Source organism: Pseudomonas fluorescens (genome assembly GCF_002022275.1).
Classification (GTDB): Bacteria; Pseudomonadota; Gammaproteobacteria; order Pseudomonadales; family Pseudomonadaceae; genus Aquipseudomonas; species Aquipseudomonas fluorescens_AJ.
The window spans coordinates 1-57,671 of record NZ_MSDF01000003.1 but is presented as its reverse complement, the minus strand read 5'-3'; the positions used below and the strand labels follow the sequence as shown (position 1 = coordinate 57,671).

Genomic DNA, 57,671 nt, shown 5'->3' with positions numbered 1-57,671 from the left:
GTCGGATTACGGGCACACCGAGCGTGAGCGAGGTGCCGAGTGTTGGGGCAAGAGCCTTTTGGTTACTTTTGGGCTCTTTTCAAAAGTGACCCGCCGTAAGGGCGGAACCAATCTCAGCCATCACCCAAATAATGGATATACACCCCCCCACCCCCACAAACCACCACAAGTCTGTCAGCAAAATTACCAGCCCCCGTAGGCCCCGCCTGTTTTAACCGCAAGCCATTGCCCAGTCCCACCCAAGCGAGCATGTTCAAGGTCCTGCCACTCCCAAAGGACAACCGCCATGCTGGTCTTAAGCCGCGCCGTAGGCGAAATCATCTCCATCGGCGATGACATCGCCTTGCACATCCTCGAACTGAACGGTACTCAAGTGAAATTCGGCATCCAGGCCCCGTTAGGCATCAACGTCCACCGCGCCGAGGTGTATCAGAAGATCCGTGAACGTCAGGCGACAGAACCGCAAACCAATCCGTAAATCGCCTCAGTCAAACAGATGCTTGGGCACGTCATGCTTGAGCATCAACTGACATTGCTCGCTTTCAGGGTCGAACACGATCAGCGCCTGGCCTTTGGTCAAAGCCTGGCGCACGCGCAATACGCGGGTCTCCAGCGGCGTTTCATCGCCATTGTCGGTGCCGTCACGGGTGACGAAGTCTTCGATAAGCCGGGTCAGGGTGTCGACTTCAAGTGCGTCGTAAGGAATCAGCATACAAGCCTCAAGGGTTGGGTCCCGGCGATGCTACTGCGCCGGGCCCCTTGTTACCAGCAGTTGCCAATATCAGGACTTCTGACCGACCAGGCTGTCCACCGACGGCACGCGGGTGTCGCTCTCCATCTGCGTTTCGTGCTCGATCTGATGGCTGAACCGGTCCAGTGAACCCTGGGCCGGTTGCGCATCGCTGGCGAACACCGGCGGGCTGAGGATGTACGCGCCGAGCAGGCGGCTCAGCGCCGCGAGGCTGTCGATGTGGGTACGTTCGTAGCCGTGGGTCGCATCGCAGCCGAACGCCAGCAAGGCGGTGCGGATATCGTGGCCGGCGGTCACCGCAGAATGGGCATCGCTGAAGTAATAACGGAACAGGTCACGACGCACCGGCAGCTCGTTTTCAGAGGCCAGGCGCAGCAGGTGGCGGGACAGATGATAATCATACGGCCCGCCGGAATCCTGCATCGCCACGCTCACTGCGTGCTCGCTGGAGTGCTGGCCGGGGGCGACCGGGGCGATGTCGATACCCACGAATTCGCTGACGTCCCAAGGCAAGGCGGCTGCCGCGCCACTGCCGGTCTCTTCGGTGATGGTAAACAGCGGGTGGCAGTCGATCAGCAACGGCTCGCCGCTGTCGATGATGGCCTTGAGTGCGGCGAGCAGGGCGGCAACGCCGGCTTTGTCGTCCAGGTGACGGGCGCTGATGTGCCCGCTTTCGGTGAATTCGGGCAGGGGGTCGAAGGCCACGTAGTCACCGATGCTGATGCCCAGCGAATCACAATCGGAGCGAGTGGCGCAGTAGGCGTCGAGGCGCAGTTCCACGTGGTCCCAGCTCACCGGCATTTCATCCACAGCGGTGTTGAACGCGTGCCCGGAGGCCATCAATGGCAAAACGCTGCCGCGGATCACGCCATTGTCAGTAAACAGGCTGACGCGACTGCCTTCGGCAAATCGGCTGGACCAGCAGCCCACCGGTGCCAGGCTCAGGCGGCCGTTGTCCTTGATAGCGCGCACGGCGGCGCCGATGGTGTCCAGGTGCGCAGACACCGCGCGGTCGGGGCTGTTTTTCTGGCCCTTGAGGGTGGCGCGAATGGTCCCGCGCCGCGTCATTTCGAAGGGGATACCGAGTTCTTCGAGGCGCTCGGCGACGTAACGCACGATGGTGTCGGTGAACCCGGTGGGGCTGGGAATGGCGAGCATTTCCAGCAGGACTTTTTGCAGGTAGTTCAGATCCGGTTCGGGGATGGTTCGGCTCATAAAGACTCCTGGAGGTCGGATCAAAGGCAGACGCGGAGCGTCCAGTGAGGCATTCCCACGCAGAGCGTGGGAACGATCGTGGTGTCAGGTGTTTGGCTGACTGTGGGGAAACAACAAATCCACAAATTTCTCCGCAGTGGGCTGCGGTTCATGATTGGCCAGGCCCGCCCGCTCATTGGCTTCAATAAACACGTATTCGGGCTGGTCAGCGGCGGGCACCATCAGGTCCAGGCCGACCATGGGAATGTCCAGTGCTCGCGCGGCGCGTACGGCGGCGTCCACCAGCGTGGGGTGCAGGATCGCGGTGACGTCCTCCAGGCAACCCCCCGTGTGCAGGTTGGCGGTACGGCGCACGGCCAGGGTTTGGCCGCGCGGCAGGATGCTGCTGTAGTCAAGACCGGCGGCGTGCAGCGTGCGTTGGGTTTCGGCGTCCAGCGGGATTTTGCTTTCGCCATCGGTCGCGGCCTGACGGCGACGGCTTTGGGCTTCGATCAACGCGCCGATGGAGTGCTGACCGTCGCCGGTCACTTCGGCAGGGCGACGAATTGCAGCGGCGACCACTTCAAAACCGATCACCAGAATGCGCAGGTCCAGGCCTTCGTGGAAGCTTTCCAGCAGCACGCGACTGTCGAATTGGCGCGCTGCTTCAATGGCGTGTTGCACCTCCTCAATGGTCTGTAAATCCACCGCCACGCCCTGGCCTTGCTCGCCGTCCAGCGGCTTGACCACGATGCGTTGGTGCGCGTCGAGAAACTCCAGGTTGTCATCAGCGCTGCCCGCCAGTTGTTGCTGCGGTAGCTGCAAACCAGCGGCTTTGAGCACTTTGTGGGTCAGGCTTTTATCCTGGCACAGGGTCATGCTGATGGCGCTGGTCAGGTCGCTCAGGGATTCACGGCAGCGCACGCGGCGCCCCCCGTGGCTGAGGGTGAACAGGCCTGCGTCAGCGTCGTCGACCTGCACATCAATGCCGCGTCGATGCGCCTCTTCGACAATGATGCGCGCATAGGGGTTAAACCCCGCCTGCGGACCCGGGCCGAGAAACAGCGGTTGGTTGATGCCGTTTTTGCGTTTGATCGCAAAAGTGGTCAGCGCACGAAAACCGAGCTTGGCGTAAAGATTCTTGGCCTGACGGTTATCGTGCAGCACCGACAGGTCCAGGTAGCTCAAACCCCGGCTCATGAAGTGCTCCACCAAGTGGCGCACCAGCACTTCGCCGACGCCTGGGCGGGTGCATTGCGGGTCGACCGCCAGGCACCACAGGCTGCAACCGTTTTCCGGGTCGTGAAAGGCTTTCTGGTGATTGAGGCCCATCACGCTGCCGATCACTGCGCCGCTGTCTTCGTCTTCCGCCAGCCAATACACCGGGCCACCTTGATGGCGCGGAGTCAGGCGTTCGGCGTCGACCGGCAACATGCCGCGGCCCTGATACAGATGGTTGACTGCCTGCCAATCGGCCTCGGTCTGCACGCGGCGGATACGAAAGCCACGAAACACTCGGGTGGCTGGGCGATAGTCGCTGAACCACAGGCGCAAGGTGTCGGACGGGTCAAGGAATAACTGTTGCGGGTCGATCCCCAAAATCTGCTGGGGCGCGGCCACATACAGCGCGATGTCACGCTCGCCAGCCTTTTCGTTGAGCAGTTCCTGGGCCAGGCTCGCCGGGTCCGGAAACGTGTGGCCGATCAGCAACCGGCCCCAACCGCAATGCACGGCAATCGGCTCGGCAGCCAGCGGGCTGCCGTCTTCAGCCAGGCGGGCTTGCAGGCGCTCGTAGGTCGGCGCCTGGCCCTTCAACAGGCGTTGGCTGTAAGCCGCAGCAAGAGGTTTCATGGATCAGATTCCTTGTTCGCTGAGCCACAGGTTCAGCGCAGCCAGTTGCCACAGCTTGGAGCCGCGCAGTGGCGTCAGTTGGCCTTGCGGGTCGGTGAGCAGGCGGTCGAGCATGGCGGGGTTGAACAGGCCGCGATCCTGGCTTGGATCAAGCAGCAGTTCGCGCACCCAGTTCAGCGTGTCGCCCTGCAAGTGCTTAAGGCCCGGCACCGGGAAGTAGCCTTTTTTGCGGTCGATGACTTCGCTTGGAATCACCCGGCGCGCGGCTTCTTTCAAGACTTGTTTGCCGCCATCGGGGAGCTTGAACTTGCCCGGCACACGGGCCGAGAGTTCCACCAGGCGATAGTCGAGAAATGGCGTACGTGCTTCCAGGCCCCAGGCCATGGTCATGTTATCGACGCGCTTGACCGGGTCGTCCACCAGCATCACCGTGCTGTCCAGGCGCAGGGCCTTGTCAACGGCGGCGTCAGCGCCCGGCATCGCAAAGTGCTCACGCACAAAGTCACCGGCGGCGTCATTGGCCGTCAGCCATTTCGGCGCGACGGTGGCGGCGTAATCGTCGTAGCTGCGGTCGAAAAACGCATCGCGGTACGCTGCGTAAGGGTCGCTCGCGCCGTCCACCTGCGGGTACCAGTGGTAACCGGCGAACAGTTCATCCGCGCCCTGGCCGCTCTGCACCACTTTGCAATGCTTGGCCACTTCCCGCGACAGCAGGTAGAAGGCGATGCAGTCATGGCTGACCATCGGCTCGCTCATGGCGCGGAACGCTGCGGGCAGTTGTTCGATGATCTCGCTTTCGGCGATGCGCAACTGGTGGTGACGCGTGCCGTAGTGCTTGGCGATCAGGTCCGAGTACTGGAACTCGTTGCCGGCCTCGCCACCCGCATCTTCAAAGCCGATGGAGAAAGTCGACAAGTCCTGTACGCCGACTTCGCGCAGCAAGCCGACGAGCATGCTCGAATCGACGCCGCCGGAGAGCAACACGCCCACATCCACGGCGGCGCGTTGGCGGATGGCCACGGCTTCGCGGGTACTGTCGAGCACGCGGTCGGTCCAGTCTTCCAGGCTCAGGTTTTTCTCATCGTCCCGTGGGCCGTAGGGCAGGGTCCACCAGACTTTCTGTTCGGTCTTGCCGCTGGCATCGATGCGCATCCAGCTCGCCGGTGGCAGTTTTTCGATGCCCGCCAGCAAGGTGCGCGGTGCAGGCACCACGGCATGAAAGTTCAGGTAATGGTTAAGCGCGACCGGGTCGAGGATCGGGTTGATATCGCCGCCCTTGAGCAGCGCCGGCAACGCTGAGGCAAAGCGCAAACGCTGGCCGGTGCGCGACAGGTACAGCGGCTTCACACCGAGGCGGTCGCGGGCGATAAACAGGCGCTGGGCGTCGCGTTCCCAAATCGCAAACGCGAACATGCCGTTGAGCTTGGGCAGCAAGGCTTCGCCCCAGGCGTGATAGCCCTTGAGCAACACCTCGGTGTCGCCGCCGGAATAGAAGGCGTAGCCCAAGGCTTCCAGTTCTACTCGCAGTTCCGGGAAGTTATAGATCGCACCGTTGAACGCCAGGCTCAGGCCCAGCTGCGAATCGACCATCGGTTGGGCTGAGCCGTCCGACAGGTCCATGATTTTCAGGCGCCGATGGCCCAGGGCAATCGGCCCTTGGGCATGGAAACCCCAGGCGTCGGGGCCACGAGGGGCCAGGTGATGGGTGATGCGCTCAATGGCTGCCAGGTCGGCAGGTTGGGCATCGAAACGTAACTCGCCAGCTAATCCGCACATAAATTCCTTACCGGTTTTTCCGTTGGGGAGGGGTCAATACTCAATACGCCCTGAGGGCGCGTACCCAGAAACTGACCCAGTGCTATGCGTGGAGTTTTAGACCGATAAGTTATAAGGCACATTGCCGCAAACCCATCCGCGCCGCCATCGACGCGGTGCAGGCTGCATGCACGTGGCGGTATTTCTGCCTTGAATCAATGCAAAATTCGCACGCTATGAGGCGTTGATCACCCTGCATTTTGAATCTGATTTTACGCCGGGCAGGCTTAGGGTATCGGGTCATCATTGAATGCATTAGGGATGGCTGCGATGACCGAAACATCAAACTTGTATCAACTCACCGCGCCGGTAACGGACGATGAACTGGACGGCGCTTTGCTGGACATGACTGGCGATCTGGACAAAGCGCGGGTGTTGCACCAGACGCTGCCGCACTGGATGGTAAACGCGCCCGCGCATTGCCTTGCGGCGCTGGAACAGGCCCATGGCGACAGTGAAAACCCGCGCCACAGACTCAAGCAACGCTTGAGACAATTGCAACCCCTGGACCGGTTTTGCACCGGTAAATTGCGCGAATACCTTGCGCGTAAAGGGCATCCCGAGCTGGATGTACGCCGTGACTTTCTGGAGCGGCCGCGGCGTGACCCCGTCAGTGTTGCACCCTACGTCACGGATATTCTGATCGAGACGGCTGCCCTGGAAAAGCACAGCCTGGTGCACGCCGCCATGCAGGGCTTTTCTGCGGCCGAGGCGCAACCGGGTGGTCTACCGGAAAAGAGCGTCATTCGTCATGGGGAGCATGAGCGGGTCGCGCCTGATATCACGGCACAACAATTTGTCGGCTACTGCCGTGAATTGGATTTGGGCAGCGCTTACCAGGCCCATGTGCGGGACGTGTTCAGTTTGCCGGCGCCGGGTGAGACCCCGATGGGCCTGAGTTATAACCAGGCGGCGCTCGACATTGGTCTTGGCAAAAAGGCTGACATGCTGATTGACCTGCACATCGCCCTGGCCAAAAAACATATCAGCCAGGCGACGCATGCCCGGCTGCTCAAATTGATCCATGCCAACCTGCCGGCGAACCGTATTGTCGAATCGGCGCCGCAGGAGAAATCGCTGATCTGGCAGGGTTTGAATATTGATGAAGCATGCCTGTGGAGCGTATTGGTGTTTTCGCGGGACACGCCGGGCGAGCTGGAGGCCGAGAACCTTGTGGTCTACATGCCCAATGAGCCCAAGCGGCCCTGGTTCGAATACCCGAATCTGGAAGGGTTCAAGCAGTACCTCACGTTGAAGTTGCAAGTCGCGACCTATCGCGAGTTTTTCAAGGGCTATCTGGACGAATCCGAGCGTCTCGATTTTTTCAAACACTTTGATGAGCATCACGCGCTCGGGCCGTTGGTGGCGGTGCCGGTACCCAGCAATTTCAGTGATTTTTTCTTCCGTGCCTGCGTCGGCAAAGTCCAGCTTGATGCACAAGTCCTGGCGGTGCCGAAGGCTCAGATGGATGAAGACGCGCGCCAACAGCGCTGGCTGGATTACCTCAATGACGGCCTGGATATCTTGAATGTTGCGGGGTTTATCGTGCCGGGGCTGGGCCAGTTGATGATGGGCGTTGCCATCGGCCAACTGCTTGGGGAGGTGTTTGACGGCGTGGAAGACTGGAGCCATGGCGACAACGCTGAAGCGCTCAAGCATTTGGTCGCGGTAGCGGAAAACGTGGCCGGGATGGTGCTGTTTGCAGCCGGAGGGCGCGTGGTCGGCTCACTCAAGCGCAGCCTTACTTCGCCCGCTGCATTTTTTGACAAGGTCGAAGCGGTCAGCCTGCGAGACCATCGACCCAGATTATGGCGACCGCGCCTGGGGTCTTATCGGCAGGCGGCTGAGCTGGACGAACCCTGGGTTTACAACGCCCGTGGAATACATCAATCGAACGGGATGTCGCATATCCAGATCGACCGTAATCTCTATTCGATAGGCTATGACCCGGGAATCGGCCAATGGCGCCTCAACCACCCCGAACGCCACGAGGCGTATCGCCCGCCACTGCAGCATAACTTTCAAGGCGGGTGGCAGCATATTTTCGAACGTCCGCAGGAGTGGAACGATCCGCTCTATAACCTGCGCCGGGTTGATCCGGCCTTGGCCGACGTGCCCTCTGACGCCTTGCAGAGTCTGGCGGCGCTCAACCACACCGACCTGGCTGAGCTGCAACGTATGGCATCGGAGAGTGAACCGTTGTCGGAGCGCTTCCAGGATGCGCTGGCGCGATTCAGGCAACACCGGAAAATACTCGATCTGGCTGATGGGCTGGGGCAGGGCGCGGCGCTGCAACCGCAGACTGCGCGCACCCAGATGCTCGCATTGCCGTTGATGCCCGGTTGGCCCGAGGGCCGGTTCTTCGAGGTGCTCGACAGGGAGGGCAACCTGCTGGAAAGCCATCCGGACCTGACCCCTTTTGACTATGAAGACCAGAGCATTCATATCACTGAGCAGCAGCTTCGGGACGGTGAGGTGATGGAGACGTTGCTGGCGGCGTTAACGGACGAAGAACGCGGCCCCCTGCTCGGTGAAATCGCCGCGCCCGACAATGCCCAGGCGGTGCTCAAACGTCGGCTGCTGGCGACGGTCAACGATCAGCACCGTGCGCTTTATCGCAGGTTATACGAGGACTACAACGGTGCCGCTCGTGGCGAGTTGGTGCTATTGTGCACGCGCTTTCCAACGTTGCCCCGCCGGGTTGCCTGGGAGCTGCTCTCCAGCGCCAGTAGCCTGGACCGCCGCTATCTGCGCAGGACCGGCCGCGTGCCGCTGGCCCTGGCACAGCGTAGCCGCGAGATGCTCGACGCCATGGCAGAAGATCAGGCGCTGATGGGGCTGTACTGGCCCCCGCTGGCCGGAGCCGCGACGCGTCGAGTCACCGTCGGCCTGCTCGGCCACTTGTCCAATTGGCCGCAGGATTTTTTGCTGCAAGTACGCGAGAACAGTGTAACCGGCACGCTGCTGGAGCAAGTCGGCCCACCCACCGCGTCCACGCGCCGTACGATCGTGCGTAGCGCTCAGGGTTTCCAGGCATTCAATGCGCAGGGCGCCGACCTGAACACTCGGGTCAGCGGGCCGGACGCGTTGCTGCAATCGGTGGTGGATTGCCTGTCGCCGGCGCAGCAACGCGCGATGAACCTGACGGGTGAAAAACCGGTGGACCGTTTGCGCAGCCAGTTGCGCTTCAAATCTCAGGATGAGCGTGACCGCGTTGCGCGTTACCTGTGGCCGGAGCGCAAGGTTGCACTGGACGAGCCTTCAAGCTGCCTGCGAGCGCAGGTGGTCGCCCTGGCGAAGCCCACTGAATTCCCTCCGGCTCTCGTACGAAAAGTCGAAAAACTCTATCCCTCGTTGACCAAAACTCAAGTGTCGAGCCTGTTGCAGGATGCCGGTGTGGATCACCTGAGCCGGGCCAAGGCGGTCGAGGCCTTGAAGCAGCAGTTCAAGTCGCTGCAACAGGCCCTGAAGCGCTGGAGCAGCGATCGCAAGGCACACCCGGCCGGTGCGTCCCCACTGTGGGATTGGCGCTTGAGCCGCACCCAGGCCAGGCAGGCCATTGAGCGTTGCTGGCGTGGGCTGTTCACTTTGCACAATGATGAGCATGTGGAGGTGCCCGGCCTGCAGCTCGATGGCATGGTTTTGGGTGGCCTGCCGGTATTGCCCCAGCAGGTGAGGTTTGATCACGTGCAACAGCTGTCATTGCGCAACATGCAACTGAGCGAAGACGTGAGCACTTTCCTTGAGCACTTCAAAGGCGTGCGCTGCATTGAGCTTGCCGATAACCACCTGTCGAGCCTGCCCGAAGCGCTGTCCCAGATGCCAGCGCTGGAGCAACTGAACCTGGCCAGGAATCGCTTGCAACTGACCGAGGTTGCGCGCAAGCAACTCGCGGGGTTGCGCACTTTGAAAAGCCTTAACTTGGCGGGCAATCCACTACTCGACCCACCTGATGTCACTCAGCAGCTGGCGCTGCGTGAGTTGATCCTGCGCGATTGTCGCTTGAGCGATTTCCCCGACGGCGTGCAACGCCTGCCGCATCTGGAATACCTTGATTTGCGGAGCAACGAAATCAGGGAATTACCCGACTGGGTGCTGATGCTGCCTCGACGCGCTGCGCAGGCGCTTAACCTGCGCAACAACCCTTTATCGGCGTCCAGCCAGATAGATTTGCGGGTGTATCGGCGGCGTTCAGGTGTGGGGATGGGGTTTCTGGAAAACGACGTCTCCCGACTGTCGGAGCAAAAAGCGCGTGAAATCTGGCTGACCGATGAGGGCGTAGCGGGGTACGCCGAAAAAGACTTGGCTTGGCGGGGGCTGAAAAACGAGCCTGGCAGTGATGGGTTGTTCAATCTCTTGGCCGAACTTGAGAGTACTTCCGATGCCTCGATTGTTCGCGAGGACCTGCACCGGCGCGTCTGGCGCGTGCTGAATGCCGCGGCGTCCGATGCCAAGCTGCGTGAGCGGGTTTTTCAGTGGTCGGCCACACCGATCAATTGCGACGATGCGGCTGCGGTCAACTTCAGCAACCTTGAAGTACTGGTCGAAATCAACGAGGCCACGCGCGGTGTCAAAGAGCGCCGCCTGACCGCCAAACCGTTGCTCAGACTCGCCAAGCGCCTGTTTCGCCTTGATCAGGTCGAGGCGTTTGCCCGGCGTCACAGCGCGGAGCATCCAGAGGCGGACCCTTTGCAAGTGAGTCTGGCTTTTCGCACACGCCTGGCGCAAAGCCTGGATCTGCCCGGACAACCCAAACACTTGAAGCTGGAAGCGTTAGCCGAAGTGACGACGGGGGATCTGACCCGCGCCGAAAAAGCAGTAAAGACCGCCGAGCTCTCGCCCGAGTTGTTGAAGTACATCGGCAAGCTGCGTTTCTGGATTGAGTATTTGAAACGCAACCACGCCAGTGAGTTTGAGGCACTCAATGCGCCGTTTTATCGTCGTTTGGAGGCGCTTTGCGAGCTGGACCCACCGCTCCTTGAAGGCGATTTTATCAAGCAGAGCAATGCCATCAGGGACGAGCAGGCGTTGGCCCAAACCCCTGAAATTGATCGGCTGACCGAGGCGCAGATACGCCTGGACGAACTGCCGATGTGTTGAGTTCCACGGGCACGATCAGCGCGCCAGCGCCTTGGTACGGATCAGCGCACGCAGGGCAAACCGGTTCGGGTGGCAGGCGTGCGCCACACTGAGCGGTACCGGCAACGGTTCATCACTCAGCCAGGCCGCAAGCAATTCGCCGCACAGTGGCGCGGTGATCAGCCCGCGTGAGCCGTGGCCGCTGTTGATGTACACGCCCGGCAGCCACGGGCAGGGCGTGTCCGGTACTTGACGGGCATCTTTGGACAGCACGGCGTAGGCGTCCTGGAACGCCTCGTGCTCGGCCAGCGGCCCGACGATCGGCAGGTAATCCGGGCTGGTGCAACGAAACGCCGCGCGGCCCTCCAGCATTTCGGGCGCAAGTAAGGCAGCACCGAGTCGCTGCAGCAAGTCTTCGGAGATTTCGCGCAGCATCTCCAGATTACCGGCATGTTCGGCGAGCGTGGGCGTGAGGTCTTCGTTGGTGAAATCAAAACTCGCGCCCAAGGTGTGTTCGCCCAGACGAGCTGGCGCCACATAGCCTTCGGCACAGACCACGGTGGCCAGGGCCTCACTCGCGTTTGTCTGTTCCAGGCAGGTGATTTGCCCGCGAATGCGCTTGAGCGGCAAGTCGGCGCTGAACGGGAACCGCTTGATCTCGGCGGCACCGGCAAGCACCACCACGCTGGCGCTTGCCAATACGCGGTTGCCATCGCGCGCCTGCCACTGCTCATCGACCCGGTGCAGTTCCAGCGCTTCATGATGGGTCAAGACTTCAATCAACGGATGCGCCGCTTGCCATTGGCACAGCGCAGGCGGATGCACCCAACCGCCGTCGGGGAAAAACAGGCCGCCCTGTTCCAGGTTCACGCCTGCGCGGTGCTGGGCCTGATCGCGGTCCAGCAGGTGCAACAGATCTGGCGCAAAGGCCTCGGCGAGCTGGGCCTGACGCTGCGCTTCCTTGGCATCGAACGCCAGTTGCAGCACACCGCAGCCGTCCCAATCGACGCCGCGGTGCAAATGCTCAAGCAGGCGACGGGTGTGGCCAAAGCCGCTGAGAATCAGCTGCGACAATGCCGTGCCATGGGCCGAGAGTTTGAGATACAGCACGCCCTGTGGGTTGCCTGAAGCCTCTTGAGCCAGCGCGGCGTGGCGCTCCAGCAGGCTGACGCGCCAGCCACGGGCAGCCAAGCTAGCGGCAGTGGCGCAGCCAGCCAGGCCGCCGCCGATGACCATGGCGTGGCGCTCGCCGGTCATTGCGGGCGGCCGTGCGAACCATGGCTTTGCAGCCGGTGGCGCGGGAGTTTCCTCGGGCCAGCCGAGGAACTCACCGCGAAGGATCTCCCACTTGTGGCCGATACCCGGCGTGCGCTTCATCTTGAAGCCCGCTGCGTTGATCAACCGGCGCACCCAGCCGGTGCTGGTGAAGGTGCTGATGGTCGAGCCGGGAGCCGCCAGGCGAGCCAGTTCGGCAAACAGCTCGGCGGTCCACATGTCGGGGTTTTTCGCCGGGGCGAAACCGTCGAGAAACCACGCGTCAATCTGTGCATCCAGTTGCGGCAATTGCTCCAGAGCATCGCCGATCAACAGAGTCAGGGTCACGCGGCCGTTATCCAGCACCAGGCGCTGAAAACCCTGGTGAATAGCGAGGTACTGCGCCAGCAACTGCTCGGCGAAGGGCGCAAGCTCAGGCCAGAGGGCGAGGGCGCGTTGCAGGTCGGCGTGGCTCAGCGGGTATTTTTCCACGCTGACAAAATGCAGGCGCGCACCGGCCACGGCATGTTGCTCAAACAGTTGCCAGGCACACAAAAAGTTCAGGCCCGTGCCGAACCCGGTCTCGCCAATCACCAGCTGCCCGCCCGCCGGCAAGGCCGCAAAACGCGCCTGCAAACGGTTCTGTTCGAGGAACACATAGCGGGTTTCTTCAAGGCCCGACTGGTCGGAAAAGTACACGTCGTCGAACACCCGCGAGTGCGGGCGGCCTTGTTCGTCCCAGTCGAGCTGGGCGTGGGTGATGGGGTTCATGGGCGGCTCGGTAAACACAAGGCGGCCATTCTAGCCGATCAATGGGCAATGAATTGACCCATGGCAAGCGCGAGTGGAATTTCCTCCCGCGTGTTGTTGCCCAATCCGCTAGTCTTGATCCATCTTGAAACGGAGCTGCCCATGTTCGAATCCGCCGAAATCGGTCACGCCATCGACAAAGACACGTACGAAGCCGAAGTGCCAGCCCTGCGTGAGGCCCTGCTGGAAGTGCAGTACGAGCTGCAACAGCAGAAGCGCTTCCCGGTGATCATCCTGATTAACGGCATCGAAGGCGCGGGCAAGGGCGAGACCGTCAAGCTGCTCAATGAATGGATGGACCCGCGCCTGATCGAAGTGCGCACGTTCGACCAGCAGAGCGACGAAGAACTGGCGCGCCCACCGGCGTGGCGCTACTGGCGCCAATTGCCCGCCAAGGGCCGCATGGGTATCTTTTTCGGCAACTGGTACAGCCAGATGCTGCAAAGCCGGGTGCACGGGCAGATCAAGGACGCACGCCTGGACCAGGCCATCGCCGGCGCCGAGCGCCTGGAAAAGATGCTCTGCGATGAAGGCGCATTGATCTTCAAGTTCTGGTTCCACCTGTCCAAGAAACAGATGAAAGCGCGGCTCAAGGCCCTGGCCGATGACCCGCTGCACAGCTGGCGCATCAGCCCGCTGGACTGGCAGCAGTCCGAGACCTACGACAAGTTCGTGCACTTCGGTGAGCGCATCCTGCGTCGCACCAGCCGCGACTACGCGCCGTGGCATGTGATCGAAGGCGTCGATGCGCACTACCGCAGCCTGACCGTGGGCAAAATCCTCCTCGAAAGCCTGCAAAATGCCTTGAAAGTGCCCAAGGGCAAGGCCAGCGGCATGAACCCGGCGCCGTTGATTGCGTCGGTGGACAAGAAAAGCCTGCTCGACAGCCTCGACCTGACCCAGCGCCTGGACAAGGACGATTACGAAGAACAACTGATTACCGAACAGGCGCGTTTCTCCGGTTTGATGCGCGACAAGCGCATGCGCAAACACGCGTTGATCACCGTGTTTGAAGGCAATGACGCGGCGGGCAAGGGCGGCGCGATCCGCCGTGTGGCCGCCGCACTGGACCCGCGTCAATACCACATCGTGCCGATTGCCGCGCCGAGTGAAGACGAGCGTGCCCAGCCGTATCTGTGGCGGTTCTGGCAGAAAATCCCCGCGCGCGGCATGTTCACCGTGTTCGACCGCTCTTGGTACGGCCGCGTGCTGGTGGAGCGCGTGGAAGGCTTTTGCACCCCGGCGGACTGGATGCGTGCCTACGGCGAGATCAACGATTTTGAAGAGCAGTTGCGCGACGCCGGTGTGATCGTGGTCAAGTTCTGGTTGGCCATCGACAAGCAAACCCAGTTGGAGCGCTTCCAGGCCCGCGAAAACATCCCGTTCAAGCGTTTCAAGATTACCGAGGATGACTGGCGTAACCGCGACAAGTGGGACGACTACCGCGCCGCCGTGGGCGATATGGTCGACCGCACCAGCACCGAAATCGCGCCCTGGACCCTGGTGGAAGCCAATGACAAGCGCTGGGCGCGGGTCAAGGTGCTGCGCACGATCAATCGGGCGCTGGAAGAGGCGTTCGACAAGACCGACAAGCACGACAAGAAGAAAAAGAAATAGCTCACTTGTGGCGAGCGGGCTTCCTGTGGCAAGTGGGCTTCTGTGGCGAGCGGGCTTGCCCGCGTTGGGTTGCGAAGCAGCCCCAAACCCTGCCAATGAGTTTTGCCTGAAAGAACACGGCGCCTGAATCAGGGCCGCTTCGCGCCCCAACGCGGGCAAGCCCGCTCGCCACAGAAAGCTCGCCAGCCACAGGATCAGCAGGCATGCTTTTGTATATGTCGGGTGAATGATCGTCGCGGTCGGGAATGCCTGGATCTATGCTCGATCCATCTCCCAACAACCACAAGATCGAGGTAGTCCATGCGTGAAGTAGTGATTGTCGACAGCGTGCGAACCGGCCTGGCCAAGTCCTTTCGTGGCAAGTTCAACCAGACCCGTCCGGATGACATGGCAGCCCATTGCGTCAACGCATTGCTGGCCCGCAATGGTATCGACCCGGCCACGGTTGAGGACTGCATCGTTGGCGCCGGCTCCAACGAAGGCGCCCAGGGTTACAACATCGGCCGTAACGTGGCGGTGCTCTCGCAACTGGGCACTGGCGTGGCGGGCATGACCCTGAACCGCTTTTGCTCCTCGGGCCTGCAGGCGATAGCGATTGCGGCCAACCAGATTGCCTCGGGTTGCAGCGACATCATTGTGGCCGGCGGTGTGGAGTCCATCAGCCTGACCATGAAAAGCGTCAACACCGATAACCTGATCAACCCGCTGCTCAAGGAGCAGGTGCCGGGCATCTACTTTCCCATGGGCCAGACTGCCGAGATCGTCGCGCGCCGCTACAACGTCAGCCGAGAAGAGCAAGACCTGTACGCCCTGCAAAGCCAGCAACGCACCGCCCAGGCCCAGGCCGACGGCTTGTTCGACGATGAAATCGTGCCGATGGCAGTCAAGTACAAGTTCGAAGACAAGAACACCGGCGCCGTGCAGGTGCTCGATGGCGTGGTCGATCGCGACGATTGCAACCGCCCGGACACCACGCTGGCGAGCCTGCAAGGCTTGAAGCCGGTATTTGCCGAAGACGGTTCGGTGACGGCGGGTAACTCGTCGCAATTGTCCGATGGCGCTTCGATGACCCTGGTGATGAGCCTGGAAAAAGCCTTGGAACTGGATCTCAAGCCCAAGGCGTTTTTCCGCGGCTTCACCGTGGCCGGTTGCGAGCCGGACGAAATGGGGATTGGCCCGGTGTTTTCGGTGCCCAAGTTGCTCAAGGCCAAGGGCTTGCAGATTGCGGACATCGATTTGTGGGAACTCAACGAAGCGTTTGCGTCCCAGTGCCTGTATGCGCGCAATCGTCTGGAAATTGATAACGCGAAATACAACGTCAATGGCGGCTCGATTTCCATCGGGCACCCGTTTGGCATGACCGGTTCGCGGCAGGTGGGGCACTTGGTGCGTGAGCTGCAACGGCGCAATCTGCGCTATGGCATCGTGACCATGTGCGTGGGCGGCGGGATGGGTGCTACTGGTCTGTTCGAAGCCGTACGCTAATCCCCCCTGACTAAACCCGTTTAATGTGGGAGCTGGCTTGCCTGCGATGGCAGTGGTGAATAACACACCGCCATCGCGGGCAAGCCCGGCTCCCACACAAGCCCGTTGCCACATTTGAATTGCGCCGTAGCCCAATCCTTTCGCTTGCCCCTAGAATGCCCGCTCCACTTCCTCAGGCATTCGGGGCATTCATGCATATCTCTTCCGGTCGCTGGGTCTATGGCTTTTGCTTGACCCTGCTGACCGCGTTTCTGTGGGGCATTCTGCCGATCAAACTCAAGCAAGTGCTGCAGGTGATGGACCCGGTGACTGTCACCTGGTTTCGCCTGGTCGTGGCCGGCAGTTGCTTGTTTATCTACCTGGCGCTGACCCGGCGTTTGCCCAGCCGCAAGGTCTTGGGCCCCAGAGGCGGCTGGCTGGTGGGGATGGCCGTCTGCGGGTTGGTGGGTAACTATGTGTTGTATCTGGTCGGCCTGAAAATGCTCAGCCCCGGCACGGCGCAGTTGGTGGTGCAGATGGGGCCGATCTTTCTGATGGTCGCCAGCGTGTTTGTATTCAAGGAGCGCTTCAGTCTGGGGCAGGCGGTGGGGCTGGTGGTGTTGATCATTGGCTTCGGGTTGTTCTTCAACCAACGTCTGGTGGAGCTGCTGACGTCCCTCGGCACCTACACCGCGGGGGTGCTGACGATCCTGCTCGCCACCACCATTTGGGTGTTCTACGCCCTGGGCCAGAAGCAATTGCTGACGGTGTGGAATTCGCTACAGGTGATGATGGTGATCTACCTGTCGTGCGCCGTGTTGCTCACGCCGTGGGCGCATCCGCTGGAGGCGCTGGACCTGAGCCCGTTGCAAGGCTGGTTGTTGCTGGCGTGCTGCATGAACACGCTGGTGGCCTACGGCGCGTTTGCCGAAGCCCTGGCGCATTGGGAGGCCTCGCGGGTCAGCGCGACACTGGCGCTGACGCCCCTGGTGACCTTCATGGCAGTGGCCTTGGCGGCGTGGTTGTGGCCCGATTACGTGCAGGCCGAAGAGATCAACGCCCTGGGTTATGCCGGGGCGTTGGTGGTGATGATGGGCTCGGCCACCGTGGCGCTGGCGCCGTCGCTGATCGCCGGGCTCAAGGCCCGGCGGTTGCGGCTGGCGTCTTAGTGCCCGGCTTCGAGCATGTTTTCCGGGCGTACCCACTGGTCGAACTCGGCGTCGGTGAGGAAGCCCAGGTCCAGCGCGGCCTGACGTAGCGTAAGGCCTTCGGCGTAAGCCTTCTTGGCGATCTGCGCCGACTTGTCATAGCCGATATGCGGGTTGAGCGCCGTCACGAGCATGAGCCCGCGCTCAAGGTGCTCGGCCATTTTCTCGGCATCCGGTTCAAGCCCCGCGATGCAATGCTCCTGGAAGTTGTTGCAGCCATCCGCCAGCAGACGGATGGACTCCAGCAGGTTGTGGATGATCACCGGCTTGTACACGTTCAACTGCAAATGCCCTTGGCTGGCGGCAATGCCGATGGTCACGTCATTGCCCAGCACCTGGCAGGCCAGCATCGACAGGGCTTCACATTGGGTCGGGTTGACCTTGCCCGGCATGATCGAACTGCCCGGCTCGTTCGCCGGCAGCTTGACCTCGGCCAGCCCTGCACGCGGGCCGGAGCCGAGCAGGCGCAGGTCGTTGGCGAGTTTCATCAGGGCCACGGCGAGGGTTTTCAGCGCGCCGTGCAGGGTCACCAGCGGTTCGTGGCCGGAGAGTGCGGCAAATTTGTTCGGCGCCGTCACGAACGGCAAGCCCGACAACGCGGCCAGTTCGGAGGCAATCGCCTCGCCAAAACCGTGCGGGGAGTTCAGCCCGGTGCCGACGGCAGTGCCGCCCTGGGCCAGCTCACATACCGCCGGCAGCGCGCTGCGCAGGGCGCGCTCGGCGTAGTCCAGCTGGGCGATAAACGCCGAGAGTTCCTGGCCGAAGGTGATCGGCGTGGCGTCCATCATGTGGGTGCGGCCGGTCTTCACCAGCTTCACATGGCGCGCCGACAGTTCCGCCAGGCCGCCGGAAAGATTGCCGATCGCCGGCAACAGCTGCTTGTGGATGGCTTGCACCGCCGCGATGCTCATGGCCGTAGGAAAGCAGTCATTGGAGCTTTGGGAGCGGTTCACGTGATCATTGGGGTGCACCGGGCTCTTGCCGCCACGGGCCTTGCCCGACAGCTCGTTGGCGCGACCGGCGATCACTTCGTTGGCGTTCATGTTGCTCTGGGTGCCACTGCCGGTCTGCCAGACCACCAGCGGGAATTGGTCATCATGTTGGCCTGCGAGCACTTCATCGGCGGCTTGTTCGATGAGACGGGCGATGTCGGCGGGGAGGTCGCCATTGCGGTCGTTGACCCGTGCAGCGGCCTTCTTGATCAGGGCCAGGGCGTGCAGCACCGCCAGGGGCATACGCTGCTCGCCGATGGCGAAATTCACCAGCGAACGTTGGGTCTGAGCGCCCCAGTAAGCGTCATCCGGGACGTGGACTTCTCCCAGGCTGTCGGTTTCGATACGGCTCATCGGGCACACTCCTTCAGGTTCGTTTGCGCAGTTTAGGCTGTGATGGCCCGGTGGGGTTCCATAAAACACGTTTCATCGGCTGCAGGCCCCGCAAAACCAGGCCCGACAAGGCCTGGGGTTGAGCCGCGAGGTTTTTTAGGCGCAGAATGGTCGCCCTTGGGGTCTTACCTCGCCTGCTAGAAAAGGAAACTCGATGACTCGTCTTCGTGCCATCTGTACCGCGGTTGCTCTGGTTTGCGCCAGCGGCCAGGTTTTTGCCGATACCGCCAGCCATAACGCCAGTGCCGAAGCCTTCCTTACCCTGGCCCACGCTGACAAGCTGGGTACCCCGGTGTACATGCAAGTGCAGCAAATGTTCGCCCAACGTTTCCAGCAGACCAACGCGCCTGCCGCCAAGCAGTCCGTACTGGACAGCTACCAGGCGAAGGCCAACGCCGCGCTGGACCAAGCCATCGGCTGGCCGAAGCTGAAGCCGGACATGGTCAAGCTCTACACCACCAACTTCAGCGAATCCGAGCTCAAGGACCTGGTCGCGTTCTACCAGTCGCCATTGGGCAAGAAAGTCCTGGAAAAGATGCCGCAACTGACCCAGCAATCGGCCCAGATGACCCAGGCCAAGCTGGAAAGCGCTGTACCGGTGGTGAACAAGCTGCTGGAAGACATGACCAATGAGCTGGCTCCGGCAAAAGCCGCTGCTCCGGCGAAGAAGAAGTAAGCAGGAATGACCATGCAACAGCGTATCGAAACGGCGCTCGCCGCCCTGAGCCCGCAACACTTGAGCGTGCTGGATGAAAGCCATATGCACAGCCGTGGGTTGCAGACCCACTTCAAGGCCGTGCTGGTCAGCCAGCAATTCGAGGGGCTTAACCGCGTCAAGCGCCACCAGACGGTCTACGCCACTTTGGGTGACCTGATGAGCGAGTTTCATGCGTTGGCGCTGCATACCTACACGCCTGACGAATGGGCGAAAATCGACGCAGCCCCGGCCTCGCCGACCTGCGCCGGCGGGCATGACTGATGATGAGGTGTCTCTGACACCCGGCATTTGTTAGAATCCGCAACGCGCCGCTTAGCCGGCGCGTTTTTTTTGCATCCGGTTCACCCTTTACGAGGGTAGCCACCTGGAGGTAACACCCATGACTCAACCGATTGTCGTGGCGGCACTGTATAAGTTCGTCACCCTCGAAGATTACGTCGCCCTGCGCGAGCCCTTGCTGCAGGCGATGGTCGACAACGGCATCAAAGGCACCTTGCTGATCGCCGAAGAAGGCATCAACGGCACCGTTTCCGGCAGCCGCGAAGGCATTGATGGCCTGATGGCCTGGCTGAAAAACGACCCGCGCATGGTCGACATCGATCACAAAGAGTCGTATTGCGACGACCAGCCGTTCTACCGCACCAAGGTCAAGCTCAAGAAAGAGATCGTGACCCTGGGCGTCGAAGGCGTCGACCCGAACAAAAAAGTCGGCACCTACGTGAACCCGCAAGACTGGAACGCGCTGATCAGCGACCCGGAAGTGCTGCTGATCGACACCCGCAACGACTATGAAGTGTCGATCGGCACCTTTGAAGGCGCGATCGACCCGAAAACCACGAGTTTTCGCGAATTTCCTGACTACATCAAAGCCAACTTCGACCCGGCCAGGCACAAGAAAGTCGCCATGTTCTGCACCGGTGGCATTCGTTGCGAGAAAGCCTCGAGCTACATGCTCAGCCAAGGTTACGATGAGGTTTACCACCTCAAGGGCGGCATTCTGAAGTACCTCGAAGAGGTGCCGCAGGAAGAGACTAAATGGCAGGGCGACTGCTTTGTGTTCGATAACCGTGTGACCGTGCGCCACGACTTGAGCGAAGGCGACTACGATCAATGTCATGCCTGCCGTACACCGGTGAGCGTGGAAGACCGCGCGTCCGAGCACTACGTGGCTGGCATCAGTTGCCCGCATTGCTGGGATAAGCTGCCGGAGAAGACCCGTCGCAGCGCGATCGACCGGCAAAAGCAGATTGAACTGGCCAAGGCCCGCAATATGCCGCACCCGATTGGCTTCAACTATAAGCAAACCCCTTCCGAGGCCTGACCCATGCCCGCGCGCCTGCTCTATGTGATGGACCCGATGTGTTCCTGGTGCTGGGGCTTTGCCCCGGTGGCCGAGGCGTTGGTGGAGCAGGCCCAGGCAGCTGGTGTGGAGCTGCACCTGGTGGTGGGCGGCTTGCGCACCGGCAGTGGCGCGGCGCTGGAGCCGACCACGCGGCGCTACATTCTTGAGCACTGGCAGGCGGTCACCGAGGCCACCGGCCAGCCGTTCAAGCGCGAGGGCGCGTTGCCCGACGGTTTCGTCTACGACACGGAGCCCGCGTGCCGCGCCATCGTCACCGCGCGCAGCCTGGCGCCGGATTGCGCGTGGAAGCTGTTGGGGCTGATTCAGCGGGCGTTTTACGTCGAGGGCCGCGATGTGACCCTTGCCAGCGTGCTGGTGGAGTTGGCCGAGCAGGCCGGAATTCCGCGTATCGTTTTTGCCGAAGCGTTCGACAAGGCCGAGCAGCATGCGGCCACGGCGGCCGATTTTACGTGGGTGCAGGATTTGGGCATCGCCGGTTTCCCGACATTGCTCGCCGAGCGCAATGGTCAGCTGGCGTTGCTGACCAACGGCTACCAGCCGTTGTCCGAACTTTCGCCTTTACTCGCCCGATGGTTGGAGCGAGCTGCCTGTGCATGAGCCGCCCCAACGTACTGATCGTCTGACCTGGGCGGAAATTCGCCGCCTGGCCCTGCGTCACAAAAAATCCCTGTGGATCGCCAATGGTGTCGCCGTGCTGGCGACCCTGTGCAGCGTGCCCATCCCCTTGCTGCTGCCGCTGCTGGTGGACGAAGTGCTGCTGGGCCACGGCGATGCTGCACTTAAAGTGATGAACCACGCGCTGCCGCTGGGTTGGCAGAAGGCCGTGGGTTATATCGGTTTGATGCTGTTAGTGACCCTGACGCTACGCTGCGGCGCACTGGTGTTCAACGTCGTGCAGGCGCGGCTGTTTGCGCGGTTGGCCAAGGACATCGTATACCGCATCCGCGTGCGCCTGATCGAGCGGCTCAAGCGCATTTCCCTGGGGGAATACGAAAGCCTGGGCAGCGGCACGGTCACCACGCACCTGGTCACCGACCTGGATACGCTGGATAAATTCGTCGGTGAAACCCTCAGCCGTTTCCTGGTGGCGATGCTGACGCTGGTGGGCACCTCGGCGATTCTGGTGTGGATGCATTGGCAGCTGGCCTTGCTGATTCTGCTGTTCAACCCGCTGGTGATCTACGCCACGGTGCAATTGGGCAAGCGCGTCAAGCATCTTAAAAAGCTTGAGAACGACAGCACTTCGCGCTTCACCCAGGCGCTGACCGAAACCCTCGATGCCATCCAGGAAGTGCGCGCCGGCAACCGCCAGGGCTTTTTCCTCGGGCGCCTGGGCCAGCGCGCTCAGGAAGTACGTGATTACGCCATTCACTCGCAATGGAAAACCGACGCCTCCAGCCGCGCCAGTGGGTTGTTGTTCCAGTTCGGTATCGACATATTCCGTGCGGCGGCGATGCTCACTGTGCTGTTTTCCGACCTGTCCATCGGCCAGATGCTCGCAGTGTTCAGCTACCTGTGGTTCATGATCGGCCCGGTGGAGCAACTGCTGAACCTGCAATACGCCTACTACGCCGCGGGTGGGGCGCTGACGCGCATCAATGAACTGCTGGCGCGCGCTGACGAGCCGCAATACGCCGGGGGCGAAGACCCTTTCACCGGGCGTGAAACCGTGGGTATCGAGGTGCGTGGTCTTAACTTCGGTTATGGCGAAGATCGGGTGCTCGACCAGTTGAACCTGACCATCGCACCCGGTGAAAAAGTCGCCATTGTCGGTGCCAGCGGTGGCGGAAAGAGCACTCTGGTGCAACTGTTGTTGGGGCTTTATACGCCGCAGGCGGGCAGTATTCGTTTCGGTGGCGCGACCCAGCAGGAAATCGGCCTGGAGACCATCCGCGAGAACGTCGCGGTGGTACTGCAACACCCGGCGCTGTTCAACGACACGGTGCGCGCCAATTTGACCATGGGCCGTGAACGCACAGACCAGGCCTGTTGGCAGGCGCTGGAAATCGCCCAGCTGGACGCGACCGTCAAGTCTTTACCCTTGGGTTTGGACAGTGTGGTGGGGCGTTCCGGCGTACGCTTTTCCGGCGGGCAGCGGCAACGCCTGGCGATCGCGCGGATGGTGTTGGCCGAGCCCAAGGTGGTGATTCTGGATGAGGCCACCTCAGCCCTCGACGCCGCCACCGAGTACAACCTGCACCAGGCGCTGGCGCGGTTTCTCAGCGGTCGTACTACACTGATCATCGCTCACCGCCTGTCGGCGGTGAAGCAGGCTGATCGAGTATTAGTGTTTGACGGCGGTCATATCGCTGAAGACGGTGATCATCAGCAGCTGATTGCCGACGGCGGCTTGTACGCCAAGTTATACGGGCACTTGCAACAAGTACGTTGATTTAGCCTAGGCTGTGCTATCGGAAGCGGATTTTCGCGTGCGTATTCAGCGGTGCATGTGCAAGGGACTTCATGAAGCAAAAGCGGACTCTCGGAACGCCACGGCTATTGGGCATCGTCTGGCCCTTTATCGCCGTCGTGTTGTTCCAGGCATTGCTGGGCTGCGTCAGCCTTTATGTGCTTTCAGCCGTGCGAGGCTATGTGGCTGGCGAAAGCTTGTGGTCCAAGGGCCAGAAGGACGCGATCTACTACCTGACGCTTTACGCGGATAACCGCGACGAAACCACCTTCCTCAAATACCAGCAGGCCATTGCCGTGCCTCAGGGCGGGCATGAGTTGCGCATCGCGCTGGACCAGCCCACCCCGGACCTGGCGGCCGCCCGCCACGGTATTCTCAAGGGCGGCAACCACCCGGATGACGTGTCCAGCCTGATCTGGCTGTACCTCAATTTTCGCCATTTCAGCTACCTGGAAAAAGCCATCGAACTGTGGACGGTCGGTGATGGTTACCTCGTTCAGCTGGATAACCTCGCCCAGGAGATGCACCGGGCGGTCAGTACCGATCATGTGAGCAGCAATGATGTGCGCCAGTGGAAGGCCAATATCATTGCGATCAACGAAGGCGTGACGCCGGCCGCCAAGGCGTTCAGCGATGCCTTGGGCGAGGGCTCGCGGGTCATTCTGCGGCTGTTGTTGATCACCAACCTGGCCACGGCCCTGGGCCTTATCGTTCTGGCATTGTTGCGTACCCACAAGCTGTTGGCCCAGCGCCACGCATTCGCCAACGCCCTGCAGGCGGAGAAGGAGCGCGCGCAGATCACCCTCGAATCGATCGGCGACGGGGTCATTACCACCGATGTCGACGGCGCGATTGCCTATATGAACCCGGCAGCCGAGGCGCTGACCCACTGGAAATCGGCCCAGGCTCAAGGTTTGCCGCTGGCGGCGTTGTTCAACCTGCTGGATGAAAACGCCGAGCCTGATGGTTTCACCTTGATCGAACATATCGTCAAAGGGCAGCTCAGTGGTGGCAGCGAGCATTCCAAACTGATCCAGCGCCTGGACGGCAGCACCGTGTCGGTCACCCTGGTGGGCGCACCGATCCGCAGCGCCGGCAAGGTCAGCGGTGCGGTACTGGTGTTGCACGACATGACGCAGGAGCGACAGTACATCGCTAACCTGTCGTGGCAAGCCACTCACGATGCCCTGACGGGGCTGGCCAATCGACGCGAATTCGAGTTCCGTTTGGAGCAGGTGTTGCAGCAGGTCGGCCGCCAGCAGAACGGGCGGCATGCGCTGATGTTTCTCGACCTGGACCAGTTCAAGCTGGTCAACGATACCTGTGGCCATGCGGCGGGCGACGAACTGTTGCGACATATTTGTGCGCTGCTGCAGTCGGACCTGCGCGAGGGCGACACGTTGGCACGCCTGGGGGGCGATGAGTTCGGCATCCTGCTGGAGAACTGCCCGGCACCGGTGGCGGAGAAAATCGCCGAGAGCCTGCGCCATACCGTGCAAAGCCTGCATTTTGTGTGGAAGGGCCGGCCATTCATGACCACCGTGAGTATCGGCCTGGTACACATTTCGCAAACGCCGACCACTCTGGAAACTTCGCTGCGCGCCGCTGACATGGCGTGCTACATGGCCAAAGAGAAAGGCCGCAACCGCGTGCAGGTCTACCACGCCGATGATTCGGAGCTGTCCTTGCGGTTTGGCGAAATGGCGTGGGTGCAGCGCCTGCACATGGCTCTGGAAGAAAACCGGTTTTGTTTGTACGCGCAGGAAATTGCTCCCCTGGGCCAGACTGATGGCGGTAATGGCCATATTGAAATCCTGCTGCGCCTTCATGATGAGGCGGGCCGGATCATTCTTCCGGACAGCTTTATCCCGGCCGCCGAACGTTATGGTTTGATGACGTCGCTGGACCGTTGGGTAGTTGAAAATGTATTTAAAATTATTGCCGAGTGCCTGCGTGAACGTCCGGGCCGACCTATGGCCATGTGTGCGATTAATCTGTCAGGTATTACGATTGGCGATGAAGACTTTCTCGGTTTTCTACGTGAGAAATTCGACGCTTATAACATTCCACCCACAATGATCTGTTTTGAAATAACAGAAACAAGTGCTATCGCAAATTTAGGCAGTGCGATTCGTTTTATTAATGAACTCAAAGCCTTAGGTTGTCATTTTTCACTCGATGACTTTTGTGCCGGAATGTCCTCATTCGCCTATCTCAAACATTTACCTGTAGACTTCCTGAAGATCGATGGAAGTTTCGTAAAGGATATGCTGGACGACCCGATTAACCGCGCCATGGTCGAAGTGATCAATCACATCGGCCATGTCATGGGTAAGCGCACAATTGCCGAGTTTGTTGAAACACCGCACATCGAACAGGCTTTACTTGAGATAGGTGTGGATTACGCTCAGGGTTATCTGATTGAACGCCCGCAATTGTTTACCTTTGATAGCTTGCAGTGTCGACCTGTGCGGCCGCAGCCTCTGTTATTCAAGGCGCCCGGCACATTCCGCTGAAACATTTGCTGGTCTGTACAATCACACTTAAAAAGGAGCCCTACAGTGATCGACACATTCAACAGAACCGGCCCGCTTATGGAAGCCTCTAGTTATCCCGCCTGGGCGCAAAAGCTGATCCAGGACTGTAGCGAGAGCAAGCGCCGAGTTGTCGAGCACGAACTGTATGAGCGCATGCGTGACAACACGCTCAGCGCCAAGACCATGCGCTACTACCTGATCGGTGGCTGGCCAGTGGTTGAACAGTTTGCCTTGTACATGGCACAAAACCTCACCAAAACCAAGTTTGCCCGCCATCCTGGGGAGGATATGGCGCGGCGTTGGCTGATGCGCAACATTCGCGTGGAACTGAACCACGCCGACTATTGGGTGCACTGGTCCCGCGCCCATGGCGTGAGCCTCGAAGAGCTGCAAGCGCAGAACGTACCGCCGGAGTTGCACGCACTGAGCCATTGGTGCTGGCACACCAGTTCGGCGGATTCGTTGATCGTCGCGATTGCCGCCACCAACTATGCGATCGAGGGGGCGACTGGGGAGTGGTCCGCCGTGGTCTGTTCCACCGGCGTGTATGCGGCCGCCTTCCCTGAAGAAGACCGCAAACGTGCGATGAAGTGGTTGAAAATGCACGCTCAGTACGACGATGCCCACCCGTGGGAAGCCCTGGAAATCATCTGCACCCTGGCCGGCATGAACCCGACCAAGGCCCTGCAGGCGGAGCTGCGCCAGGCCGTGTGCAAAAGCTACGACTACATGTTCCTGTTTCTGGAAAGCTGCATGCGGTTGGAGAAAGAGAAGGAAAAAGCGCCCGTAGCCCTTCGCGAGCGCCAGGCTCGCGTTGCCAGCGAAGCGTGATGTAAGCGTGATGGCGGGGGCTTACCCCGCCATTGCCAAACGGTTGCGGCCTTCGCGCTTGGCCACGTACAACGCGTTGTCGGCGCGGCGCAGCAGGCTTTCGGCAGATTCGGCCGCCAGCAAGGTCGAGCAACCCAGGCTCACCGTCAATTCGATCCGTGTACCGTCCGCCCAGTAATCCTGGCTTTGTGCCGCTTTGCGCAGACGTTCGCCCACCATCCCCGCCGCATCCCGGCCAGTGTTGGAGAGCAGGATCAGAAACTCTTCCCCGCCAAACCGAAACACCATGTCCACATTGCGCAACTGGCTTTTGATTGCCCCGGCCACGGCGCGCAGTACGTTGTCGCCCGCGGCATGGCCATGGGTGTCGTTGATTTTCTTGAAGTGATCGATGTCCAGCATCAGCAACGACAGCGGGTGCAGATGCCGCCGCGCCATGTCGATTTCCCGTTGCAGGGTCTGGTCCATGGCAATCCGGTTGCCGGTCTCGGTCAGCGGGTCGCGCAAAGCACTGCGGGTGGCGGCGCGGTAGAGCAGGGCGTTGCGCATCGGGTACAGCAATGTCGCCAACAGCGCCTCAAGCTGGTTCAGTTCCTCTTCGGTCAAACGCTGGTTGCGACGGAATATCAGCTCGCCCAAGTGCTCACCTTCATGGCTCAAGGTGTAGCTCACCGAGTGGTGGCCGCGATGGCCAAACTCCAGGCGCAGGTCACTGGCTTCGTGGCGGTATTGCAGCGCATCCAGGGGCACCAGTCGTTGGATCTCGCGAAAGAACAGGCCGAGGATGCGCTCCGGTTCCAGGCTGGTCTGCAATTGCTGACTCAGTTGCTGGCGAAGTTGGGCAAAGGTGACGGGGCGGCGAGGGCGGAGGGCAGGTTGACCAAACCCCAGGCGTTGCAATTTGGCACTGTCGAAGTCAATTGCGTTGGTCTGGGTCGGTGTTTTCATAAGCGAACGGCCTCTAAGCACTTAACAGTCTTACAGGCTCGATGAGAGTGGCGAGTACCAAGCGTCTTACTGTTCCTTCAGTTCCGTAAAACATTGGATACAGTCTAAACCGCTTTGCAGTGGGTTTATAACCCCTGGGCGCTGCCACACGTCTTGTCATCGCTTAACCTGCTTGAAGAGGATTAGAGCGAGATTCATGCCATTTCGTTTAACTTAATAAAACTCCTTTTAAATCAACCGGCTGATTGGAATGTAAACCTCAACCGGTTGTTAGTCACGTCAGTTAATTGGCTAGTTGGCTGTCAGCGCTGCACCAGCGTGCTGCCGTCAATCTGGTCAATCGAGGTAACGCCCGTCAATGTCATGGCGACGCGCATCTCCTTGGCGAAAATATCCAGCAGGTTCTCCACCCCGTGCTGGCCATCCGCAGCGAGTGCATAGGCAGTCGCACGGCCCAGTAGGCAAGCCTTGGCACCCAGGGCGAGCATGCGCACCACATCAAGCCCCGAGCGAATGCCCGAGTCCACCAGCACCGTCAGGTCATCGCCCACGGCCTCGGCAATCGACGGCAATGCTTTGGCGGTGGACAGCACGCCATCCAGTTGCCGACCACCGTGGTTGGAGACCACGATGCCGTCGGCGCCGAAACTCACTGCGTCCTTGGCGTCTTGTGGGTCGAGGATGCCTTTGATGATCATCGGGCCCTTCCAGAACTCACGGATCCACTCCAGGTCTTTCCAGCTGATGGACGCGTCGAAGTTGTTGGCCAGCCAGCCGATGTAGTCTTCCAGGTGGGTCGGTTTCCCTAGGTATTTGGAGATGTTGCCCAGATCATGTGGGCGGCCCATCAACCCCACATCAAAGGCCCACTGCGGCTTGGTGACCGCCTGCAACATGCGCCGCGACGCCGCGAACGGTCCGGACATGCCCGAGTGCGCATCGCGATAGCGCGCGCCTGGCGTCGGCATATCGACCGTGAATACCAGCGTCGTCACCCCGGCGGCCTGCGCGCGCTCAAGGGCATTGCGCATAAAGCCGCGGTCCTTGAGCACGTACAACTGGAACCAGATCGCCTGCGGGCTTTGTGACGCCACTTCTTCAATCGGGCACACCGATACCGTCGACAAGCAAAAAGGAATGCCCTTGTTGGCCGCCGCCTTGGCCGCCTGCACTTCACCGCGTCGCGCGAACATGCCGGTCAGGCCTACCGGACTCAGGATCACCGGCATGGCCAGGTCCTGGCCAAACACGGTGGTCTTCAGGCTCAAGTTGTCGACATTGCGCAGGACGCGCTGTCGCAGGCTGATCTCGGTGAGGTCCGAACTGTTCGCGCGCATCGTGTGTTCGGCGTAGGCGCCGCCGTCAATGTAGTCGAACAGAAAGCGCGGCAGCTTGCGCTTGGCGGCTTCGCGGTAGTCGGACGCTGACGAGATGATCATCAAAGGTGTCTCCACAGGGCAGGGTAGGGTTCACCATAAGCAAACATCTGTCATGATAAAAACAACTTTTATCACTGGTACCCAGTCGCCAAGGGAATACAGATGAACCTGAGAACATTGCTGGCGTTTGTCGAAGTGGTGCGCCAAGGGGGCTTTTCCCAAGCGGCTGAAGCAGTGTCCCTGACCCAGTCCTCAGTGAGCAAGGCGGTTAAAACCCTGGAGGATGAACTGGGCATGCCGCTGCTTAATCGCCTGGGTCACAAGAACGAGCTGACTGCAGCTGGCGAAATTGCCTACCGCCGCGCCTTGGTGTTGCTTGGCGAAAGCAACGATCTGGTGGCCGAGATCAATGATTTACGCGGCCTCAAGCGTGGCGTACTGCGCATCGGCCTGCCCCCGGTGGGCTGCGGCGTGCTGTTTGCTGCGATGTTCGCGGCTTATCGTAGTCGATACCCCGATATCGAGATCGAACTCACCGAATACGGCAGTAAAAAACTGCGCGAATGCCTGGACGCGGGGGAGGTGGATCTGGCTGCGCTCCTGCTACCCGTGGACGAAAGTTTTGACTATCAACCGGTGCGTAATGAACCGCTGATGGCCGTACTGCCCGTCAGTCACCCCCTGGCGGGCCGCGAACGCATCGACTTCAAAGACCTTGCCGACTCGCCGTTCATTTTGTTCGAAGCCGGCTTTGCGCTGAACGCCAAGATTCTCGCCGCGTGCGAGCGTAAGGGCGTCACGCCAAGGGTGACCGCTCGCAGTGGGCAAATCGACTTCATCGTCGACCTGGTGTCGGCCGGGCTGGGCGTAGCGTTTCTGCCGCGCATGCTTGCGCACATGCATCAACACGCAGGCATTGCCCTGATTCCATTGGATGAACCCCACACGGATTGGCACATCGCACTGGCCTGGCGCGGCAGTGCCCATCTGCCGCCCGCAGCGCGCGCCTGGCTGGATTTGGCCAAGGAAATGGCCGGGCCGGCCTAGTCAAGGCACCGGTCATCCGGCGGAATAGCCACAGGTGCTTGACTTCTTCTTTTTAATCAGTAACATACGGCGCATTCCGCGATAGCTCAGTTGGTAGAGCAAATGACTGTTAATCATTGGGTCCCTGGTTCGAGTCCAGGTCGTGGAGCCAGATAGAGAAAAGCCTGCAGAGATGCAGGCTTTTTTTTGCCCTGGATTTGGCCAGGCAGCCGGCGTTCATGCCTTGGGCGCAGACATCCTGGCCATTTGCGCCATCATGAAATCCGGCGCAATTCTGCTCATGAAGCCGAGCACTTTGGCCAGGCCGGGACGGATTTCATCTCTCCCCGCCTCAATGCCCTTGATCGCCTGCTCGACCAGCTCAACGACAGGCATGCCTTTTTGCCCTTTCATTTCCTTTTCGAACTCGCCACGAAACAACGCCGTTTCGGTGCCCGGTGGAAGCAGCTCCACCACGCGCACCGAGGTATTTTTGACCTGTGCCCGCAAGCATCTTGTATACGCGTGCATGCCCGCCTTGGCGGCGCTGTACACGGGGGCGATGACGAAGGGTATCAAGGCCAGTCCCGAGGACACGTTGACGATCAGTGCCGCAGGCTGCTGGCGCAAAAGCGGCAAAAAATATTGAGTCAGCAGGATAGGACCACTCAGGCCTACCGCGATTTCATCCGCAATGCGGGCGGGCTCTGCAACGTGGTTCAGGTCAAGGTTGCGCATGATGCCGGCATTGTTGATCAGCACATTCAGGGTCGGGAATCGCAGGCGGACTTCCTCGTACAGTGCGGCGATTTGCAGCGGGTCGCTCGCGTCACTTTGAAAGGCGTGAACACCCGGCAGCGCCTTGCGAACGCTGTCGAGGCCGGCCGCATCACGTGCGGTGACCAGTACGGTATTGCCGGCCGCCAGCAGTTGCGTGGCAAGTTCCAAGCCGATGCCGCGCGTGCCGCCAGTGATCAGTATCGTCTTGCCGATGAGTTTCATGAGAATTGTCCAAAAGGCTGGTCGTCGTCGGCGGAGGGGGAGTGGACAGGGCCGACACCCTGTCACGCAGCAATGTAGTCACTGTCAACATATGTTGTCAATGGCAACATATGGTATCATTCCGACTTTCTTACAGAAGGACATAACCGTGGAAGACCTGGAAAAACCTCAGCCCTATCACCACGGAGACCTGCGTTCGGCCCTGCTGACGGCCGCCGAGGCCATGTTGGAGCGTGTCGGTGTGGAGGGCTTGTCCCTGCGTGAGTTGACGCGGGAGATTGGCGTCAGCAACAACGCGCCGCGTCGGCATTTTCCCAGCAAACAATCGCTGCTGGATGCATTGGCGTTGCAAGGGTTCGAGCGGCTGGGCGTTGTACTTGACCGCGCGGCCTCCAGCGATGAGGCGGAATTTTTTCCACGGTTGATCGCGGTGGTTAACGCCAATATTCGCTTTGTCACGCAACACCGGGCGCTGTTCCGGTTGATGTTTGCCTCGAAACAACGAGAAGGCGCGTCTGCGCAAATGCTGGAGTCGAGCTATAAATCGCTGCTCGCGGGCCCACAGACGATTGCCTACGGTCAACGCATCGGCGCGGTGGTTGAGGGCGATCCCGTTCAGTTGGCGCTGACGGTGTTTGCGGCCGTAGAAGGGCTGATTTCCCTGTCGGTAGATGGAAAACTGGGCGGTGTGCCGATTGAAGAGGTTGCCGAGATGATCGTCGGCAATATCATGCTGGGCCTTAAACCGCGCTGACGGGCTTTGACGCACCGTCAGCGCAATCGCAGCGTCTAGAGCCGTTCGGGAAGGTTGTGGGCATCAGCCTCTGAAGCAGATTCACGGTTGCGCGCCTCCCACTTCGCAATCACCAGCGGCGCCAGCGCATTGCCCAACACGTTCAGCGCGGTGGTCGGCATTTCCATCAACCGATAAACGCCGGCAATAAACGCAATACCCTCCAGCGGCAGCCCGGCACTGCCCAACGTCGCCGAGAGAATCACGAACATAAACCCCGGCACTCCGGCCGCGCCTTTGGAGGTCAGTACCATGGTCACCACCAGCAACGCCTGGTCGGCCAGGCTCAGGTCGATGCCGTACAGTTGCGCGACGAACAGCGTGCCGATACCGAGGAACAGCGACGCGCCGTCAAGGTTGAACGAGTAGCCCACCGGCACCACAAAGCTCACCAGCGAAGGCGGCACACCGTAGGTTTCGAGCTTTTTCATCAATTGCGGCATCACCGCCGCCGAGCTGGCGGTAGAGAAGGCCAACACCAGCTCATCCTTGATATGCCGCATCAGCGCAAACAGGTTGATCCCGCACAAGCGCGCGACGAGGTTGAGCACCACCAGCACAAAAAACGCGATGGACAGGTAGCTGACCATGATCAGCTTGGCCAGCGGCAGCAGCGAGCCGAAGCCGAAGTTGGCCACGGTCACGGCGATCATGCCGAACACGCCGATGGGCGAGTAGGCCATGATCATCGAGGTGACTTTGAACATCGCATCCGACACGCCGCGCATCAGCGCGATCACCGGGTCTTTGCGCTCAGGCGCCAGGCGCGACACACCCAGGCCGAACATCACCGCAAAAAACAGCACCGACAACAGGCTGCCCTGGGCCATGGCGCTGACCACGTTGTCGGGGATGATGCCGACGATAACCTGCCCCAGGCTATGGCCGCCGCCGCTGCTGGTCGGCAGGGTGATGTTCGTCGCCTGCAGGCTGGACAGCTGGGTGCCGGCGCCGGGCTTGAGCAGGTTGCCCATGACCAACCCGACGATGATTGCCAGGGTGGTGATGCAGAAAAAATAGCTCAGGGATTTCACTCCGATACGCCCCAGCGTCTTGCCGTCGCCGTGCCCGGAAACGCTCACCACCATGCACGCAAACACGATGGGCACCACGATCATCTTCATCAGCTTGATAAAAATATCCCCCGCCGGTTGCAGCAGGTTCTCCACCAGCCACGGCCGGGACTCGGGAAAGCGATGCAGCAGGGCGCCGATGGCGATGCCGGCGAGCAAGCCGATCATGATTTGCCAGACCAGCGGAATACGGGGCGTGTGCATGGGAATGCCTCATTTGAGATCAATGATTTTTAAGTTGTTGTTCTAGGCAGTCAAAAGGCGGCCGTCCGTTGGCCGCCGGGTACAGCTGGGGTGTTCAGCGCAGGTCGTGACAGGCGTCTTTGAGGCGACGGCAGCCTTCTTCGATCACGGCCCGGGAACTTGCGAAGGACAAACGCACATACGGCGACATGCCGTACGCCGCGCCGCTGACCGTGGCCAGGCCGTAGTCGCGCAGCAGGTAGTCGACCAGTTGGGTGTCAGTCTCCAGGCGATCACCTTGAGGAGTGAGTTTGCCCATCAGCCGACTGACATTGGCGAACACATAAAACGCGCCATCCGGCGGGGTCACGCGCACGTCGGGAATGCCCGCCAGCAACGTCAACATCAGCGCGCGGCGCTGGCGGTATTCCTCGCGCATGTCGGCGATGGGCGTCTGGTCGCCGGCAAACGCGGCCACGGCGGCCGCCTGGCTCAGGGAGCTGGGGCAGGTGGTGGTTTGCGACAGCAGCTTCGCGATGGCGCTGATCAGCCATGCGGGCCCGGCACCAAAACCCAGGCGCCAGCCAGTCATCGCGTAGCCTTTCGACGCGCCGTTGACGATCAGCGTGCGTTGTTTAAGGTCGGGCGCCAAACGCGTCAGCGGTAGATGCCGGGCATCGCCATACACGAAGTGCTCGTAGATTTCGTCGGCCATCACCAGCACCTGGGGATGGCGGCGCAACACCTCGGCCAGCGCCAACAGCTCGGAGTCGTTGTACACCGCGCCGCTGGGGTTGTTCGGGCTGTTGAGGATCACCCACTTGGTGCGTGGGCTGATCGCCTGTTCCAGCGCTTGCGCGGTCAGCTTGAAGCCCAGGCTTTCGTCGCCCGGAATGATCACCGGCGTGGCGTCATTGAGCCGCGCAATGTCCGGGTAAGACACCCAATACGGCGTGTGCACGATGACTTCATCGCCGCGATTGAGCGTGGCCGCCAGCGCGTGATAGATGATGTGTTTGCCGCCGCAGCCGGCGATCACTTCGTCCAGGCCATACGCCAGGCCATTGTCGCGTTGCAGCTTGAGGCAGATCGCCTGGCGCAACGCGAGGGTGCCGGTGGTGGCCGTGTAATGGGTGTCGCCGCTGTGCAGCGCAAGTGTGGCCGCCTGGACGATATGCGCCGGTGTGTCGAAGTCCGGCTCGCCCACGGTGAAGTTGACGATGTCGCGGCCCTCGGCGCGCAATGCTGTCACCAAGGCGTTGGCGGCGACGCTGGGAGAGGGCGCAATGCCCAGCACCCGGTCGGATAAAAATGCAGTGCTCATGGTGATTCCCTTCAGTCCGCCAGGCCGGCGTTTTGCAGCACTTTGTCGATCCAGCTCTGGCGCAGGTTGCCGGTGGCGATTTCGGCTTTCACCGCTTCTTCGTGCTCGGCATGTAACCCGGCGCGGCGCAGGACTTCGGCGGCGTCGGCCTGGGAAAAGGCGACCAGGCCGTCTTCATCGCCTACCAGCAGATCACCCGGGTTGATCAGCATGCCGCCGATGGACACCGGCACGTTGACTTCGCCGGGACCGGTTTTGTAGGGGCCGGTGTGCACCACGGCGCGGGCGTAGCACGGCGTGTCGTCGAAGCTGGCGACATCACGAATCGCGCCATCAATCACAAACCCCACGCAACCGCGTTGCTGGGCGTACAGCTTGACCAACTCGCCGATCACCGCGTTGTTGGTGTCGCCCTGGCCGTCCACCACCAGCACGTGGCCGGGTTGCATCATGCTCATGGCTTTGTAGATCAGCAGGTTGTCGCCGGGACGGGTCTTGACCGTAATCGCCGTGCCCACCAATTTGCCGCTGCGGTTGTAACGCGTCAGACCACGGGCGCCGATGTGGCGGCCGAGGTTGTCGCTGATGTGCGGCGTGACCACATGGGCAAACGCCTCGACCAGCTCGGCCGGGGCCATGGGCGCGTTGGGAAGGATGCGTGAACCGGGCAAGGACATGGCAAATCTCCAGAATCGTTGGATAGCGATGGGCTATGGCCGGATCTTAGGAGTGATGAACGGACAGTTTTAGCGATATTTTATGATGTGATAGCATCGCTTTTTCTCATGATTTGGCTGCCATGATTACGTTCAAGCAAATCGACGCGTTGTACTGGATCGCTGAACTCGGCAGTTTTGAGGCGGCGGCAAACAAGCTGCACATGTCTCAGTCGGCCATCTCCAAGCGTATCCAGGAGCTGGAAGAGACCTTCGACGTCGAGATTTTCGACCGCAGCAAACGCAATGCGCGGCTGACCGAAAAGGGCGGCGAGCTGCTCGATTACGCCAAGGACTTGCTCAAGAGTCGTGATCAGTTGCTCGAACGGGTGAGCGCGCGGGAAGTGCTGGTGCGCAGGTTTCGCCTGGGCGTCACCGAACTCACTGCGCTGACCTGGCTGCCAGCGCTGGTGGAAGCGCTGCGCCAGGCGTACCCCAAAGTGCAGATCGAACCGTCGGTGGAGCTCAGCAGCGAGCTGTTCCGCAAGCTGGAAAGCGACCAGCTCGACCTGGTGATCGTGCCCGACGTCTACAGCGACCCGCGCTTTCACAGCACGCCGCTGCAGTGCGTGGAAAACGCCTGGATGTGCTCCCCCGGCCTGATCCCGGACGCTGACCCGATCAGCCTGGAAACCCTGGCCAGTTATACCGTGCTCACCCAGGGCGCGCAGTCGGGCACCGGGCTGATCTACGAGCGCTGGCTGGCCGCGCACAATGTGCAGATGCCGCGCACGCTGACCAGCCATAACCTTTTGGTGCAGGTGGGGTTGGCGTTGTCGGGGATTGGTGTGAGTTACCTGCCCAAGGCGTGCCTGTCGCATTTGATCGAGCAGGGCACCCTGCGCGCGCTGGTGACCCAGCCGGAACTGCCGAGCATCCAGTACGTGGCGCTGCACCGGGTGGACCGGCAGTTCGGGTTGAACCAGGATGTGGCGCAGTTGGCGCAGGAATGCTGTGATTATTCGAAGTTGTTGCTTTGATGTCTGCTCATTGTGGCAAGCGGGCTTTTTGTGGCGAGCGGGCTTGCCCGCGTTGGGGCGCGAAGCGGCCCCAGCGAATGCACCGCATTCTTTCTGAGAGTTTGCGGTGTCCGTTATAGGGGCCGCTTCGCAGCCCAACGCGGGCAAGCCCGCTCGCCACAAAAAGCCCGCCCGCCACAAGAAGTCTGCATTGGCACAACAAGCCCACTCGCCACAAATCTAACCGTTCATCGCCGATAACCTGGCCAACCCCGCCAGCGTTTCAATCAACTCCGTACGCCCATGTTTGAGAAACGCCAATTGGTAATTCACCGGCGCCGGCGGCACCTCAAGCGTCACCTCCTGAAACTCACCGCGCTCAATCTCCCCCACAAACAACCCTCTGGGCAGGCAACTGATGCCCACTCCCGCACGAATCAGCGCCAACAACGCAAACAGGCTATTACTGCCATACACGTGGTTGAACTCAATGCCCTGCTCGGCAAACAGCTGCTCGCAGCGTTGGGTGATGCCCGAGTCCGGGCCTTGCACGATGATCGGCCACAGCGCCAGTTGCTTGAGGGACAGCGTGGTCCCCAAAGGAAACAGCCCGGGTGGCGCCAGCCAGGTGAACGCCACGGACTGCAGGGGGATCGACGCCATGGCCGCGGTGACGTAGTCCTGCGGGATCACAATCAGGTCTAGGTCACCATCCAGCAGTTTGCGTTGCAGGCGCGCAGAGAGGTCTACATCTGGGTGCAATTCGATGTCCGGCAATGCGGTTTTGCTGCGCGCGACAAAGTCGGTAAACCAAGTGATGGTCACCAGTTCGGTCACGCCCATGCGCACCGTGCGCAGGGCCTGGCGGCTGGCGTCGCGCATGGTTTCCAGCGCTGCCAGGCTGCGGATCAGGCCTTCGCTGGCCTCCAGCAGCTCAGCGCCCTTGGCACTCAGTTGCGCCTTGTGGCTGCCGGCTTCGAACAGCGGCAGGCAGGCTTGTTTTTCCAGCTCTTGCAGGCGTTTGGTCGCGGCTGATTGGGTGATGAACAACCGCGTGGCGGCGCGTTGCAAGGTGCCCAGTTTCAGGGTCCAGTAGAAGGTTTCGATCTGTTTGATATTGATCATGCCGACCGCCCGAAAGGCTCTTGCAAGTCGCAATGCATGCCCATCAATTCCACCACATGCCGATGGAACGGGCTGTAGCTGTCGGCGCGTGCCAAGGCCACATACGGCGTGGTCGGCAGAGGCGGTTCGACGTCGAGTTTCACCAGTTGCCCCGTGAGCAGGTAAGGCGCGGCGGTGGCGTCGGGCAGGTAGGTCACGCCCAAACCGGACACGGTCAAACCGATCAGCGCCGCTAGGCTGCTGCACGGAATATGCGCGCTGGGGCTGGCCTGATGGGCGGCGAGCCAGCTGTCCATCAACAAGCCCGAGCCCGACGATTTGCCTTGGGCCAGCAGGGTGAACCGGGTCAAATCCTCCAGCGTCAGCGGTTGCTGCGGGTCCAGCAAACCGGGGGCACAGAACCAGTTGTTGCGCACTTCATCCAACTGCACTTTGATCAGCCCATTGCTGCTGAACGCATCCGGCACCACGATGACGTCAACCTGGCCGGCCATCAGCAAGCCATGCAGGCGCACGCTCAGATCCACCTCCGGTTCGATGCGAACTTTGGGGTACTCGCCGGCAATCGCCTTGATCAGGCGCGGCAGCCAGGTCAGCGCGCTAAGCTCGGTGATACCGATACGCAGTTTGCGGCTGAGCACCTCGGGGCTGAGCAGGCAGCTGTTGACGATCTCGCGTTGCAATAGCACGTCCCGCGCCTGGGCCACCACCTGCGCCGCCAATACCGTAGGTTTAGCCGCGCGGCCGCTGCGGTCAAACAGCGCAAAACCGAGCCAGTGTTCTAGTTCCTGGATCTGCCGCGAGATGGCCGACTGCACCTGACCCAGGCGATTGGCGGCGCCGTCGAAGGTGCCGTGGTCGACCACGGCGATCAACGCTTCGAGCTGTTTGAAGGTGGGCACAGGGTTATTCTCATCACTATTTGGAATATTTTTAGTTCATGGAATATCTCTATGTCTACTTAAATTTCCTCGGCACTATCTCGCTCACGGCCTACTGGCGTGAGGGTTTCTTCACGACGTACCGACCATAACTCCAAGAAAAACCGGTGAAGAAATGAATGCTGATTCCAAACCTGCCAGCCGCTTTCGCTGGGTCGTGGCGGCGCTGTTTTTCCTCGCGTACATGGTAGCCGGCGCCGACCGCGCCAACATCGGCGTGGTGGTGCCATTCATCAAACAGGAATACCACCTGAGCAACACCGACATCGGCGCTCTGGCCAGCCTGTTCTACCTGACCTACGCCGTCGTGCAGATTCCCGCCGGCTACCTGTTCGGCCGCTACGGCATTCGCAAACTGCTCACCGGCTCGCTGGTGCTGACCTCCCTGGCCACCCTGTTGATCGGCTTCACCAGCAGCGTGCTGCAACTCAAGCTGGCGCGCGCGCTGCTCGGGGCGGCGGAAGGGCCGATCAATATCGGCATCATTTCGATCATCAACCGCTGGTTCCCGGCGCGCGAGAAGGGCTTTGCCACCGGCATATTCATGTCGGCAGCCAAGGTCGCACCGGCCATTGTGCCGCCGCTGTGTGCCTGGATCGTGCACTTGTATGGCTGGCGCGAAGTGTTCTTTATCTTCGCCATTCCCGGGTTCTTCGTCGGGGTGCTGTGGTGGTGGCTGGTGAAGGATGACCCGGCCGACAGCCGCCATTGTTCGGCTACCGAGTTGCACTACATCCAGGGCGGCGACACTCAGAGCCAAGCCTCGACCAAGCCCATGGTGCGCATTCCCGCGCTGTTCGACCGGCTGATGCGCACCCGTGCAATGCCGTTGCTCAGCGACAACAAAAGCATCCTGGCCTCTTGGAACGTATGGGCCTGCGCCATGGGCTACTTCCTGATGGTCGGCATTACCTATTCGATCATGACGTGGGTGCCCACCTACCTGATCACCGTCAAACAGTATTCCGTGTTGAAAATGGGCATGGTCGCTTCGGCGCCCTGGGTTGGCGCGATCATCGGCAACCTGCTGGGTGGCTGGCTGTCGGACCGGGTGTTCGACCGCCGACGCAAACCGGCGATGCTGATCAGCTCCCTCGCCACTGTGATCATGATGTTTGTGCTGCTCAACGCCCCCAGCGATCCGCTGTTGTTGTCGGCGGTGTTCCTGCTGGCCGGCATCCTGTTGAACATCGGTTACTCCACATTTCTGGTCTACCCCATGGGCCTGGCGACCAAGGCGCGCGTGCCGTTCGCCGCTTCCATCGTCAACACCGGCGGTTCGCTGGGCGGCGCGTTCACGCCGTTCGTGGTCGGGCTGCTGCTGGACCATTTCAATTGGGATTACGTGTTCGGTTTTCTCGGCGTGAGCTCGCTGATTACCTTCGCCATCGTGCTGACCATGATCGAGCCACGTCCTTCCACACCCGTTAACGCCCAGGAGCGCGTATGAACAGTGTCATGCAGGTTTGTCGTCTCGATTTCTGGATCAGCCCCGTGTTCGACGAGATGATCCACAGCAACCCGCAACTCGCCTTGCAGGTCGTGCCGCGCCAGGGTGATGACGCACGCACCTTGGCCGCACTGCGCAAGGCTCACGCCTACCACGTGTCGGCCGCCAAGGACGAGTTGCCCGCGCAGTGGTTCGCCAATCAAGCGCTGATCGAGCAATGCCCGGATTTGCTCTGTGTGTCCTCCGGTGGCGCAGGTTTCGACACGGTGGATGTGGCGGCGTGTAGCCGCGCCGGTATTGCCGTGGTCAACCAGGCGGGGGCCAACGCGCACTCGGTGGCCGAGCACACCTTTGGCCTGCTGCTGGCGGTGGTCAAACGCATCGTCGAGTCCGATCAAAAGCTGCGCCATGCCAGCGGTTTCAGCCGTGAAGACCTGATGGGCGAAGAGATTCACGGGGGCACCCTCGGCCTGATCGGGCTGGGAGAGATCGGCGGGCGCGTGGCGCGAATTGCCCACGGTTTTGGCCTGGACGTGTTGGCTTACGACCCGCATCTGAGTCGCGAAAAAATTCAGGCCCACGGCGCCACACCGGTGACCCTGGCAGAGCTGCTGCAGCGCAGTGATTTTGTCTCGCTGCATTGCCCCTTGGACGCCAGCACCCGCCACCTGATGGGCGCCGAACAGTTCGCGGCGATGAAGCCGGGCGCTGTATTTTTGTCCACCGCCCGAGGCGGCATTCATGATGAAGCCGCGTTGTTTGAGGCCCTGAAAAAAGGCCACCTCAGCGGCGCCGGGCTGGACGTGTGGGCCTGCGAGCCGCCGCCACAAAACGCGCCCTTGATGAGCCTGCCCAATGTGGTCGCGACCTTCCACACGGCAGGCGTCACCCACGGTGGCCGGCGCAATGTGGCACGCTCGTCGGCGGCGCAGATTGCGGCGATCCTGCGCGGCGAGAAGCCGCCCCACCTGCTGAACCCCGAGGCGTGGGAGGCCGTCAGCGAGCGTATACGCGCACGTTAAGTATCATATTTTTAAAGTATTCAAACCACGTTATTTAGATATTTTTCATAGGTGGACGGCGCTGGTAGGCTCTTAAAAAAACAAGAGAAGTGCCCGGTCATGTTCATACGCCTGTCCACCTCCATGAAACCCTTCACCCTCGTTGTGGCGACGCTTGCCTTGATGAGCACACTGACCAGTTGCGCCAAGGTCGATGTGCACAGCGAAAACGCCGACAAACCCGAAGCCGATGCCCGCCAGGTCCTGCGCCTGGGCCACGACGGCAGCGCCTATCCGTTTCTGGTTTACGCCAACGCCGACCTCTACAACCCGCCACAGACCATCGAACGTGCCGTGATCATTCTGCATGGCGTACAGCGCGACGGTGGCCAGTACTTCAACACTGGCCGCAAGCTGCTGGGCAATGCCCATCTGCCAAGCGCGAGCACGCTGTTGATCGCGCCGAACTTCCTCACGCCCACCGATTCCGGTGTCAGCGATGACATGCCCCTGTGGCCGCGTGACCGGTGGATGCATGGCAGCGAATCGCAGTTTGGTCGCAAGGGCATTCCGGCGTTCCAGGTGCTCGACGACGTGGTCGGTTATTTGTCCGACCGCCAGCGCTACCCGGCGCTCAAGGAAATCGTGATGGTCAGCCACTCGGCCGGTGCGCAATTGATGCAGCGTTACGCGGTGATGAATGACCTCGACCCCGGCCTCAAGGCCCATGGCCTGACGATTCGCTACGTGGTCGCCAGCCCGTCGAGCTACGTCTACTTCGACGACAACCGCCTGCAGGGCGGCGCGTTCAAACCGGTGGTGAGCATTCTGTGCCCCAGCTACAGCCGCTATCGCTACGGCATCGAAGGCGCGCCTGCGTACCTGCTGAACCAGCACCTGTCGAGCCGCCAGGTGTTTGCCCGCTATGCCGCCCGCGACATCACCTACCTAGTCGGCGGCCAGGACAACAACCCCACCAGCCGCGTGCTGGACACCTCCTGCGGGGCGAACTACCAGGGCGACACGCGGCTGGATCGACAGCTGAACTTCGTCAGTTACGAGCAGTTCCTGTCGACCCAGTGGCAGATCCCGCTGCGCCACCCGCAGCACACCATTCCAGGCATCGGCCATAACGCGGCGCGGTTGCTCGGTGATAAAGCCGTCGCACGGATGCTCTTCCCCTAAGCCTCACGCTTTCGCCCAACGCTGCGTCTCGATAAAAACAATAAGAGAACTGTATGAGCCCAACTCTCCCCGTTACCCGGGCGCACCGCGCCTGGGGGCCTGGCGCATTGTCGCTGCTGGCCGTTGCCCTGATCACCGCCCACGCCCAGGCTGACACGCTGCCCTCGTCCGGCACCTTGTTCGACAACAGCCGCTCGGTGCTGCGCCCCACGGATAATGCGCAGCCGGCACCGCCTGGCAGTGTGCGCATCGAAAGCCAGAACGATGAACCCGCGCCCGCCGCCAGCCCCTCGACCTTGCAGCTGCAGGTGCAGCGTTTTGTGGTGAAGGGCAATCGCGAACTCAGTGACGCGCAGGTGCAGGCCGCGCTGCAGCCCTACGTCGGCAAGACCCTCGGCCTGGACGGTTTGCGCGAGGCGGCCGCGCAGGTCACCGCGTTGTACCGTGCGCGGGGCTACCTGGTGGCGCGCGCCTACTTGCCGGCGCAGGACATTCAAAACGGCCAGGTCATTGTCGGTATTTCCGAAGGCGTGATCGGCCAGGTCAGCGCCTTACCGGACGCCAACGTGCGCCTGCGTCCCGGCGTGCAGCAGCAGTTCGTCAACGCGCTGCCCGCGGGCACGATTATTCGCGAGCAGGACCTGGAGCGCGTGCTGCTGCGCCTGTCGGACATCACCGGCGTGGCGGTGCACGCCATCCTGCGCCCGTCGCAGCAGCCCGGCGCCGCCGACATTGTGCTCAAGCTCAGCGAGATGACTGCGATTACGGCTCGCGCAACTATCGACAATTACGGCAACTACTACACCGGCGCCAACCGCCTCACGTCCAGCGTCAGCCTCAATGATGCGCTGGGCATTGGCGACAGCTTTACCGCCACCTCGCAGAACTCCTTCGAAGGCCTCGACATCAAGGGCGTCGGCTACCAGCAGCCGCTGGGCGCGACGGGTATTTCGGTGGGCGCCAACTACGCCGAGCTTGAATACAACATCGGCAAGAACCTCAAGGGGCTGGACGCCGACGGCACTGCGCAAGTGTCCTCGGTGTTTATCAACAGCTCGCTGCTGCGCTCGCGCGACAGCAATATCAGCCTCAACCTGGCCGAAGATCACCGGCGTTTCGAAGACTCGGCCGGTGGTTTTACCGTGAACAAATCCGCCGTGTTTCGCAGTGCCACGCTGTACGGCAATTGGCGCGATGACTGGCAAGGCAGCAACGCCTGGAGCCTGTCTTATGGCATTGGCGACCTGGACAAAAACACTGCCGCCGACGCCACGCTGGATGCGCTGACCGCCAACGCCGCCGGGCGCTACAAGAAAGCCAACGCCAGTTTCAGTCGCCTGCAAAACCTTGGCGGTGGTTACTCGCTGTTCGGCTCGTTGACCGGGCAATGGGCCGACAAAAACCTCGACTCTTCGGAAAAACTCAGCCTCGGCGGCCCCAACGGCGTGCGCGCCTACCCGGTCGGCGAAGTGGCTGGCGACGAGGGCCTGCTCGGCCGCCTGGAACTGCGCAAATACCTCGGCCGCTTCCAGGGTGCGATTGCCGAAGGCACGCTGTTTGCCGATGCGGGCAAGGTCAAGGTCAACAAGAACCCGTGGGACAACAGTGAGAATACCCTCACGCGCTACGGCTACGGTGTGGGCCTGAACCTCTATCACCGTGACCTGGTGATGAACACCAGCCTGGCCTTTTCGCCGGGTGCCGACCCCTCCAGTGACGACCGTGCGGCCAAGCGCCTGTGGTTCTCGATTTCCGGTTCGCCCCAGGCGTTCGCCGGGTTGGCCAGCGACCTCGGATCCAAAGGCGAAGACTTCGAAGTGGCCGAGACCGACACGGTGATCTACGGCGACTTCGGCATCGTCCCCGAATACGTTGACCGTCACGGCTCCACACCGGCCGCGCCTGCCAACCAGAACCGCCTGGCCACCCCCAACGGGCGCAACATGGCGAGCTTCTGGCGCGCCCGCGATAACGTTTCGGCCATCGGCGTGCACGGCGGCTATGGCCTGAGCGATGACTGGAAGCTGCTCTGGCAGCTGGAATACGGCATCTCGATGAACTACACCGCCAGCGACGACAAATCGGTGAACCCATCGGCATCGCCGAGTACCAAATTGCGCAACACCGGCGCGGCGTTCAACAACACCGATTACGGCACGCTGCTGTACGGCGTGTGGGACATGCCGATGAAAGAGGCGACCACCAGCCTCGACCCGTTCAACGGCAAGACCAGCGCTGCCTACTTCAACATCATCGGCTCGCCGGGCTTCAGCGCCGGGCTGTCGACCAACGTCAATGGCCCGCAAAGCTTTGACGACACGGCAGTGAACGGCGATGCCGCCTTCAACCGGCGCCAGTCCGGCGTGGTGGAGTACTGGACGCCGGTGTGGAACGGCTTTCAGCTCAAACTGGGGTATTCGAACAACGGCATGAGCGTCGCCAATGATGTGGACAAGGGCTACATCTACGGCACGAGCCTGAGCTACAACAACGGCGGCTTCACGGCGGTGTTCGCGGCCGAGCGGCACATCAACTATTTCGGTATTGCCGACCTGGGCCGTAATGCCCGTGGATTGGGCAGCAGCACTCACGTGACTGACGGCACTTCTTCGGATGATTTCAGCTTCCGTTATGGCCTGGCCTACGACTTTGGCGACACCAAGCTGTCGGTGATCGCCGATGACTTGTCGTACTCCGAAGACGGTGTGGTCAACACCAGCACCACCTCCAGCGACTTGTCGCGCTACCGCCGCCGCGCCTACCTGCTGGGCGCGTCCCACAAGCTGGGCGCCTGGACCTTGAAGGCCAGCTACGGCAAGGCGCTGCCGGGCAAATGCGAAATGATCGGCGCCGCCGCGCCCGACTGCGACACCCATGGCATGGGCGCCACCCAATACGCCGTCGGCGCCAACTACAAACTGACCAAACGCATCGACCTGTTCGGCCAGTACGTACTGCTGAAAAACAACTCCCTGGCCAACTACAACTTCGCCCTGACCGGCGTCACGGCGGCCAGCGGCTACTCGCCTGGCGTGGGCACCAGCATCAGCGCCATCGGCACTGGCATCAACTATTCGTTCTGAGGAGAAGGCTGTGAGCAAACCCCAAATCCAGACCACGCTGCCTGTTCTCAAACCCTTGAGTTTTGCCGTGCTCTGCGCGCTGTACAGTTTGACCCCGATGCCCGCCCTGGCCCTGGACAGCAACGCGCTGCCCACCAACGGCCAAGTGGTCGCCGGCAGCGGCAGCCTCAGCAGCAACGGCAATGTGTTGACCGTGCACCAGGGCAGTGACCGCCTGATCACCACCTGGGACACCTTCAATATCGGCAGCAACGCCCAGGTGAATTTCCTGCAACCCGGTGCCTCCTCGGTGGCGCTCAACCGCGTCACCGGCAGTGACGGCTCGCAGATCCTCGGGCACTTGAATGCCAACGGCCAGGTGTTTCTGGTCAACCCCCAAGGCGTGCTGTTTGGCGCCGGCTCCATGGTCGATGTGGGCGGGCTGGTCGCCAGTTCGCTGAATATTTCCAACAGCGAATTCATGGCCGGCAAAAACGTCTTCGCCGGGCCCAGCCGCGGCGCGGTGGTGAACAGAGGCACGATCAGCGCGCGGGACGGCGGCAGCGTGGCGCTGCTTGGCGCCCAGGTGCGCAATGAAGGCACGGTGGTCGCGCGTCTCGGTTCGGTAGTGTTGGGCGGTGGTGAGAAAATCACCCTGGATTTCAACGGCGACGGCCTGATCAATGTCGAGGTCAACGACCCGGCCATCGGCGCCAGCGTGATCAACCGTGGCTTGCTCAGCGCCAATGGCGGCGCCGTTGCCATGACCGCTCGCGACTCCCAGGCCATGCTCAGCAATGTGGTGAACAACGAGGGCGTGATCGAGGCGCGCAGCCTGCAACAACGCAATGGCCGGATTATTCTCGATGGCGGCGACAGTGGCGTGGTGGTCAACAGCGGCGTGCTCGATGTATCGGGCAAAAACGCCGGTGAACACGGCGGCAACGTGACCCTGACCGGGCAATACGTCGGCCTGTTCGACAGCGGCCGCATTGATGCCGATGGCGATGTCGGCGGCGGCACCGTATTGATGGGCGGCGATTATCAAGGCAGTGGCAGCCTGCATCAGGCCGACAGCACGTTCATGGGCAGCGATGCACGCATCAGCGCCAACGCCTTGAGCAGTGGTGACGGCGGCAAGGTCGTCCTCTGGTCCAAAGACAGCACTCAGTTCTACGGCGGCATCAGCGTGCGCGGCGCCGGGCAACAGGGGCGCGGCGGGCTGGTGGAAACCTCCGGGCATGCGCTGGACGTGGCCGGTATCGTCGACCTCAGCGCCGTGTCGGGGCAGGGCGGCAGTTGGTTGATCGACCCGTTCAATATCAACATCACCAGCGGCGCCAGCAGCGGCACGTCGAGCAGCTCGCCGTTCACGCCGAATGCCGGTGGCAGCTCCAACCTGAGTTCGGCCACGCTGAATGCGTCGCTGTCGGAGGGTGCGAATATCCTCGTGACCACCTCTTCGGGGGCGGGTACGTCGGGGGATATCAACGTGCTGTCCAACGTCAAGGGCGTGGGCAATGCGACCCTGACCTTGCAGGCGCACCGCAATATCGTGATGACCAACACCAGCATCAGCAATGGCACCGGCAAGACGTTGAACGTGTCGCTGGTGTCAAACTTCAACAACAGCGGTAACGGCTCGGTGGCCTTGAGCAACGCGAGCATCAGCACCAACGGCGGCAACCTGACCATCAGCGGCGCAGTGAACCCGGCGACCGCCTGGGCGAGTACCAATGTCAGCAACGGCACCGGCATTTCGTTGAGCAATGGCACGCGCCTGACCACCAGCGGTGGCAACATCACCCTGCGCGGCGCCACCTCGTCGACGTTGGCGGCGGGCTCCACCGCGACTGCGATCAACATCAGCGGCAGCACGCTCAACGCCGGAGGCGGCAACATCAGCATCAATGCCTTGCAGGCCAGCAGCAGCGGCACCGGCGATGCCTTCGTGTTGACCGGCGGCAGCAGTTTGCTGACCTCGGGCGTGGGCTCGATCACGGTGGACAGCAGCAACCTGGGCAGCGGCAACGGCACGCGCATTTTCAGCACCAGCAACACTATTGCGGCCACGGGCAGCGGCAACGTAACCGTGCGCGGCAATGCGGCGTCGGGCGCGGCGGTGTTGGTCTGTTCTACGGCAGCAGGTTCGACGCAAACGCTCAGCGTGGGTAGCGGCAAGCTCACCGTGCAGGGCGGTGGCGGTGGGCGCGGCGTGTTCCTTGCGGCGTCGGGCAATGGTGCGGTAAATCTGAATGCCGCCCAGGGCGGCGACATTGTGGTCGACGGCAGCAGCACCAGCAGCTACGGCACGATCCTCAATTCCACCGGGGCAACCTCGGCGATCAACCTCACCACCGACGGCACTATCACCGTTTCCGGCGTCACCTCGGGCGGCACCACGCCTGCCCTGGCGCTGATCGCCTCAGGCAATGGCACGGCCGCCGCGCCCGGTGCACAGATCAACCTGACCAGCACCCGTGGCAATGTCCGGTTGAACGCCAACCACACCGCGGTGAGCACCGCCTCCGGCTCGTTCAAGGCGATCTCGCTGGACGCCGGCGGGGCGTTTTCAGCCATCAACCTGTTGACTCAAAACGGCAACCTGACCCTGGACGGCACCAGCACCTCCGGGCGCGGCGTGGACATTGCGCCGTCGGGCGCAGGTTCGGCAATCAACCTGGCGACCCGCAGCGGCGATATCGCCATCAACGGCAACAGCACCACCTCGTTTGGTGGCTACGGGATATTCTTCAACTCCACCGGCAATTCGCAAGGCGTGAGTGTCAGCACCGACACGGGCGATATCACGCTGCGCGGCGATTCGGTGGGCACCTCCGACGCCATCGCACTCGGCGGCAGCACCGGCAACGGCACCTCGAGCAACCGCATTACCTCGAAGGGCGGCGACATCAGCCTCAACGGCAATTTCCACTCGCCCAACGCCGGCGAGCTGGACCACGGCATCGCAATCCTCAGCGTCAATAACATCATCCAGACTACCGGCAATGGCAACGTGACCCTGACCGGCAACGCCCGCGACCTGGGCAGTGGCATTGAGGTGTATGGCAACGGCAAAGCGCAACTGAGTGTGGAAAATGGCGCGCTGACCCTCAATGGCAGCAGCGGCGCGGGGGACGGTATCGGCTTGCTGACCGGGCAGAACTCGATTGGCGCCACGGGCAGCGGTTCTGTAACGCTCAACGGAACGTCTGACACAGGGTCGGGGATTAATATTTTCCCGTCGGGCAGCAGCAGTGCAGTGACGATCTTTACCGTGAGCGGTGACCTGTCGCTGATCGGCACGGCAGGCCCGGCGTCGAACGCGCCGGGTATCAGCATTCGCAGTGGCGCGTCCGGGGCGGGCAACGGGGTGAAAATCCTCTCCGGCAGCGGCGATATCAGCGTGAAGGGCACGGCCCTGGGCAGCGGCGCCGGGGTGGCGATCGGCGCAACCAGCACCCGGGGTTTCAACACGCTGGCCAGTGGCGGCAACTTGAACGTGATCGGGCGCAGCACCAGCGGCGCGGCCTTGAGCTTCGACAGCGGCACCAACACCTTGCAGGTCGCCGATGGCATCCTGCGCCTGGACCTGGACACGCCTTCGGGCAACTACCTCAGCCAAAACGCCGACAGCACCACCCTCAGCGCCACCGGCAACGGCGCCGTGCTGATCGACCGTGGCGGCATCATTCACAACGGCTTGCTGCCGGTCACCTCCGAGCCGACGCGCCAATTCCATCAGAGCCAGATGGTCGGCGACACCTGGCGCAAGCCGCTGACCGGCGACTACCACCTCACGCCCCTGGGCAGCGTGGCGGACGACGTGAGTATCGAAGTCGCCCAGGGAGCGTCGCAATGACCGAACCGGTGTTCTCCCTCGAAGCCTTCGAATACCTGTGCTACACCCGCGACCACGAGGGCGGCGCCCGCGAGCTGGTGCGCCTGTTGCAATTGATCGACCGCAACTACGGCAAGTTGTCCGAGCAGTTCTCCCTCAGCGTGTCCCCGGCGGTGACGCCGGGCGAGCTGGAAAGCCACGTGCTGACACGCCTGACCAGCGCGATCACGGCGCTGTTTTCCGATCCGGACTTTACGATCAGCCCAGGTGGGTTTGGCCAGCTGATCAACCTGCAACGCTGGCTGTCGTCGCTGTTTGCCGCCAGTGCGTTTATCAACTGCGACCACATCCTGCGCTCGCTGAATTTGCTGGGGGCGAACGGCGATGACTACCGCATTGCCGAACAGGACCTGGTGAAGTTCTGCCTGCTCTATTCGCCGGAATCCCAATTGCCGCTGGATGTGGAGCTGCTCTGGGCGCAGAACCCGACCCTGGCGGCAGCGCTGTTTATGGCCTTGATGTCGCCACGCTTTCTTGGCACCCCGGCGGCGCACTCCAAGCGCGAGGCATTGCTGGCTTGGTTGCCGGGGCGTTTGGAGACGCTTGAGAGCCTGGATACGCTGCCGCTGAATGTACTGCATGACGTGTACATGCATTGCAGCTATGCCGACTTGCCGCAGCGCCATCGCATCAAGGCGTCGATCAACACGCTGATCGAACGCAAGCTCGACAGCGTGGGCATTCACGGCGTGCCTGAGGCGCCGCCGCCGCTGCGGGAAAAGCCGCTGATGCTGGTGCTGCTGGAATGGTTTTCCGGCGGGCATTCGATCTATCGCACGCATTCGCTGACGTTGCAGGCGGCGCGACGGGACTTCCACGTGGTGGCGATGGGGTATGCGGCGAATGTGGATGCCTTGGGGCGTGAAGTGTTCGATGAGTTTATTGAACTGCGCGAGCCCGACGACCTGTTTGCGTGCCTGAGGCAGATCAGCGCATTGGCCAGCGAGCAGCGTCCCGACGTGTTCTACATGCCCAGTGTCGGCATGTTCCAGATCACGCTGTTCGCCAGCAACCTGCGCTTTGCGCCGTTGCAGGTGGCCGCACTGGGGCACCCGGCGACCACAGCGTCGCGGCATATCGACTGCATCAGCGTGGAAGCGGATTTTGTCGGCGACCCGGGCTGCTTTAGCGAGCGCCTGCTGCAACTGCCGGCCAATGGTCAGCCGTATCGGCCCTCGGCGATCCCGGTTGAGCTGCCGCGAAGGGCGCGGCAAGACACTGACTGGGTGAATATCGCCGTTGCCGCCACCACCATGAAACTCAACCCCACCTTCCTGCGCGCCTGTCAGGCGATTGCCGTGCGCACGTTGCAGGCGTCAGGCAAGCGTGTGCGGTTTCACTTTCTGGTGGGGCAGGCGCAGGGGTTGTTGTTCCCGCAACTGGTGCGCTTGATCGAGCGTTACGTGGGCGATGCCACGGTGTACCCGCACCAGGCTTATGCGGACTATATGGCCACGCTAAATGGCTGCGATCTGTTCCTCAGCCCGTTTCCGTTTGGCAACACCAACGGCATTATCGACGCGCTGACCGTGGGCTTGCCGGGCGTGTGCAAGACCGGGCCGCAGGTGTTTGAACATATTGATGAGGGGTTGTTTCGGCGAGTGGGATTGCCGCAATGGAGCATCGCGCGAACCCATGAGGAGTACGTGGAAGCGGCGGTGCGGATGGCGGGGGATTATGCCGAACGCTCGGCGTTGTATCGGCACCTGGAATCCAGTAACCCTCTGGACGTGCTGTTCAGCGGCGAACCGCATGCGTTGAGCGAGGCGTTGCTGGCATTACTCTAGATCGCAGTTTTATTGTGGCAAGCCCGCTCGCCACAAAACATTTGCGTGTCACTCATTGTGCAAAAGCAACGCTGAAACCAACGCAACAAAGTCGTCATAAGGCTCCAGTGAACGCTCGATCTTGCCGCGCAGCACTGTGCCTTGCAGCGCATTGATCAGGAAGCGCGCGGTCGGCTCCGGGTCCAGCCCCTTTCGGAATTCACCGGATGCCACCCCCTCACGCACCAGTTGCGCAAAGGGCACGGCCCATTCCAGTAACAGACGTGCGATGGTCTCGCGCACCTCGTCATGCCGCGTGGCCATTTCGGCGGCGAGGTTGCCGATCAGGCAGCCATAGCGAAACGCGTCGGCGCGTGCCGGGGTGGAAATGCCGATCAACCCGTCGAGCTTCTGCACCGAGGTCAGCGCTTGATTGGCCATGATCGTCTGTGCGTGCTCGGTCCAATCCTTGAAATAGCCGTTGAGCGCTTCGCTGGCAAAGGCTTCCTTGGAGCCGAAATGCCCAAAGAACGAACCCTTTTGCATGCCCGCGTGTTCGACGATGGCGTCCACCGACGAACCGGCGTAGCCCTGGCGATGCAACACCTCGATGCCCGCTGCCAGCAGCTCATCCTTGCGTGATGGGCGCCCCATGTCGTGCCTCCGGTTATGCAATAAGTTGAAATAAGTCTAGGGCGGGTGCTTGACGAGAGTCAAACCGACTGGTCAGTATATAAACTCATTCAGACCTGACGAGCATCAACCCATGACAGACACAGTAGTGGTGTATTTCTCTGGTTACGGCCACACCCGCCGCGTGGCGCACACCGTGGCAGAGGGCGCGCAGGCGCAGTTGGTGGAGGTGAGTGAAAACGGCGACGTGTCCGAAGAAGGCTGGGCGTTGCTCAACGCCGCCGACGGCATCATCTTTGGCACGCCGACCTACATGGGTTCCAGCGCCTGGCAGTTCAAAAAGTTCTCCGACGCGACCGCCAAGTACTGGTTCACGCGCGGCTGGCAAGACAAGGTTTTTGGCGGCTTCACCGTCAGCGCCAGCTTCAGCGGCGACAAACAAGTCACCCTGATCGGCCTGCAAACCCTGGCCTCGCAACACGGCGGGATCTGGGTCAGCCTGGGCCTGCTGCCGGCCAATACCCTGGCCGCGACGCGCAATGACATCAACAACCTGGGCGGTTCGGTGGGGTTGATCGTTCAGGCGCCTTCGGATGCGGATGCTTCGGCGATCCCCGAAGGTGATATCCAGACGGCGCTGTTGTATGGCCAACGCGTGGCGACGATTGCTGCGCGCCTGAAAGCCGCCCGCTAAGTCGGTTGGATTTGTACGCCGGGTACTGATAAACAGGAGCTATTCCTCTCTCATCGTTACCCGGTGTCATCGCTCATGAAACGCCATTTCGAAGATTTGCAGCTGGGCAGCATCGAGCTGTTCTGCCTCGCCGCCGAAGCCAGCAGCTTCACCGCCGCCGCGCAGGTCGCCGGAGTCACGCCGGCCGCCGTCAGCCGCAGTATTTCGCGGCTGGAAGAGCGTCTGGGTTCACGCCTGTTTGTGCGCACCACGCGCAGCATTCGCCTGACCGACAGTGGCCGCACGTTTTTCGAGCAATGCCGCCAGGCGTTGACGCAACTGGTCGAGGCGCAGCAGGAAGTGATGGGCGCTCAAACCGTACCGTCCGGCCTGCTGCGTATCAGTATCCCGACCACTTACGCGCACCACCGCCTGCTGCCGCTACTCCCCAAATTCCGCGCGTTGTACCCGCAGGTCACCGTGGACATCCATATCAGCAACCGCAATATCGATTTCGTCGCCGAAGGTTATGACTTGGCCGTGCGCGTCCGTGCCCAGCCGGACTCGTCGCTGATCGCCCGTCTGCTGGAGGACGCTGAGCTGGTGGTGATCGCCGCGCCGTCCTACCTGCAGCGCGCCGGTATCCCGCAGACCCTGGAGGATTTGCCTGCCCACGAGTGCATCCAGTACGAACTGCCGAGCAATGGCCGACGCATCCCCTGGTTGTTTAACGTGTATGGCAAGGCGCAAGAGTTTGCAGGGGAGGCGGGGTACAGCTGTTCCGACGATGTACTGGGCGGCGTGACCCTGGCCAGGCATGGGGCGGGGCTGTTTCAGACCTACCGATTTATCGTCGAGCAGGAGTTGGCGAACGGCAGCCTGGTGGAAGTGTTGAAACCCTTTGGCGGCCGCTCACGCCCGTATACGTTGCTGTACCCCCACGGGCGGTACGTGCCGCATCGGGTCAGGGCGTTTGTGGATTTTTTGCTGGGGTGTCGGGAGCAGTGGGCGCAACTGCCCACGTCAGCAAAAGCTGGCTGATCGCTGCATCAAGGGTTTCGTGGGGCGTGTTGTCCCGCGCCAGTATCGAAATGCCCTGTAGAAAGCTGTCAAACACGGTTGCCATCACCTGCGGATCCGGCGTGCCCGCCCATTCACCGGCAGCCATCGCGCGCTCCACACACGCCACGATCCCCGCACGTGTACGCAACCGCGACTGCGTCAACGCGTCCGCCACCCGTGCGTTTTCGGGGCTCGGCGCGCTCATCACGCCCAGCGTGACCATGCAGCCCTTGGGGTGGGCATTGTCACACTGCATGCGTGCCGACTGGCGCAGCGCGGTTTCGATGGCTTGGCGTGGCGGCAGGCTCTCATCCCACAGGCACTCGGTGACTTGGGCGTAGGTATTCAGGTAACGCTGCACACACTCATCGAACAAGGCTTCCTTGGAGCCGAAGGCCGCATAAAAACTCGGCGCGGAGATGCCGCCGCCCAGGCCGGCCTTGAGCTGGGCGAGCGAGGTGGCGTCATAACCGTGTTGCCAGAACAGGTGCATGGCCTGCTCGACGGCCTGGTCGCGGTCGAAGTTACGGGGGCGGCCCATTTGTGCCATGTGCGTGACTCCAGTGGAAAACGAGATAAATACTAGTCGATACATAAGTCGTTGACAACGCACTGCGTGTGCCTGCAACATTTGTATCGATCAGTATTTAAGTCCGCTCAAGGAGCTTCCCGTGACCCCTTCACTCAGTTTGTCTGCATCGTCAGATCGCTTGCCCATCGGTGCTTTGCTTGCCCTGGCGATGACCGGTTTTATCTGTATCGTCACCGAGACCCTGCCCGCCGGGCTGTTGCCGTTGATCAGCGAGGGCCTGGCGATTTCACCGTCGATGGCCGGACAGATGGTCACGGCCTACGCGCTGGGTTCGGTGCTGGCGGTGATCCCGATGACCATCGCCACCCGTGGCTGGCGTCGGCGCAATGTGCTGTTGCTGACCATCGTCGGCTTTTTGCTGTTCAATTCGATCACGGCGTTGTCGTCTCACTACGGCGTGACGCTGGTGGCGCGCTTTTTTGCCGGGGTGGCGGCGGGGTTGGCCTGGAGTCTGCTCGCCGGTTACGCGCGGCGCATGGTCGCGCCGCATCAACAGGGTAAGGCACTGGCGTTGGCGATGGTCGGTACGCCGATTGCGCTGTCCCTTGGCGTGCCGCTGGGCACGTGGCTGGGCGGGCTGGTGGGCTGGCGCACCACGTTCGGGCTGATGTCGGCCCTGACCTTGGTTTTGATTGTGTGGGTGCTGGTGAAAGTCCCGGACTACCCGCCACAGGCTGCGCATCAGCGTTTGTCCCTCGGCAAAGTACTGACCACGCCCGGGGTGCGGCCGGTGCTGGCGGTGGTGATCAGCTGGATGCTGGCGCACAACATTTTGTACACCTACATCGCGCCGTTTGTGGCGCAAGCCGGGTTGACCGAGCGGGTGGATAGCGTGCTGCTGGTGTTCGGGGTTGCCGCGTTGGCGGGTATTTGGATCACCGCCAAACTGGTTGAACCCTTGTTACGCAAAACGGTGCTGGTGAGCCTGGCGACGTTTGCGTTGGTGAGCGTGGTATTCGGTTTGCTGGGGAAGATGCCGCAGGTGATTTACCTCGGCGTGGCGGTGTGGGGCTTGAGCTTCGGCGGCGCGGCGACCTTGCTGCAAACCGCGCTGGCCGACGCGGCAGGAGAGGGCGCAGATGTGGCGCTGTCGTTGAATGTGGTGGCGTGGAACAGCGCGATTGCCGCCAGTGGCGTGGTCGGCGGGGTGCTGCTGGATACCTGGGGGGCAGCGTCGTTTCCGTGGGCCATGCTGCTGTTGATCGCCGTGTCGTTTGTGCTCGCCTGGGGCGCGCATGCCCATGGCTTCAAACCGGGTGCACGCGGTGCAGGAAAACCCGCCGTTGCCGGGCACTAATGTGACTTACCCCGGTCAATAACCCTCGCAATATCATTCACTTGGCTCCGCCTGCCGGAGCCTGTCGCCTCACTCCCCGCCAAAGAAGTCATGCATGCACTTACGCAAAATCGCACTCGGGCTGTCGGCCCTTGTTTTGCTCTCCACCGGCGCCGCCGCGCGCAATCTCCCGGACCTCTACTCCACACAGGAAAAGCGGCTTTCATTCGACGCCTGCGCCGACCTGTTTCCGGCCTCGAACCCTATCAACACCGCCACCATTCCCGCGTCCATGAAACCCATGGCGCTGTGCTCGGACAATTTTGCGGTGCTCTATTCACAAACCAGCAAGACCCCGCTGGTGGTGGTTGAGCGCCTCAATGCCGCGCAACTGAAAGACGCCAAAGGCGAAGAGCGCACAAACCAGTTCTACGCCGACCCGCGCATTCCCAAAGGCGCCCGCGCCGAGTTGAGCGACTACCACGCCCAGCACCCGGCCATGGACCGTGGCCACCAATCGCCGGCTGCCGACGCGCCAAACGCGAACGCCATGGCCCAGTCGTTCGCGTTGTCGAACATGGTGCCGCAAGACCCCACCAACAACCGCAAGATCTGGAGCAAGGTCGAGGCGGATGTGCGCAAGTTTGCCGTGCGTGCCGACGGCGACGTGTTCGTGTTCACCGGGCCGTTGTTCGATGCGGGCTACGGCACCATTGGCAACAACAAGGTCTGGGTGCCGACGCGCCTGTTCAAACTGGTGTACGACGCCTCATCCAAACGCGCCTGGGCCTACGTGCTGCCGAATGCCGAAACCCGTATCGAACGGCCGATGGACTACGAGACGTTCGTGAAGACCACCGGGCTCAAGTTGCTCGGTAATCTTCCGGTTACAGGGTCGGTGGGTCGGTCTTGATCACCAGCGGTTTATCCAGCTGACGCTTGATCGTCCAGAGCGCCACGCCCACGGCGAGGATGCCCGACACCGCGCCGACTACCAGTGCCCAACGCGGCCCGAGGTGGTCGGCCACCCAGCCAACGATGGGCGCGCCAATGGGCGTGCCACCCAGGGCTACGGCGACGCGCAAGGCGATCACCCGGCCGCGCATGGCGGGTTCTGTGGTCAGTTGCATCAGGCTGTTGGTGGTGTTGCTGAAGGTCATCGCACCCACGCCGATAATCACCAGCGCAATCCCGAACGTCCAGTAGTTCGGCGCCAGGGCCGCCAGCGTGCAACCCAGCCCAAACACGGCGGCGCCGGTCAGCAGCGACTTGAACTGTGGCCGCTCGCTGCCCGCCGCGATCAGCGCTCCGGCGATGGTGCCGATAGCCAGGGTCGACGTCAGCAGGCCATAACCACGTGCATCGGCATGGAACACGCTGACGGCCATGGTCGAGATGAAGATCGGGAAGTTCATGCCGAAGGTGCCGATCAAAAACAGCATCAGCAAAATCGCCTTCAAATCCGGCCGCGCCCACACATAGCGGATGCCTTCGGTGAGGCTGCCCTTGGTGCGCAACGCGCGCACCTTGAGGTGTGGGCTCGAGACTCGCAGGAAAAACAGCGACGCCAGCACCGCAAAAAAGCTTGAGCCATTAAGCAGAAACGCCCAGCCGGTGCCGACCGAGGCGATGGTCACGCCAGCCACCGCCGGGCCGATCATGCGCGCCATGTTGAACGAGGTGGAGTTGAGCGCGATGGCGTTGGACAAATCCTTCTCGCCCACCAGTTCCGCCACAAAAATCTGCCGCACCGGAGCATCGAAAGCCGAGGCGCAGCCGGACAAAAACGCGAACACATACACGTGCCACAGCTCGACAAAACCGGTGATGGTGAACACCCCCAGCGTCAGTGCCAGCAGGCCCATGACCGCCTGTGTGGTGATCAGCAATTTGCGCTGGTCGTAGTGGTCGGCGGCGAAGCCGGTCCAGGGCAGCAACAGCAGTTGCGGCCCGAACTGCAACGCCATGACGATACCGACGGCCGCCGCGTTGTGCGGCGTGAGCTGGGTGAGTACCAGCCAGTCCTGGGCGGTGCGCTGCATCCAGGTGCCGACGTTGGAGACCAGCGCACCGGCGGCCCAGATACGGTAATTGCGGCTGCGCAGCGAACGGAAGGTGCCGAGGAAACTCATAGCGGTTTCATGCCCCCCGGTCGTCGAGCAACTCGATGATGGCCTGCGCCGTGCCCGATTCGCCGAGTTTGGGGAACACGTTGTGCAGGCTGTAGGCGTGGGCTTCAGGGCTGGCGTCGGTCATGGCGTCGATGGCTAGGGTGACGTTGAAACCCGCCTCGTAGGCTTGCCGCGCCGTGGATTCGACGCCGGTGCCGGTGGCCACGCCGGTGATCACCACCTGGGTGACGTTCAGCGCCTTCAACTGCGACTCAAGATCGGTATTGGCAAACGCGCCCCAGGATCTTTTGGTCACCAGGAGATCGCCGGGCTGCTGATTGAGTTCAGGAATCAGGTCGGCCCAGCCCGGTGGAAATACGTTGCTGCGGCGCGGTCGCTCAGTGCGGCCAGGGGCAATGCCGGTGACATTGACCAGCACCACCGGCAAACCGCGTTTGCGGAAGGCGTCGAGCAACACCCGGGAGCGTTCGATGACTTCTTTGACGGGGTGAATGAAGGGGTAATCGATGATGCCGTGTTGCAGGTCCACGATGATCAGGGCGGTAGTTGCGTCCAGCGAGGTGACAGCCATGCTATTTCCTCAATCAGTGCGTTCAAAAATCGGCGAGGCGCTCCAGCAGTTTTACGGCTGCGGCGAGTTCGAGTTGTTCCTGGGGTGACAGTTGTTCTTGCAGGGCGTGCAGCAGCCAGTCGTCTTTGGCGGCGCGGCTTTCGGTCAGGTATTTACGGAAGGTGGGGGTGAGCTGGATCAGTGTTTGGCGGCCGTCAGTGGGGTCGGGTTGGCCGCTGACGGCCTGCATCACTTCGAGCCTGGCGACGGTGATGCGCATTGATTGCGGGCGTACGCTTTCTGCGCGGGCCAGAGCCGACACGGTGGTCGGGCCGTCGCGGTCGAGGCGCAGGAGGACGGACTTTTGAGACGAGGTGAAGTCGTTTGGGTGGGTTTGTTCGCGCAGGCGGCGGATGAGTTTGCCCAGGGAGATGCGCAGTTCGGCGGCCAGGGTGGCTTGGGATTCGATGGGTGAGGGTGAGTTTTTCATGGGGGGACGGTAGCATGAGTCAAGGAAAACTGTACAGTTTTGCTGTATTGTTTTTTGGTCTAATGAGGGGGTTGGTTAGGCGGTTTGGTTTGGGTGTATATCCGTTGCCGCGGTAACGGCCGCTTATGGTTCCGCTCTTACA

General features: G+C 61.5%; 44 protein-coding genes and 1 tRNA gene. 26 read left to right on the top strand and 19 right to left on the bottom strand.

Annotated features, from left to right (window positions below):
- Positions 1-286: 286 nt before the first annotated feature.
- Positions 287-478, top strand: a complete 192-nt coding sequence (gene csrA, locus BFW87_RS01785) for a carbon storage regulator CsrA (protein WP_078738286.1) — start codon at positions 287-289, stop codon at positions 476-478.
- Positions 479-484: 6 nt separating this feature from the next.
- Here csrA and BFW87_RS01780 read toward each other — a convergent pair whose 3' ends face one another.
- The 4 genes from BFW87_RS01780 to BFW87_RS01765 form a co-directional block, all read right to left on the bottom strand.
- Positions 485-712, bottom strand: coding sequence for a YheU family protein (locus BFW87_RS01780; RefSeq protein WP_064453367.1), 228 nt, complete (start codon positions 710-712; stop codon positions 485-487).
- Positions 713-781: 69 nt separating this feature from the next.
- Positions 782-1,966 carry an osmoprotectant NAGGN system M42 family peptidase gene (locus tag BFW87_RS01775; RefSeq protein WP_078738285.1) on the bottom strand — a complete coding sequence of 395 codons (1,185 nt, stop codon included), beginning with the start codon at positions 1,964-1,966 and terminating at the stop codon, positions 782-784.
- Between the two features lie 84 nt (positions 1,967-2,050).
- The gene (gene ngg, locus BFW87_RS01770) at positions 2,051-3,796 is read right to left on the bottom strand and encodes an N-acetylglutaminylglutamine synthetase (RefSeq protein WP_078738284.1); all 1,746 of its coding nucleotides are present in this window, start codon (positions 3,794-3,796) and stop codon (positions 2,051-2,053) included.
- Between the two features lie 3 nt (positions 3,797-3,799).
- A complete protein-coding gene (locus BFW87_RS01765; protein ID WP_078738283.1) occupies positions 3,800-5,572 on the bottom strand; it encodes an N-acetylglutaminylglutamine amidotransferase in 1,773 nt (590 codons plus the stop codon).
- Between the two features lie 309 nt (positions 5,573-5,881).
- On the opposite strand from BFW87_RS01765, the gene BFW87_RS01760 reads away from it, so the two are divergent.
- Positions 5,882-10,711, top strand: a complete 4,830-nt coding sequence (locus BFW87_RS01760) for an NEL-type E3 ubiquitin ligase domain-containing protein (protein ID WP_078738289.1) — start codon at positions 5,882-5,884, stop codon at positions 10,709-10,711.
- Positions 10,712-10,726: 15 nt separating this feature from the next.
- Here BFW87_RS01760 and mnmC read toward each other — a convergent pair whose 3' ends face one another.
- The gene (gene mnmC, locus BFW87_RS01755) at positions 10,727-12,715 is read right to left on the bottom strand and encodes a bifunctional tRNA (5-methylaminomethyl-2-thiouridine)(34)-methyltransferase MnmD/FAD-dependent 5-carboxymethylaminomethyl-2-thiouridine(34) oxidoreductase MnmC (protein WP_078738282.1); all 1,989 of its coding nucleotides are present in this window, start codon (positions 12,713-12,715) and stop codon (positions 10,727-10,729) included.
- Between the two features lie 141 nt (positions 12,716-12,856).
- Between mnmC and pap the strand changes: the two genes are divergently transcribed.
- The 3 genes from pap to BFW87_RS01740 all read left to right on the top strand — a co-directional run bounded on the left by pap (position 12,857) and on the right by BFW87_RS01740 (position 17,004).
- Positions 12,857-14,371, top strand: coding sequence for a polyphosphate:AMP phosphotransferase (gene pap, locus BFW87_RS01750; RefSeq protein WP_078738281.1), 1,515 nt, complete (start codon positions 12,857-12,859; stop codon positions 14,369-14,371).
- Between the two features lie 300 nt (positions 14,372-14,671).
- A complete protein-coding gene (locus BFW87_RS01745) occupies positions 14,672-15,856 on the top strand; it encodes a thiolase family protein (RefSeq protein WP_078738280.1) in 1,185 nt (394 codons plus the stop codon).
- A gap of 191 nt (positions 15,857-16,047) precedes the next feature.
- Complete coding sequence (locus tag BFW87_RS01740) at positions 16,048-17,004, top strand: DMT family transporter (RefSeq protein ID WP_078738279.1); 957 nt, start codon at positions 16,048-16,050, stop codon at positions 17,002-17,004.
- Here the strand turns inward: BFW87_RS01740 and BFW87_RS01735 are convergent.
- Entirely contained in the window at positions 17,001-18,389 is a 1,389-nt protein-coding gene (locus BFW87_RS01735; protein ID WP_078738278.1) for a class II fumarate hydratase, read from the bottom strand. The genes BFW87_RS01740 and BFW87_RS01735 overlap by 4 nt on opposite strands.
- 193 nt (positions 18,390-18,582) lie before the next feature.
- Between BFW87_RS01735 and BFW87_RS01730 the strand changes: the two genes are divergently transcribed.
- The 7 genes from BFW87_RS01730 (at position 18,583) to BFW87_RS01700 (ending at position 26,287) form a co-directional block, all read left to right on the top strand.
- Positions 18,583-19,104 carry a DUF2059 domain-containing protein gene (locus BFW87_RS01730; protein ID WP_078738277.1) on the top strand — a complete coding sequence of 174 codons (522 nt, stop codon included), beginning with the start codon at positions 18,583-18,585 and terminating at the stop codon, positions 19,102-19,104.
- 6 nt (positions 19,105-19,110) lie between these two features.
- A complete protein-coding gene (locus BFW87_RS01725) occupies positions 19,111-19,407 on the top strand; it encodes a BolA family protein (protein ID WP_078738276.1) in 297 nt (98 codons plus the stop codon).
- Between the two features lie 118 nt (positions 19,408-19,525).
- Entirely contained in the window at positions 19,526-20,467 is a 942-nt protein-coding gene (gene trhO / locus BFW87_RS01720; RefSeq protein ID WP_078738275.1) for an oxygen-dependent tRNA uridine(34) hydroxylase TrhO, read from the top strand.
- Between the two features lie 36 nt (positions 20,468-20,503).
- Positions 20,504-21,106: a DsbA family protein gene (locus BFW87_RS01715; protein WP_176159695.1), complete on the top strand. Its 603-nt coding sequence runs from the start codon at positions 20,504-20,506 to the stop codon at positions 21,104-21,106.
- On the top strand, positions 21,099-22,901 hold the full coding sequence (locus tag BFW87_RS01710; RefSeq protein WP_078738273.1) for an ABC transporter ATP-binding protein: 1,803 nt from the start codon (positions 21,099-21,101) through the stop codon (positions 22,899-22,901). Before BFW87_RS01715 ends, BFW87_RS01710 begins: the two co-directional genes overlap by 8 nt.
- Positions 22,902-22,972: 71 nt before the next feature.
- Entirely contained in the window at positions 22,973-25,435 is a 2,463-nt protein-coding gene (locus BFW87_RS01705; RefSeq protein ID WP_078738272.1) for an EAL domain-containing protein, read from the top strand.
- A gap of 78 nt (positions 25,436-25,513) precedes the next feature.
- Positions 25,514-26,287, top strand: a complete 774-nt coding sequence (locus tag BFW87_RS01700; RefSeq protein ID WP_439848372.1) for a TenA family transcriptional regulator — start codon at positions 25,514-25,516, stop codon at positions 26,285-26,287.
- Between the two features lie 21 nt (positions 26,288-26,308).
- On the opposite strand, the gene BFW87_RS01695 is transcribed toward BFW87_RS01700, so the two are convergent.
- Positions 26,309-27,235 (bottom strand): GGDEF domain-containing protein, encoded by a 927-nt coding sequence (locus BFW87_RS01695; RefSeq protein ID WP_078738270.1) that lies wholly within the window; start codon positions 27,233-27,235, stop codon positions 26,309-26,311.
- 302 nt (positions 27,236-27,537) lie between these two features.
- Entirely contained in the window at positions 27,538-28,674 is a 1,137-nt protein-coding gene (gene lldD, locus BFW87_RS01690; RefSeq protein WP_078738269.1) for an FMN-dependent L-lactate dehydrogenase LldD, read from the bottom strand.
- Positions 28,675-28,776: 102 nt separating this feature from the next.
- On the opposite strand from lldD, the gene BFW87_RS01685 reads away from it, so the two are divergent.
- Positions 28,777-29,661 carry a LysR family transcriptional regulator gene (locus BFW87_RS01685; protein ID WP_078738268.1) on the top strand — a complete coding sequence of 295 codons (885 nt, stop codon included), beginning with the start codon at positions 28,777-28,779 and terminating at the stop codon, positions 29,659-29,661.
- Between the two features lie 75 nt (positions 29,662-29,736).
- Positions 29,737-29,812, top strand: a tRNA-Asn gene (locus tag BFW87_RS01680).
- Positions 29,813-29,877: 65 nt separating this feature from the next.
- Here the strand turns inward: BFW87_RS01680 and BFW87_RS01675 are convergent.
- Positions 29,878-30,642, bottom strand: a complete 765-nt coding sequence (locus BFW87_RS01675) for an SDR family oxidoreductase (RefSeq protein ID WP_078738267.1) — start codon at positions 30,640-30,642, stop codon at positions 29,878-29,880.
- 148 nt (positions 30,643-30,790) lie between these two features.
- Here BFW87_RS01675 and BFW87_RS31335 point away from each other — a divergent pair, with 148 nt between their 5' ends.
- Positions 30,791-31,396: a TetR/AcrR family transcriptional regulator gene (locus BFW87_RS31335; RefSeq protein ID WP_176159694.1), complete on the top strand. Its 606-nt coding sequence runs from the start codon at positions 30,791-30,793 to the stop codon at positions 31,394-31,396.
- A 35-nt stretch (positions 31,397-31,431) separates the two neighbouring features.
- Here BFW87_RS31335 and BFW87_RS01665 read toward each other — a convergent pair whose 3' ends face one another.
- From BFW87_RS01665 to BFW87_RS01655, 3 genes are all read right to left on the bottom strand, one after another.
- A complete protein-coding gene (locus tag BFW87_RS01665; protein ID WP_078738266.1) occupies positions 31,432-32,712 on the bottom strand; it encodes a cation:dicarboxylate symporter family transporter in 1,281 nt (426 codons plus the stop codon).
- Between the two features lie 94 nt (positions 32,713-32,806).
- Positions 32,807-34,015: a pyridoxal phosphate-dependent aminotransferase gene (locus BFW87_RS01660; RefSeq protein WP_078738265.1), complete on the bottom strand. Its 1,209-nt coding sequence runs from the start codon at positions 34,013-34,015 to the stop codon at positions 32,807-32,809.
- A gap of 11 nt (positions 34,016-34,026) precedes the next feature.
- Positions 34,027-34,692, bottom strand: coding sequence for an RraA family protein (locus BFW87_RS01655; RefSeq protein ID WP_078738264.1), 666 nt, complete (start codon positions 34,690-34,692; stop codon positions 34,027-34,029).
- Between the two features lie 122 nt (positions 34,693-34,814).
- Here BFW87_RS01655 and BFW87_RS01650 point away from each other — a divergent pair, with 122 nt between their 5' ends.
- Positions 34,815-35,711 carry a LysR family transcriptional regulator gene (locus tag BFW87_RS01650; RefSeq protein WP_078738263.1) on the top strand — a complete coding sequence of 299 codons (897 nt, stop codon included), beginning with the start codon at positions 34,815-34,817 and terminating at the stop codon, positions 35,709-35,711.
- Positions 35,712-35,930: 219 nt separating this feature from the next.
- Here the strand turns inward: BFW87_RS01650 and BFW87_RS01645 are convergent, their stop codons facing one another.
- Positions 35,931-36,815, bottom strand: coding sequence for a LysR family transcriptional regulator (locus tag BFW87_RS01645; protein ID WP_078738262.1), 885 nt, complete (start codon positions 36,813-36,815; stop codon positions 35,931-35,933).
- Positions 36,812-37,717 carry a LysR family transcriptional regulator gene (locus BFW87_RS01640; protein WP_078738261.1) on the bottom strand — a complete coding sequence of 302 codons (906 nt, stop codon included), beginning with the start codon at positions 37,715-37,717 and terminating at the stop codon, positions 36,812-36,814. Before BFW87_RS01640 ends, BFW87_RS01645 begins: the two co-directional genes overlap by 4 nt.
- 154 nt (positions 37,718-37,871) lie before the next feature.
- Between BFW87_RS01640 and BFW87_RS01635 the strand changes: the two genes are divergently transcribed.
- The 6 genes from BFW87_RS01635 (at position 37,872) to BFW87_RS01610 (ending at position 50,142) form a co-directional block, all read left to right on the top strand.
- Positions 37,872-39,206, top strand: a complete 1,335-nt coding sequence (locus BFW87_RS01635; RefSeq protein ID WP_078738260.1) for an MFS transporter — start codon at positions 37,872-37,874, stop codon at positions 39,204-39,206.
- Positions 39,203-40,228 (top strand): NAD(P)-dependent oxidoreductase, encoded by a 1,026-nt coding sequence (locus BFW87_RS01630; RefSeq protein WP_078738259.1) that lies wholly within the window; start codon positions 39,203-39,205, stop codon positions 40,226-40,228. The genes BFW87_RS01635 and BFW87_RS01630 overlap by 4 nt, the downstream gene beginning before the upstream one ends.
- 99 nt (positions 40,229-40,327) lie before the next feature.
- The gene (locus tag BFW87_RS01625) at positions 40,328-41,392 is read left to right on the top strand and encodes a hypothetical protein (RefSeq protein WP_078738258.1); all 1,065 of its coding nucleotides are present in this window, start codon (positions 40,328-40,330) and stop codon (positions 41,390-41,392) included.
- A gap of 53 nt (positions 41,393-41,445) precedes the next feature.
- The gene (locus BFW87_RS01620) at positions 41,446-44,475 is read left to right on the top strand and encodes a porin (protein WP_078738257.1); all 3,030 of its coding nucleotides are present in this window, start codon (positions 41,446-41,448) and stop codon (positions 44,473-44,475) included.
- Between the two features lie 10 nt (positions 44,476-44,485).
- Positions 44,486-48,316: a beta strand repeat-containing protein gene (locus BFW87_RS01615; RefSeq protein ID WP_078738256.1), complete on the top strand. Its 3,831-nt coding sequence runs from the start codon at positions 44,486-44,488 to the stop codon at positions 48,314-48,316.
- Positions 48,313-50,142: a peptide transporter gene (locus tag BFW87_RS01610; protein WP_078738255.1), complete on the top strand. Its 1,830-nt coding sequence runs from the start codon at positions 48,313-48,315 to the stop codon at positions 50,140-50,142. Before BFW87_RS01615 ends, BFW87_RS01610 begins: the two co-directional genes overlap by 4 nt.
- Positions 50,143-50,190: 48 nt before the next feature.
- Here BFW87_RS01610 and BFW87_RS01605 read toward each other — a convergent pair whose 3' ends face one another.
- On the bottom strand, positions 50,191-50,775 hold the full coding sequence (locus BFW87_RS01605) for a TetR/AcrR family transcriptional regulator (RefSeq protein ID WP_078738254.1): 585 nt from the start codon (positions 50,773-50,775) through the stop codon (positions 50,191-50,193).
- A 112-nt stretch (positions 50,776-50,887) separates the two neighbouring features.
- Here BFW87_RS01605 and BFW87_RS01600 point away from each other — a divergent pair, with 112 nt between their 5' ends.
- Both BFW87_RS01600 and BFW87_RS01595 read left to right on the top strand, forming a co-directional pair.
- A complete protein-coding gene (locus BFW87_RS01600; protein ID WP_078738253.1) occupies positions 50,888-51,448 on the top strand; it encodes a flavodoxin family protein in 561 nt (186 codons plus the stop codon).
- A 75-nt stretch (positions 51,449-51,523) separates the two neighbouring features.
- Complete coding sequence (locus BFW87_RS01595) at positions 51,524-52,468, top strand: LysR family transcriptional regulator (RefSeq protein ID WP_078738252.1); 945 nt, start codon at positions 51,524-51,526, stop codon at positions 52,466-52,468.
- Here BFW87_RS01595 and BFW87_RS01590 read toward each other — a convergent pair.
- Complete coding sequence (locus tag BFW87_RS01590) at positions 52,392-53,039, bottom strand: TetR/AcrR family transcriptional regulator (RefSeq protein WP_078738251.1); 648 nt, start codon at positions 53,037-53,039, stop codon at positions 52,392-52,394. The two genes, BFW87_RS01595 and BFW87_RS01590, sit on opposite strands and share 77 nt — an antisense overlap.
- 121 nt (positions 53,040-53,160) lie before the next feature.
- Between BFW87_RS01590 and BFW87_RS01585 the strand changes: the two genes are divergently transcribed.
- Entirely contained in the window at positions 53,161-54,378 is a 1,218-nt protein-coding gene (locus BFW87_RS01585; RefSeq protein ID WP_078738250.1) for an MFS transporter, read from the top strand.
- Positions 54,379-54,472: 94 nt separating this feature from the next.
- Entirely contained in the window at positions 54,473-55,270 is a 798-nt protein-coding gene (locus tag BFW87_RS01580; RefSeq protein WP_078738249.1) for a DNA/RNA non-specific endonuclease, read from the top strand.
- Here BFW87_RS01580 and BFW87_RS01575 read toward each other — a convergent pair.
- From BFW87_RS01575 to BFW87_RS01565, 3 genes are read right to left on the bottom strand one after another with little or no spacing between them, the layout of a single operon-like run.
- Positions 55,245-56,489 carry an MFS transporter gene (locus BFW87_RS01575; protein ID WP_078738248.1) on the bottom strand — a complete coding sequence of 415 codons (1,245 nt, stop codon included), beginning with the start codon at positions 56,487-56,489 and terminating at the stop codon, positions 55,245-55,247. The genes BFW87_RS01580 and BFW87_RS01575 overlap by 26 nt on opposite strands.
- 7 nt (positions 56,490-56,496) lie before the next feature.
- The gene (locus BFW87_RS01570) at positions 56,497-57,060 is read right to left on the bottom strand and encodes an isochorismatase family protein (protein ID WP_078738247.1); all 564 of its coding nucleotides are present in this window, start codon (positions 57,058-57,060) and stop codon (positions 56,497-56,499) included.
- 22 nt (positions 57,061-57,082) lie between these two features.
- Positions 57,083-57,529 (bottom strand): MarR family winged helix-turn-helix transcriptional regulator, encoded by a 447-nt coding sequence (locus BFW87_RS01565; RefSeq protein WP_078738246.1) that lies wholly within the window; start codon positions 57,527-57,529, stop codon positions 57,083-57,085.
- Between the last annotated feature and the right edge of the window lie 142 nt (positions 57,530-57,671).

Coding starts and splice junctions, on each gene's coding strand:
- csrA (WP_078738286.1), top strand. CDS start 287: ATGCTGGTCTTAAGCCGCGCCGTAGGCGAAATCATCTCCATCGGCGAT.
- BFW87_RS01780 (WP_064453367.1), bottom strand. CDS start 712: ATGCTGATTCCTTACGACGCACTTGAAGTCGACACCCTGACCCGGCTT.
- BFW87_RS01775 (WP_078738285.1), bottom strand. CDS start 1,966: ATGAGCCGAACCATCCCCGAACCGGATCTGAACTACCTGCAAAAAGTC.
- ngg (WP_078738284.1), bottom strand. CDS start 3,796: ATGAAACCTCTTGCTGCGGCTTACAGCCAACGCCTGTTGAAGGGCCAG.
- BFW87_RS01765 (WP_078738283.1), bottom strand. CDS start 5,572: ATGTGCGGATTAGCTGGCGAGTTACGTTTCGATGCCCAACCTGCCGAC.
- BFW87_RS01760 (WP_078738289.1), top strand. CDS start 5,882: ATGACCGAAACATCAAACTTGTATCAACTCACCGCGCCGGTAACGGAC.
- mnmC (WP_078738282.1), bottom strand. CDS start 12,715: ATGAACCCCATCACCCACGCCCAGCTCGACTGGGACGAACAAGGCCGC.
- pap (WP_078738281.1), top strand. CDS start 12,857: ATGTTCGAATCCGCCGAAATCGGTCACGCCATCGACAAAGACACGTAC.
- BFW87_RS01745 (WP_078738280.1), top strand. CDS start 14,672: ATGCGTGAAGTAGTGATTGTCGACAGCGTGCGAACCGGCCTGGCCAAG.
- BFW87_RS01740 (WP_078738279.1), top strand. CDS start 16,048: ATGCATATCTCTTCCGGTCGCTGGGTCTATGGCTTTTGCTTGACCCTG.
- BFW87_RS01735 (WP_078738278.1), bottom strand. CDS start 18,389: ATGAGCCGTATCGAAACCGACAGCCTGGGAGAAGTCCACGTCCCGGAT.
- BFW87_RS01730 (WP_078738277.1), top strand. CDS start 18,583: ATGACTCGTCTTCGTGCCATCTGTACCGCGGTTGCTCTGGTTTGCGCC.
- BFW87_RS01725 (WP_078738276.1), top strand. CDS start 19,111: ATGACCATGCAACAGCGTATCGAAACGGCGCTCGCCGCCCTGAGCCCG.
- trhO (WP_078738275.1), top strand. CDS start 19,526: ATGACTCAACCGATTGTCGTGGCGGCACTGTATAAGTTCGTCACCCTC.
- BFW87_RS01715 (WP_176159695.1), top strand. CDS start 20,504: ATGTGTTCCTGGTGCTGGGGCTTTGCCCCGGTGGCCGAGGCGTTGGTG.
- BFW87_RS01705 (WP_078738272.1), top strand. CDS start 22,973: ATGAAGCAAAAGCGGACTCTCGGAACGCCACGGCTATTGGGCATCGTC.
- BFW87_RS01700 (WP_439848372.1), top strand. CDS start 25,514: ATGGAAGCCTCTAGTTATCCCGCCTGGGCGCAAAAGCTGATCCAGGAC.
- BFW87_RS01695 (WP_078738270.1), bottom strand. CDS start 27,235: ATGAAAACACCGACCCAGACCAACGCAATTGACTTCGACAGTGCCAAA.
- lldD (WP_078738269.1), bottom strand. CDS start 28,674: ATGATCATCTCGTCAGCGTCCGACTACCGCGAAGCCGCCAAGCGCAAG.
- BFW87_RS01685 (WP_078738268.1), top strand. CDS start 28,777: ATGAACCTGAGAACATTGCTGGCGTTTGTCGAAGTGGTGCGCCAAGGG.
- BFW87_RS01675 (WP_078738267.1), bottom strand. CDS start 30,642: ATGAAACTCATCGGCAAGACGATACTGATCACTGGCGGCACGCGCGGC.
- BFW87_RS01665 (WP_078738266.1), bottom strand. CDS start 32,712: ATGCACACGCCCCGTATTCCGCTGGTCTGGCAAATCATGATCGGCTTG.
- BFW87_RS01660 (WP_078738265.1), bottom strand. CDS start 34,015: ATGAGCACTGCATTTTTATCCGACCGGGTGCTGGGCATTGCGCCCTCT.
- BFW87_RS01655 (WP_078738264.1), bottom strand. CDS start 34,692: ATGTCCTTGCCCGGTTCACGCATCCTTCCCAACGCGCCCATGGCCCCG.
- BFW87_RS01650 (WP_078738263.1), top strand. CDS start 34,815: ATGATTACGTTCAAGCAAATCGACGCGTTGTACTGGATCGCTGAACTC.
- BFW87_RS01645 (WP_078738262.1), bottom strand. CDS start 36,815: ATGATCAATATCAAACAGATCGAAACCTTCTACTGGACCCTGAAACTG.
- BFW87_RS01635 (WP_078738260.1), top strand. CDS start 37,872: ATGAATGCTGATTCCAAACCTGCCAGCCGCTTTCGCTGGGTCGTGGCG.
- BFW87_RS01630 (WP_078738259.1), top strand. CDS start 39,203: ATGAACAGTGTCATGCAGGTTTGTCGTCTCGATTTCTGGATCAGCCCC.
- BFW87_RS01625 (WP_078738258.1), top strand. CDS start 40,328: ATGTTCATACGCCTGTCCACCTCCATGAAACCCTTCACCCTCGTTGTG.
- BFW87_RS01620 (WP_078738257.1), top strand. CDS start 41,446: ATGAGCCCAACTCTCCCCGTTACCCGGGCGCACCGCGCCTGGGGGCCT.
- BFW87_RS01610 (WP_078738255.1), top strand. CDS start 48,313: ATGACCGAACCGGTGTTCTCCCTCGAAGCCTTCGAATACCTGTGCTAC.
- BFW87_RS01605 (WP_078738254.1), bottom strand. CDS start 50,775: ATGGGGCGCCCATCACGCAAGGATGAGCTGCTGGCAGCGGGCATCGAG.
- BFW87_RS01600 (WP_078738253.1), top strand. CDS start 50,888: ATGACAGACACAGTAGTGGTGTATTTCTCTGGTTACGGCCACACCCGC.
- BFW87_RS01595 (WP_078738252.1), top strand. CDS start 51,524: ATGAAACGCCATTTCGAAGATTTGCAGCTGGGCAGCATCGAGCTGTTC.
- BFW87_RS01590 (WP_078738251.1), bottom strand. CDS start 53,039: ATGGCACAAATGGGCCGCCCCCGTAACTTCGACCGCGACCAGGCCGTC.
- BFW87_RS01580 (WP_078738249.1), top strand. CDS start 54,473: ATGCACTTACGCAAAATCGCACTCGGGCTGTCGGCCCTTGTTTTGCTC.
- BFW87_RS01575 (WP_078738248.1), bottom strand. CDS start 56,489: ATGAGTTTCCTCGGCACCTTCCGTTCGCTGCGCAGCCGCAATTACCGT.
- BFW87_RS01570 (WP_078738247.1), bottom strand. CDS start 57,060: ATGGCTGTCACCTCGCTGGACGCAACTACCGCCCTGATCATCGTGGAC.
- BFW87_RS01565 (WP_078738246.1), bottom strand. CDS start 57,529: ATGAAAAACTCACCCTCACCCATCGAATCCCAAGCCACCCTGGCCGCC.